This is a genomic window from Syntrophothermus sp., assembly GCF_013314835.1.
Taxonomy (GTDB): Bacteria; Bacillota; Syntrophomonadia; order Syntrophomonadales; family Syntrophothermaceae; genus Syntrophothermus; species Syntrophothermus lipocalidus.
Genome location: NZ_JABUEX010000003.1, coordinates 1 through 57,671, shown reverse-complemented (window position 1 = coordinate 57,671; position 57,671 = coordinate 1). Strand labels below are relative to the sequence as shown.

Sequence of the window (57,671 nt, the reverse complement as noted above, 5' to 3'; positions counted from 1 at the left end):
ATAATGAAGGCGCTTACCAACTCAGACCAGCTTTTGGAAGCATCAGGAGTACTCGAGATTCTGCCCGACGGCTACGGTTTCTTGCGACCCTTTGCTTATCTCCCCAGCCAGGATGATATTTATGTTTCTCCATCGCAGATCCGCAAGTTCGATTTGAGGACTGGAGACCGGGTATCCGGACAGGTAAGGCCGCCGAAGGACAGTGAAAGGTTTTTCGCTTTGCTCAAGGTGGAGAAAGTTAACGGGTTTGCGGCCGAAGAATCTCCCCGGCGCTTGCACTTCGATGCGCTGACCCCGTTATACCCCTACGAAAAAATTAAACTGGAAACCACCTCCCATGAAATCAGTACCCGCATAATAGATCTGGTAGCTCCTATCGGAAAGGGACAGAGGGGGTTGATAGTTGCTCCCCCCAAAGCAGGAAAAACAGTACTGTTGCAAAAGATTGCCAACGGCATTATTACTAATCACCCGGAAATAATAGTATTTATTTTGCTCGTCGACGAGCGTCCAGAAGAAGTAACCGATATGCAGCGTTCGGTACAAGCGGAGGTAATAGCTTCTACCTTCGACGAGCCCCCTGACAACCACGTAAAGGTCGCGGAAATGGTGCTTGAGAGGGCGAAACGTTTAGTAGAGCATAAGCAGGACGTGGTTATCCTCCTCGACAGCTTAACCCGCCTGGCAAGGGCCCACAATTTAGTAATTCCCCCCAGTGGCCGAACCCTTTCGGGAGGGCTTGACCCCGCTTCGTTGAACAAGCCCAAGCGCTTTTTCGGTGCTGCGCGCAAGATTGAAGAAGGAGGCAGCTTGACTGTTTTGGCTACGGCTTTGGTAGAGACCGGTTCGCGTATGGACGAGGTTATATTTGAAGAGTTCAAAGGAACAGGTAATATGGAACTGGTCTTGGATCGAAAGCTGGCCGAAAGGCGGATTTTCCCAGCCATCGATCTCAAACGTTCTGGTACTCGCAAAGAGGAGCTCCTTCTTTCCCCGGAAGAGTTGGAACTGATGTGGAACTTAAGGCGGATGTTCAGCAATTACCAGACAACAGAAATAATGGAGATAATGATCGACACATTGAGAAAGACCAAATCGAATCGAGACCTGCTTCGAGCAGCCCCCATGGTGTTTGCCGATAACTAAAAAAAGGCCGAAACCGGTATAATCTGTGCACCGTTGGAAAAAATAAGGGTGATTGACCCTTATTTTTTTCTTCGAGGTGGAATTATGTTCCCAAAAGCGGGGAAGCTGGTACTTGTTTTGGCTCTGGTTTTAAGCCTGGCCCCAGGTCGCGCCCAGGCCTGGATTACCCGCGACGACTTTGTCCCTTGCGTGAGAAGCGGTACTTCTGCCGCTGACAGCGAAACCAGGTTGCACCGGGTAGCGAGGGGAGAAACACTGTGGGGTATAGCCCGCAACTTGGGCATCGACGTAGAAGTGCTGATGGCGATGAACGGTCTTGACGACAACAGCTTACTATTAGAAGGACAGCTGATTAAAATTCCCTACCGGCAATCAAGGTTACACCGGGTAAAGACAGGCGAGACCGTATGGAAGATTGCCCGCATGTATCAGGCGGACGTTAACGAAATCCTTAACGCTAACCGGATTACCAGGCCCGAACGCCTGAGAGTCGGTACAGTCCTCTTAATTCCGGGGAGCAAGTCGTATCCGATTGTCGCTCAAGCCTCTCGTGGCTTCATGACTTCTGCTCTGAGCTGGCCGTTAGTAGGAACCATTACTTCGAAGTTCGGGTGGCGAAGAACGGGGTTTCATCACGGGGTAGACATCGCAGCCAAAAAGGGAACACCTGTCCGTGCCGCGGACGCAGGAGAGGTGATATTTGCGGGGTGGAAACCTGTATATGGAAAGACCGTAATAATAAAACACCCAGGGAACAAAAACACACTTTACGGGCACGCCAGCAAAATCAAGGTCAAAAAGGGGCAAAAAGTGAGGCGAGGACAGGTGATAGCAGAGGTGGGAAGTTCGGGAGTAAGTACGGGGCCTCACCTGCATTTCGAAGTGTGGGTAAACGATGAGGTAAAGAATCCGCTGTTGTTTCTGGCACGCTGAAACTGGCCTGTAATAAAAGAGCCGGCCGCGACAGGTTTCGGTTCTTTTTTTTTGGGGTGCGCATGTCATGGGCGAGCGCTTACGGGTGGGAGACAGAAGGGTCAGTGTCATGTTAGTATTGATATGCATCCTATTGAACTCGACAAACCTAAAAACGGATTGTTTCCCTAGAAACAAATCCTTATACTTAGCCTTAAACCGGAGGGATTTGATGTTTGCCAAGATCGATGCCAAAAAGCGAAAGCTTGATGAACTGCGGCCTTTACCGCCGGGGACTCTCAAAAGCCTGCTTGAACAAGCGCGGCTGGAGTGGACTTATCATTCTAATGCCATCGAGGGAAACACTCTATCGCTCAAAGAGACACGCATAGTTCTAGAAGGAATAACCGTGGGAGGCAAGACCCTTAGAGAGCATTTGGAAGTCATCAATCACCAAGAGGCCGTGTTTTATTTAGAAGAATTGGTTCAGCAAAAAAGCCTTCTCAGCGAATGGGACATAAAAAGCATTCACCGGCTGGTCTTAAAAGGCATTGACGACTCCCATGCCGGAGTGTACCGCATGGAAAACGTGGTCATCAGCGGCGCAAAACACGTTCCTCCGCCGCATTATTTGGTGCAGGAGCAGATGGAGCACCTGATGGCTAGGTACCGAAAAGAATGGCGGGATATCCATCCTGTTGAAAGGGCTGCGTTACTTCACGGGGGATTTGTCAAGATACACCCGTTTCTTGACGGAAACGGGCGCACTGCCCGACTTTTGATGAACTTCGAACTGATAAAGGCAGGCTATCCTCCAGCCATCATCAAGAAAAGAGACCGTCTGAGATATTACGAGGCTTTGGACGAGGCACACATTAAAGGAGATTACCGGAGTTTTACCTTGCTTGTTGCCCGCTGCGTCGAAAGAAGCTTGGATTGGTGGCTGGAAACGCTAGGCAATTGAACCAGTTGTATTAGGATTAGCTCGAGGGTTATCTATGAAAGAATAAATAAGAGTGATAATTGGATAAGGTATGTGCGGTCGAGAGGAGAATCCTACATGTATTTGACTCTATTCGCAGATGAGAAGGGGCGTGTCTTCGAACACCCCCAGTTGCAGATGCTGGGGAGGACCGCTGATAGCTGGGCCCTTCCGAAGCGAGGAGAAATGATGAGGTTGCCCTCCGGTGCGTCTCTGGTAATGGTACCTCAGCATTACCCGGTGGGTTGGGACCCGGAGCAGGGTAAACCGGTCCTGTTGGAAGCGAACCCTTACTCTGGCAGGGGCAGGGTTTATGCTGTGGCTGCCCTTTTGCCGCAGGGATTTACGAGGACCTATCTTCCGGCCACGGTTGTGCCGACAGGGAAAAAGACCTTGCCCTTGCTAGGATACGCGGCTGTCGCTTTGAAAGGCGATGAAGTCTACGTGGCTGCGATTCAAACCGATGAACACCGCAAATGGCACCCCCGTTTCTACAACACCCCATCCCTGGAGAAGAGGATCGAAAAGCGGCTTTCGCTCCACTCTCACAACCGGATACTGCAGCACCTTTCGCACTGTGCCAAGCACTACAGCTGCTTTACCGCGCAGAACATATTCTACGAGCGCTGGGAAGGGGGAATACCCACGTCCCCGGCTTGCAACGCGGCATGCATAGGGTGTATTTCCGAACAGCACGGGGACGCGGTTTCACCCCAGGATCGGCTTGACTTCGTGCCGGAAGTAGAAGAGATTGTCGAGGTAGGGGTGCACCATCTGGAGCGAGCCCGAGAAGGCATAATAAGCTTCGGGCAAGGATGCGAAGGGGAACCTTCTCTGAATCATGAAATCTTGGCTGAAGCTGTAAAGGCCATGCGCAAAAGAACAGGCCGCGGCACCATAAACCTCAACACCAACGCCGGTTTTACTGAAGGGATAAAGAAGATAGTCGATGCCGGGCTGGACGCTATGAGGGTGACTATTTTTTCTTCCCGCCCGGAGAATTATGCTGTTTATCACCGACCTCGAGATTTCCAGCTCGAAGATGTAGAAGAATCTATCCGTTACGCCAGAAAAAAAGGCGTATATGTCTCCTTGAATTTGCTGACCTTTCCCGGATTTACCGACCGGGAGGATGAAATAAGAGCCCTTCTCGATTTCGTTACCCGAAACGGCGTAAGCATGGTCCAGCTACGGAACCTTAACCTGGATCCTGAACAGTTGTTCCCTCTTTTCTCGTGTTCTGGTGCCACCGTGGGTGTCAAAGGCTTGATCCTGGCCCTGCGTTCCGCCAAGGTCCGGGTAGGTTCATACACGTATCCCAAACCTAAGTAGCTAGAACTTGAGTGTAAGAGTTCGCAGCTGAGAAAAAAGGTCCCGGTGTTTTTGACAACATGACACAAAGCAAGATAGGAAATGCGCTTCCGCAACGAACCACGGACTGGCAAGTCGGCTGGCGCAAAGGGGTGGAAGTTTGTCAAAAATGTTTTGGATGAGGGAGGATTTTTTAATTGAAGTACGAATGAATGAATGTGGAGAATATATAGAAATCGGGAAGGAGATGCGGGAGAGTTGTTCTTGGAGTCGGGGGCTAGTGTATGTTTGCGTAGAAACGCTCTTTTTTTATGCGCCTTTGCGCTGATTTTTTTATGCGTTTTCAGCGGTATGCAGTATTCATCAGCTGCGAGTACGCCGTCTTTCGCCGATGTTTCACCGGATTCCGCGGCCTACCCGTACGCCGGTTTTTTAAGTGCCAAGGGGATCATTAAGGGGTATCCCGACGGGACTTTTCGGCCGTACGGGCCGATTACCCGGGCCGAGATGGCGGCGGTTTTGGCTAGAACCAGTGGGTTGTCCGGCTACCGCCCGGTATCCCCTACCTTCAAGGACGTGAATCCATCCTACTGGGCTTACGCGACCATCGAGGCTGCGGCCCGGTCAGGCCTGATCAAAGGTTATCCCGATGGAACCTTTCGTCCCCAGGCCGTGGTCCGCCGGGCTGAGCTCGCGGCTTTGCTGTTCAGGCTTACCAAAGAGAAGTCCTCCGATGCCGTGCTTCCGTCTGAGATAAAAGATGTTCCTCGCAACTACTGGGCAGCAAAGCAGATTGCGGCTGCCCTCGATTCAGGCATGATGGGATTGGTGAGCAAGAACAGCTTTGCTCCGGCTCAACCGGCCACCCGGGCTCAAGCGGCCAAGGGATTGGGAGTAGTGCTGACTTTGGCACCTGAGCATCGGGCAGTCATAATGGCGGCGGAGCTGGTTCCGGTCAAAGGGGATATCACCGTCGTTTCCGATGAAAAAGGGCAGCAGAAGATAACGAAAGCCATCACCTGCGGTAAAGGAACGATCATTAAGACGGGAGCCAATGGCGAGGCCAATCTCAAGTTTGCAGACGGCTCCAGCATACTTCTGAAACCAAACACCGAGCTAAATATAGTCGAAGCTAAGGGCCAGACCGTGATAAAGAAAGATGGGAGTCCCGGAGCGACGGTAGACAACCTGGAAGTAAAGCTTACCAAAGGTAAGATTTTCGGCGCCCTGGCAACCGCCTATTTCTTTCAACGGCAGGAACAAGAGAAAAAGGCAGGCAATAACCAGGAAACAAAGCTGAAAACGGGCAAAGATGAGCAAGAAGAGATGCCCTGGTGGAAAGAAGCCTCGGCCAAAAGAGTAAGGGTCAAGGTGGACATGCCCTGGGGCGTGGCCGGGATTCGCGGAACCTTCTGGTCCAACGAGGTTTCAGAGCATGGCCAGAGCACCAGCGTAGTCGATGGCGAAGCTCTGGTGACCGCGGGCGGCATTACCATAAAGGTATCCGAAGGCCAGATGGCTACCATACCTTCTCCAGGGGCACCGCCAGCACCGCCAGCTGCCATGCCAGCAGCCGAGGAGCAGGCTTGGCAACAGGTGCAAGCCTGGGTCCAGGAGACTGCCCAGGCTATCGAAAACAATACTCCAGTGGTAGAGACCCCGTTCCAGATAGAGCAGTTCACGGCCCAGCCGGCTCTGCCAGAGCAACCGCAGTCGGTACAGCGGTGGCAGCCCCAGACCCAGACGCTGTCGACCGCACCGACAGCTACCAGCATTGCGGCCGGCATTATGCAGTCTTTCAACCAGGCTACCTCGGGTGCGGGTACCCCGGTTACAACCACGCCGACGAGCAACACTTCTAGCTCAGGAGAAGATGGCGCTAGCAGCGGGACAGACGTTACCGCACCGGCAGTCAGCTTTACCGTCCCTGAGGATGGGAGCGGGTCAGTGCCGACCCTGGTTGCCCAGTTTACCTCAGGGGAGCAGAGCTACGTAAGAAACGGCGAGTCCTATTCGATGGGTACGGCCGCCTTAGCCCAGGATGAGCGCCTGTTCGTTCCCGTGCAGTATGCTGCAGATGGTCTCGGGGCTGACTTTTATTGGGACCAGCAACACCAGAGTATTAGATTTTATGATGGGTATAGGAACGTAGTCATGTCGTTGGGAAGCACTGTCATGGATGTTGATGGTGATGAAACGCAGATGGATGCTGCTCCTTTTCAAGACGGGGTAACATGGGTACCGATATATTGGGTAGCTTACGGTTTGGGATACAATGTCTTCGAATACGGAAATGGCAGCTACGATTGGGTTTTTGTTAACGAAATATGCGTCGACTTCTCCGAAAAGATTCAGGAGGGGAGCACTTCTAGCCAGATAAGCCTGAAGGAGAACAACAGTGAGGTTACGATTACAAAGCGCGTTATAGATAATCATCTCCTTATCATACCGGACAGCGGGTTGGTACCCGATACGCAATACGTTGTTACCGTTCCGTTCGGAGCAGTGCAGGACCTGGCGGGCAACAGTTTTGCAGGCATTTCGTACAGCTTTATCACCAGAAGTCCTCGGTTAAGCTGGTCGGTTGATACCCTAATGCAATTCGCGGATCCAGGGATAGGGGCAGCTAGGCTGGCATTGGACTCCAATGGTGATCCCCATATCATCTCCCTGGACCCGTTTGGAAATTACGAGTACCGTGTTGGTGTAAAAACGGACTCAGGATGGAACTGGAACTGGACAGTAGTAGACACGGTTTATCAACCATGGTCTGGGCTTGCCCAGCCCCTAAGTATTAGCGTGGGGAGTGACAATATTCGCCGGTTTGTGTACGCCCGCGATTCTGGCCTGGTATACGCGACCTTCGACGGCAGCGATTGGGTCAGTGAAACCGTTTATGACGAGGTATCGGTCAGCAATGTGGAGTTCGCTGACTTGGTCCTGGATACAGACAATAATCCTTATATCCTCTTTTACAGCCTCCCAACCGGACTGCGCTTGGCCTACAAGAGCGGCGGTAGCTGGGTTACCAAACTGGTGGATGACGATGGCAGTATAGTAGACGAAGATGGCAACCGCGCGGCTCTGGCGATTGACGGGTCTGGAAGGCTGCACGTCGCCTATCACGACCTTTCAAGCAATAGCCTTGTATATGCCTGGCGGGATATCGGGGACGAAAACGGGAATTGGGTCTATGAGACGGTATACACGACGGAAGATGGAACGGGATGGGTTCCGGATATAACGCTGGATCCCCTCGGCAACCCGCATATCAGCTTCGTCACCTGCGACGACAGCAGCCTGAACTACGCCTACAAAGAAGACGGGACCTGGCATATAGAAAGCGTGGGGGATTCGGCCGATTACGGGACCTGCATCGCTTTGGACAGCGCAGGAAATCCACATATTGCCTATATAAGTAGCGAGGGCGTTAAGATCAAGTATGCTACCCGCACGGCACAGGGATGGCAATCTCCTGGGTGTATTTCAGGCGGTTTAGGTGGTTTCAACTCTATCTCCTTAGCCCCAGACGGGAACGACGCTCCTCATTTAGTATATTGGAACTCTTCTACTGGCACCCTGAGTTACGCTATGGGTTCGATGAACTAGCTGCATAATCTCTCCGAAGATTTGGACGAGGGGAACGCTTCGCGAGTTGCTGAGTGATCGGGAGGATGTAGAAGGTCCAAAGAAAACAATATCTCGGTCTTGCACCAGCGGCCAAGGGGGAGACGGTTCAATCTCCCCCCTTTACTTTGTTGCCATCGAGGCGGTGGAGCTACCGTTATTTATTCATGTCCACTAGCTGGTACCCGAGAGGGCGCTTGTCTTGGTCGAATAGAATAATGAGGTAGTAACGCGAAGGAGCCGCTTCGTTTACTCCATTTAGGTCGTCGTAGTCCTCTAGCGGGAAGTTTTGCTGTTCTCGAATCCAATAGCCGAACATCTTCTCGGTAGGTTGATCCACTGCGGGGGTGGCTATTTTTGTAAAGCCTTTCATAGAGACCGGAAGCTGGTTCCGGTCCACTTTGAAATTAAGATACGCTCCGGGCTTAGTTACGGTGACAGCCCCTGAAAACTCGGGGCAAGGAATCGGCTCGTAATCTTTGCTGGTTATAATGACCGCTTGCTTCGCGCTGTCCCATTTCACCGTAGCTTGGAAGGCTTCTGCCACGGCCCGGATGGGGACCAGGACCCGTCCCCCTGTGAACTGGGGCGGAACGTCACATTTGACTTCTTCCCCGTCAACGTACAGTTTAATGGAATTGCCCGCCCAGACCTGTGCTGAACCGAACAACAAAGCTCCTACCAGAAATCCAGCTATAAAGACCGCCAGTTTGTCAAAGGTCGTACTGCTCATCGGAAACGCCTCCTTTTCCTTAAAAGATTATTATTTTCTTATTACAAATTCAGCGGTTTCTTTCTTCGACCGCCAGACTTTCCAAGCACAGACGAAAGAGATGACGAGCCCCGTGAGTATTACCAGAGCATCCAGTCCCTGCAGGATGTTTAACCTTACCAATTCCGTCCCGCTTCCGCTGCCGGGGGACTGCTGCCATATTTTTAAGCTCAGTCCTGGCAAGACCGGGGTAAACTGCAGGTGATAGGCGATGTGAAGACCAAGAGCCAAGGGCACTAAGGAAAACAGGGTCCGGACAGCCGGTAGGGAGTCTTCGCCATTCATTCGTTTTCTGACGAATAACCAGGCTCCGAAACAGGCCAGCAGGGTGATTCCCCAGTAAGCCAGTGTGAACCGGATTAACCACGCACCTGGGCTTATCGTGCCCCGCAGGCGGTCGAAAACGACGAGCGGGACTATCATCGCCAGAAAAGCGGCGACGAAGACGATGAACCCGCGGTTGACCAGGTTCGTGGTCCAGATATCCCGGGCGGGAGGCCTAAGGTTGAGCTTTACCGAACCGTTGGGGCAGGCCCGTACGCACTTCAGGCACAGCTTGCATACCTAGTTGTTGTCAATAAACGGCACGTGCTGGAAAACCGGACACCCGGGGGCTTCATCCGTGCCCTTATAACAGCTGTGGCTCGTGCACTTATTCATACACACCTCGGTATTGGAACGCAGTTCGAGCGGTGCTGCCAAGGAGCACACCCCTACCATGCCGCCTAGAGGGCAGATATGGCGGCACCAGGTCTGCCGTTGGAAAATCACCGCTGTCACCACTGCTCCGATGAGGATAGCAAGTAAGAGAAAACCGGTGGCCCCCGATGAATGGTGCATATCCGTAATCTCTTCCACCCAGAAAATGAGCAGGAAGAGGAAAGTCACCAGGAGGTAATCGTATTTCTTGAGGAGTTCGGGAACCGGGCGGTTTAGCCGGAGGCCGTCCTGGATTTTGCGAGCAATCAGGGACAAGGGACAAACAGAACAATAGATCCGTCCAAATAGAGCGATTGAAAGGGCCAGGCCGGGCCACCATACCGATTAGACCAGGGATTGGGCCGAAGGGCCAATCCCCGTGCCGGTGAAACAGGAAACCAGGATATAGGCGAAGACCACAGTTACTGCCCATTGAAGACCTTCTGGGAAAATCTTCTTTTGAATGGCCTGTATCACCGGTTTGAGCTGGAGGAGGTTATACTTCCAGCCGTTCTTTTCCTCGACTTTACCCAGGAAAATATGTTCCCCGGATATTGAGTTATCCTCAGCCAGTAGAAATGCCCGTTCCAGTACTCCTTCCAGCTCCTGAACGTTGCCGTAAGGATAATCGTAAAGCAAGAGTTTTTCCATGGCATCCTTGCTTACAAGCGGGGTCGGGCGGTTGTGTATGGAGGAGTACTTGTTGAGAAAATGGTTGAGCAACTCGGGGATGTCTCGCTTGCGGTTACGTAGGGGCGGGATGCCCACGACATTGGCGAACAGATGGGATACGGTTTCCGAAGCTAGCCTGTGTAGCCAGCCGCTATCATAACCTTTTTCACTAGAAGCAGATATGAGCCTGACATCGACCAAGGGGTGCTTAAGAAACTCAGATATCTTATCCAGGACAGAAGGGGATAGGAGTTCGACGTTCTTCAGCATCAGGGTTCCTCCGTTCACCAGTTCAAGGTAGCCAAACTGGCCAAAAAGCTTCTCAGCAGCCCCTCCCGCTACCAGATCCTCGCAGTTGACGGCGATAAAAGGACGTTCTTTACGGGAACCGCAGCGGTGGATTGAACGGGCTACGAGCTCCCTGCCTGTGCCCTTGTCTCCTACCAGGTAGAGGGGGGACTTAGAATCGGCCCATTTCTTCAGAAGATCATCCCGGATCTTTTTGACCTCCCGGTTCCGTCCAACTATTTTGCCATACTTGCCTTGCCTGTCGCTCAGCATGTCGGCCAAGGCCATTTCCTTGGCGTGGGCCTCGAGTACCCCGTAGTTGGCCTTTTTCAGACGCAGAGACAAGGTGTTGAGTATGTTTTCCCGGAAGCGCGGCACCCGGTCTAGCAGATAGCGAAAACCTTCGGGGGCGATAACTAACACTTTACACGTATCTGCGGCGACTATGGATGCTGATGTCGGATCCCCAGTAAGGAGTGACATTTCCCCAAAGTGCTCGCCGGAGTTAATCTGGGCAAGGACTACCTTTTGACCGTTGTCATCATGCAGCACCACTTCGGCTCGCCCTGAACAGAGAAAGTAGAGGTTGTTCGGCGGCGCGTTCTGGGCCAGAATAGTCTGGCCGCGGGCAAAAGTGAGCGTCGTGCTCAAGGGGAGTACCTCCGCTATGGTTTGCGGGGATGTCCCGTGAAAGACTTCAAGATTTTGTATCTCCGGAGCAATTTCATCTAATGCCAATGAATCCCACCTCCGCTTATTTGCTAGCTATGTTCGATGTATCATTGCAAGAACTTCACCCCCTAACTCACCCTTCTATTTGTATCCTTCCTTCTCTTCCGAGAGCTCGAAGGAAAGGTCTAGGTCCGCTAATGTATAGCAGGCTACCGGCTCCGAGAATCCCTTTACCCTTTCCGAGCCTATATAGCGAAGTGAGGATTTGAGCTTGCCTTCAGGAAGCAGGCGGTAGGAGCGCTCTGAAACTACGATCAGAGTACTGAACACCTTGCTCAAGGCCTCCATGCGCGAAGCCAGGTTCACGTCTTCCCCTATAGCCGTATACTCCATGCGTTCAGGGCTGCCGACATTACCGACGACTGCCGGGCCCGAGTTTATTCCCAAAGCTACCAGAAGCGGGGGAGCCCCGAGCCCTGTCCACCTGCGGTTCAGCTTTTCTACCTGCTCTTGAATAGCCACTGCTGACTTGATGGCTCGCTCCACGTGGTCTTCCCGCGGAACCGGGGCACCGAAGAAAGCCATGACCCCGTCTCCCAAGTATTTATCCAGGGTACCGCCATGCTCCAACACACAGCCGGTAATCGCGGTCAGGTACTCGTTCAACCTGGATATGACCTGGGCCGGGTCTTTGTGTTCGCTGTAGGGGGTAAACCCGCGGATGTCGGCAAACATAACGGTAATCTCGCGCTTTTCTCCTCCTAATTCAACCTTCCGGTTCCCGCTCATGATCTCGTCTACCACTTCGGGGGAGACGTACCGGCTGAACATGGCTCTAGTTCGCTGCCGTTCCAGCTCGGTCTGAATGAACCCCTGCACAGTAGTTCCAAGATAAGCGGCCATGATCATAGCTGCGGGGGTAGCGGCATGAACCCAATAATGGAACTTGTACCAAAGCCCGTAGGCTACAGCCAGTACTAGGAAGCACAGGGCCAAAGCCACCAGAAGCCGCTTCCAGGGAGAGCCCTTAGCGGTTGCCGCTGCAGCCAGCAACCAAAACAAGACTAACCATCCTAGGTTAACCCAGGCAGGGGCAGCTTGGAAGAATCTGCCTTCCAAGTACGATTTGATGGCCGAGGCATGGATTTCGACCCCGGGAACCGGGAGGCGGCCGGACAGGATCAAGTTGTTGCGGGTGTACGGGTTCTCATAGTAGTCTTCTTTAACGGTAGGGGTGTAAAGGCCGACCAGGACAATCTTATCCTTAAAGAAGGAGGGGGAGATATTGCCGTCAAGGACGTCGGCATAGCTGACCGTGGGGAAAGTTCGGGCGGGGCCGAAGAAATCGATACGTGCTTGATTATTGCTGTCGATAGGAACGGTCAGAGGACCCGCGTGTACTTCGTTTGCTTCTATTCTCAGGTCTGCAAAGGAACTACCGGTAGCAGCCATAGCTACCGCCAAGCTGAACGAAGGTAGCGGTTTTTGGGGGCCAAGAGTGTTGGTGTCGACTGCGGTAACCCGGCGAACCGTATTACCCTTGTCTGCCGGGATATTAATAAACCCTATGCCGGAGGACTTTTCTGACAGTTCATCTAGGGGAACCGCTAGGGATTGTGTCCATTCCCCGGAAGGACTCTGCTCGAACCTGAACATAGAGGCCAGCACAACTCCGGTGTGATCGGCGATGGCTTCAGCCAAGATTTGGTCGTTTTCTGGTGAAGTAGGGGCATCGAACAAGACATCTATTCCCACGACTTTGGCAGAGGCTAGCTTGTCCAGTAACCGGGCGTGGATGGTTCGAGGCCAAGGCAGGGGACCTAACTCCTGTATAGATTTTTCGTCCTTGGCGACGATGACTATATTTGACCCCGGGTCCTCAATACCCCGCAAGTTGAACCAGGTGTCATAGGTCGATAGTTCTAGATTATTCCAGGCACCTAAGGACCAGGAACCCAAGACCAACAATCCCAAAAAAAAAGCCGCTGCCAGGGGCTTCAAGCGATGTATTATAATATCCACTCTAAATGCACCTCCGAAAGCAAGTTATTCTACGCCAAATTTCCATGTCCTTTGTCCGCGTGCCAATTTTACATAAAAAAGTTGTCGACTAAATTCGAACAAATTTTGGTGTATAATCAATGTCAAAAACCATGGCATGTCAGGATCATAGTAAAACACAGGCAGCAGTAATCAATTTGGCAAGACAGGGGTGGGGATTTGAACAGAACTAGATTTGACGTGGTCTTCTGGGGGGTTCGTGGTTCCTTGCCAGTACCGGGCCCCAACACGGTTAGGTACGGGGGCAATACCCCCTGCGTTCAGGTTCAGATTGGACAAACATTGTTGATTATGGATGCGGGCACAGGCATCTATCATCTGGGGCGGCAACTGATGGATAGCAGGGGTAGAATCTCAGGTCATGTCTTTATTACCCATACTCACTGGGATCATATTCAGGGGTTCCCCTTTTTTTACCCCGCGTTTGTCGATGGCAATGAGTTCGTCATCTACGGCCAAAGGAAGGGAGAACATAGTTTACTCGACCTTATGCAGGGACAGATGGCAGAGCCGTATTTTCCCGTACATCTCAGCGACATGTTTGCTGATATTCGTTTTCAAGAGGTAGAGGCGGGAGAAATTCTAACCATAAGTGACGGGATCACAGTAAAAACGATTTCCATCAATCATCCGGGAGGCTGCCTCGCTTACCGGGTAGACCATGACGGAAGATCCTTGTGTTACGTGACGGACACCGAAGACTACCCTTTTCTCGATCCGGGTCTGATTGACTTTGCACGGAAGGCCGATGTTGTTGTGTATGACGCCAACTTTACGGAAGAGGAATACCTGGGTTTGGGGGGCAAGAACTCAAAAAAAGGGTGGGGGCACTCGACCTGGCAGCAGGGGGTCCGGCTAGTCAGGGAGGCTGAAGCTGACATGCTGGTATTGTTTCACCATGCTGTTTACCGGAATGACGATGACATGGATGCTTTACAAAAAGCAGCGCAAAAAGAGTATCCGCGATGCGTGGCGGCCAGGGAAGGGATGGTCATTTCGCTGTGAAGAAGGAGCAGACTGCTGGCTGGGACGATCTGACGAGGATAATTGACATCGGGATAGCCCTCACTGCCGAGAAGGATGACAACCGGCTGCTCGAGATGATTTTGACCTATGCCCGTAGAATCACACGAGCGGATGCTGGCACCCTGTATCTGAGAGTTGGCGATTACCTGATATTTAAAATAATGCAAAATGATACCCTCGGGCTCCACCAGGGAGGTAGGGGCGAGACCATAAGCCTTCCTTCGGTCCCTATGAGTCCGGACAACGTGTCAGGCTACGTGGCCTTGACCGGAAGGGCTGTAAACATCGCGGATGCGTACAGCAGCAGCAAGTTCGATTTTTCCGGTCCGAAACGGTACGATGCTCTGACCGGTTATCGTACCAAGTCTGCGCTGGTAGTACCCCTGTCCGATTATGAAGGGGAGGTTATAGGGGTTTTACAGTTGATCAACGCCCTAAACGAACAGGGAGAGGTCGTGCCTTTTTCCCCTGAGTATGAGAGGTTGGTAACGGCTCTGGCTTCCCAAGCGGCAACCGCTTTGACCAAAATAAGGTTTATCGAAGAGATCGAACGGTTATTTGAAGCCTTGGTAGAAGTTATGGCTACTGCCATCGATGCTCTCACCCCGTACAACGTGACTCACAGCCGCAGGGTAGCGGAAATGGCTAGAAGGTTTGCCTGGTACCTGAACGAAGTTAAGAGGACAAATGGCGACGTTCCTGACTTCGACGATGACCGCGTTACCCAGCTAGTTATGGCTGCCTGGTTACATGACATAGGGAAGGTAGCTACTCCTTTAGAGGTTATGAACAAGGCTACTCGTTTAGGCAACAGGTTGGATCTGGTTTTGCAGAGATTGGATTACATCAGGGAGAAAGAAAGAGCAGACAGCCTGGCGCGAGAACTGGCTGCGGTGCGGGCGGGGGATATGGAGGCATGGGAAACATTCCGCCGGGAGCAGGAGAACATTTTAAAGAAGGTAGAAAATGCGCGGCGGCTGGTGCTTGTTGCCAATGATCCCACATGTGTGGTAAACGAGACCCTGGCGGGCCAGATCAGGGGACTGGGCAAGGAAACTTACATAGACCGGGAGGGGCGCCTGAGAAATTGGCTGACCGAGGAGGAAGTCGAATGCTTAACCGTTCCCCGCGGGACCTTGACCCCTAAAGAGAGAAAAATAATGGAGGATCACGTGCGAATGACCGGCCTGCTTTTGGAGAAGGTGCCTTTCACTAGAAAATTAAAGGATGTCCCGAGGCTGGCAGTATCTCACCATGAGTACCTGGATGGGGAAGGTTATCCTCTGGGGCTTAAGGGAGATGAAATAGAGTTAGAAGCTAGGATACTGGCTATTCTAGACGTATTCGATGCCTTGACTGCCGATGACCGTCCTTATAAAAAGGCGATCTCGGTGGACGAGGCCTTAAAAATACTGGGCAGGATGGCGGAGCAGGGCAAGCTAGACCGTAAACTCTATGAGTATTTTTGTGCCAGCCGGGTTTGGGAAGACTGTAATCTTGTTTTTGGCAGGCCCACCTGATATAATTATCTCCGTTACCAAGGGAGGAGAAGAGGTGAGAAAGTGAAAAAAGAGATACATCCCAAATACTTCAGGACTACCGTTACCTGTGCTTGCGGTAATTCCTTTGAGACCGGTTCGACTAAGGAGAACCTGAGGGTCGAGATCTGTTCGAAGTGTCATCCTTTTTATACCGGAACAAGGGTAAGGGTTGTGGAGACAGGCGGTAGGGTAGACAAGTTCAAGAAGAAATACGGGCTCAAGTAATAGCAGGGATCATCTCTGCTATTCTTTTTAGACGATAGTTCCGTAATCATGAAGGGGACCGAAAGGATTGGTACTATTGCCCCGGAAACAAGGATATTTATTCCAGAATAGTTTTATTCCTCGGGTAGGCCAGCTGCGTGTGGGTTTGCATTCGGTCGTCAGCTCTTTTAACTATGGAGGGCAGGCCGTTATCGAAGGAGTAATGATGAGGGGGCCACGCAGCTACGCAGTTGCAGTAAGGCAGGCAGATGGGAGCATAGTTGCCGAGAAGAAAAGAACCGTCGCCTATGCGGAACGAAACCCGGTATTTAAATGGCCGTTGCTACGAGGGACTTTTGTCCTCTTCGACTCATTAGTTCTAGGAATGAAGGCTCTCAGCAAGTCTGCCAACTTGGCTATGGAAGAAGAGGAAGAGTTGTCGTGGGCAGAAATGTCTGGCAGTATACTGCTGGCCCTTGTTTTGGCGATAGTACTATTTATAGTGGTGCCGGTGGGGGCAGTACATCTGATAAGACATTGGGTGCCAGGGATTTTGGTTCAGAACGTTTTGGAAGGCTTCATACGCATTGCGGTTTTTCTAGGCTACCTGGTAGCTATTTCGCGAATGAAAGATATAGAGCGGGTCTTCATGTACCATGGGGCGGAGCATAAAGTCATCCATACGTACGAGCACGGCGACGACTTGACAGTGGAAAACGCTCGTAAGTATTCCACTCTTCATCCTCGTTGCGGTACGAGTTTTCTTCTAGTAGTCTTAGTAATTTCTATCTTCATATTTGCTCTGCTAGGAGGAGGAAGCCTGTTTTGGAAAATCGCGTCCAGAATACTGGTATTGCCAGTAGTGGCTGGTTTGGGATATGAGTTCATCAGGTTTTCGGGGCGATGGCAGCAGCATGCCTGGGGTAGGTTTTTGATTGCTCCGGGACTGTGGTTTCAGGGGTTGACTACTCGTGAGCCTGACGACGAACAGCTAGAAGTGGCTATCCGTGCGCTGGAAGAGGTTTTGAAGGACGAAAACTGATGCTTTGGATGCAGGAGGATGTTGACAAGTATGTTAGAGAAGCTGGATAAGCTGGAAGAGAAATTTGAAGAGATAACCGCCTTGCTTTCTCAACCCGAGGTAATTGCCGATCAAGCGCGGTTTCAAAAATATGCAAAAGCCCACGCTGAACTAAGTGAATTGGTTGACACGTACAGGGAGTACAAACGAGTTCGTCAAGACAAAACCGATGCCAGGGCAATGCTGGAGGAGGAAGAAGATGACGATCTTCGAAGTATGCTGGTAGAGGAAATCAGGGTCTTGGGTGACAAGGAAGAGAAGTTAGAGCAAAGGCTTAAACTGCTACTTTTGCCGAAAGACCCTAATGATGAGAAAAACGTTATTATGGAAATTCGTGCTGGGACAGGGGGCGAGGAGGCGGCTTTATTCGCGGCCGACCTTTTCCGCATGTACAGCCGTTACGCGGAGAAACAGGGATGGAAAGTAGACATCATGGACACGAGTTATTCGGATTTAGGCGGATTCAAAGAGATTATTTTTATCGTCGAAGGCAGAGGGGCTTATAGCAAACTGAAGTTTGAGTCCGGGGTGCACCGGGTCCAGAGAATACCGGTTACCGAGTCGGGAGGCCGCATCCACACCTCGGCGGCAACGGTAGCAGTCTTGCCGGAAGCGGAAGAGGTAGAAGTGGATATAAACCCGAACGATTTGCGGATAGACGTCTTTTGTTCGAGTGGTCCTGGAGGACAGTCGGTGAATACTACCCAGTCGGCCGTAAGAATCACTCACCTGCCGACGGGAATCGTGGTAAGCTGCCAGGATGAGAAATCACAGCATAAGAATAAAGACAAGGCCATGCGGGTTTTGAGGTCGCGTTTGCTCGAGTTGAAGCGTGCTGAACATGAAGCCGAGATTGCGGATGCCAGGAGGAGCCAGGTGGGAAGCGGGGACCGCAGCGAACGGATCCGTACCTATAATTTCCCCCAAGGACGAGTGACTGACCACCGCATAAACCTTACTTTGCATAAATTGGATGTTGTCCTTGAAGGTGAGCTGGATGAGATAATCGAAGCCCTGATAACCCACGATCAGGCGGAGAAAATGAGGCAGGTCGAGTAGATGCAGGAGCCTTGGACAGTTAAAAGTCTTTTGGAGTGGACTACCGGGTATTTTCGTCGCAAAAACATAGCAGAACCTCGATTGGAAGCAGAGCTGTTGTTAGCCTATGTTCTGGGAATAGACCGGGTGGGCCTTTATGTAAATTATTACCAGCCCGTGAATCAGGATGAAAGGTCTTGTTACCGGGAAATCATTAAACGACGAGTCCAGGGTGAGCCAGTAGCGTATCTTACTGGAAAGAAGGAGTTTTTTTCTCTTGAGTTCGATGTGTCCCCTGAGGTGCTTATCCCGCGGGCAGAGACGGAAGTAATGGTGGAAAAAGCGATAGCAATTGGGCGCGGGATGGGCGGATCACTCCGGGTTGCGGATGTCGGAACTGGCTGCGGGGCTATTGCCATAGCTCTGGCCGTGTACTTGCCTAATGCCCGCATAGTGGCAATTGATATCTCCTCCGCGGCTGTAGAGTTAGCTCGCAAAAATGCTCGCCGTTACCAGGTTCATGACAGGATCGATTTTATGGTAGGGGACCTTTTGACCCCATTAGGACAGGACAATGCCGGTTTAGACATCGTAGTAGCCAACCTTCCTTATGTTCCTACGAACGAATGGGAGAATCTGGCTCTAGAAGTGAAAGAATTCGAACCCCGGATTGCATTGGATGGAGGGGCTGATGGTCTGGCTTATTATCGGAGGTTGATGCCCCAGGCACGGCAGTGGTTGCGAGAGGGAGGATATATCGTAGTCGAGATTGCGTGGAACCAAGGGCCTGCTATGCTTAGTTTGATGCAGCATTTCTTTGATGAAGTGGAGGTAGGACAAGATCTGGCAGGAAGAGACCGAGTTGTAGTCGGAAGGAAAGGGGCTGAATCACCTGCAAACCAAGTGTTATAAGGTTGATCCGGAGACCCCGGAGGCTAGCGTTATAGCAGAAGCAGCCGCTCTTATTCGCAAGGGCGAAGTAGTCGCTTTTCCAACCGAGACCGTATACGGGTTAGGCGCTGATGCTTTCAACGAAGAAGCGGTCTGCAAGATTTTCATCGCTAAGGGGAGACAGCCAGACAATCCTCTAATAGTTCACATTAGCAACATGAACCAGGTTTCAGCGTTGATCAAGTCGGTTCCGGACGAAGCCCGGCTTCTCATGGATAGGTTTTGGCCTGGTCCTTTGACTATGGTTATGGAAAGTCTGCCGTCAGTGGCCTCAGCCGCTAGGGCAGGGGGGAATACCGTGGGAGTGAGGATGCCCCGACATCCCGTGGCCTTAGCCTTGATCGACGAAGCGGGGCCATTAGCAGCTCCGAGCGCCAATCTCTCCGGCCGACCAAGTCCCACTACTCCCGAGCATGTGAAAAACGATCTGGATGGCAGGATAAGCGCGATACTGGACGCGGGCCCAACCGGCATGGGAATAGAGTCCACGGTACTGGACATGACGCAAAAACCTTTCCGTATACTGCGTCCCGGGGGGATATCGATGGAGGAACTGGAGGAAGTACTTCCTGGTATGGTTGAGACCGCAGAAGCCAAAGGGCCGGCGGACAGGTACCCCCATTACCAAACTCGAGCGAGGGTTATCCTTTTGTCAGAGCCAGCAGATGTGGCAAGCGCTCTACATGAATATAAAAAGCAGGGGAAAAAAGTAGGGTTAGTGGCTCATAGTGATGAGGAGTATCGCCATATCGAGAAAGAATCAGACCTGGTTTATTGGCTGCCGCCGAGTGCGGAAGAGGCAGGGAAGCGTTTGTATGCCGTCCTGCGCGATGCAGACGAACGGGGTCTAGATATACTCTTCTTTGAACCTTATCCCGAGGAAGGGAAGGGATCAGCTCTTATGTATCGTTTGAAAAAGTCTAGCCAGCGGTTAGAGGAATAGAAAGAAAGGCAGGGCTGGCAATGGTAATGGAAGACGCCGCAACAGTTGTAGCTGTGGCCGTGGCTTTGGGAACCGACGCTTTCTCTGTGGCTCTAGGCTTTGGGATTGCTAGGGTTGTCGCAGGTTTTCGAGCGCGATTTGTAGGCATGGTTACCTTGCTCCACATACTGATGCCGTTGCTCGGACTGGAGATAGGATTGACGGTCGGTAAGGTGTTGGGAGTGTGGGCGGGAAGATTAGGGGCTTTGGTTCTGATTTATGTTTCCTACGATATGATAAAGAAAGGGATGAAAGGACAGAAAGAATATTCCTGGCAAGAAAAGGCCCTAGGGGGAAAAGAAACTGGCGCCACGGGAGTCAGCTTAGCAGCTACAGCTGTACTCGGGTTATCAGTAAGCATGGATGCTCTTACTGTCGGTTTCGGGCTAGGAACGGCCAAGGTTCCAATAGGGGTTACCGTCGCGGTAATGGGAATTACCGCCGGCTTGATGACTGCTGCCGGGTTTTGGGGAGGACGGTGGCTGGGGAAAACGGTGGGGAAAATAGCGCAGACGCTTGGAGGTTGCGTTCTTTTATTAATAGCTCTTAAAATGGTGTTATAATGTGTTGTTTTAGGGGGAGACAAGCGGATGAGGAAGGTCCGGGTTTTATTTGTTTGTAGCGGTAATACTTGTCGCAGTCCCATGGCGGCTGCTTTATTCCGCAAGTATCTGGAACAAAAGTTCCCCGACTATAAAGATGCTTTCGTGGTCGATTCGGCTGGACTTTACGCTCTGGACGGGTCGCCCGCTACGAAAGAAGCCATAGAGATCATGGCTTTATGCGAACAGACAGATTTGACTGAGCATCGGAGTAAGTCGGTACAACAAGGACTGATAGAAGAATCAGACTTGATACTTGCCATGACTGCCATACATAGAGACGAATTGATAGAAAAATACCCTTGGGCAGCAGACAAGATATTTACCCTGAAGGAATTTGCGCTGGACGAAAACAGCACCGGAGCGGACCCCGACCTCGACGTTATGGATCCGTTTGGGCTGGGGCTGGACGCTTACGAAGAAGCTTGTACTGAACTCAAGCAACTGATAGAGGTAGCCTTGGAACGATTGGTGGAACTATGCGAAGAACAGGGAGGATAGAGGCTATAACTATGCCTGAGCTATTCTTTGGTGTGCGAGGTAGATTTTTGGCTTGTTTCGGGAGGATATGCTACAGACGGGCTAGAAAAAAGTTTATGAGGTGAGGGGTTTTGACAATTGTTATAGGGAGTGACCACGCAGGGTATGTCCTCAAGGAGTTTCTCAAAACCAAACTTGGGGGTGAAGGATACAGGGTTGTTGATTACGGAACCGATTCGGAGGAACCTGTGGATTATCCGGACGTAGCGGAAAAGGTAGCCCTGGCGGTGAAAAGCAGCGAAGAGAGCCTGGGGATTTTGGTTTGTGGGACAGGCATAGGGATGTCTATCGCTGCCAACAAAATACCGGGAATAAGAGCCGCAGTCTGCCATTCCGGTTTTACTGCCAGAATGGCCAGGGAACACAACTGGGTGAACGTCGTAGCCGTAGGGGCACGGGTGCTTGAACCCAATGAGGCCTGGGAGGTTGTGAAAGAATTCCTAAGTACATCGTTCCAGGGAGGTAGGCACAGCCGCAGAATAGAAAAAATAACTGCCCTGGAAACAAAGTACATGAGCCCAAAGTATAGGTGATGAGGGGGTTTTTGAGGTTGGATTACATTGAAAAATATGTAAGGCCGGTTGACCCGGAGGTGGCTGAAGCTATTGCCAACGAAGAAAGAAGAGAGGCCACCAAGCTAGAGCTGATAGCTTCGGAGAACTTTGTATCCAGAGCAGTTATGGCGGCTCAGGGATGTGTAATGACTAACAAGTACGCTGAGGGATATCCGGGCAAACGCTATTACGGCGGGTGCGAGTTCGTTGACGTGGTGGAAGAGCTGGCGAGAGAAAGAGCGAAAAAGCTTTTCGGAGCGCAGCACGCTAATGTACAGCCCCATTCTGGAGCCCAAGCCAATACTGCGGTTTATTTTGCTGCTTTACAACCGGGGGATACTATTCTTGGCATGAACCTGTCCCATGGGGGACACTTAACCCACGGAAGCCCAGTGAACATTTCGGGTACGTATTTTAATATCGTGCCCTACGGTGTAAACCGGGAGACAGAGACCATCGATTACGGGGAATTGAGGGACATTGCCCGGAAAGCCCGCCCCAAGATGATAGTAGCTGGAGCCAGTGCTTACCCGCGGGTGATAGATTTCAAAGCCTTTAGAGAAATCGCGGACGAGGTAGGGGCATTGCTGATGGTGGATATGGCTCATATAGCTGGCCTGGTAGCGGCGGGGCTTCATCCTAATCCGGTTCCCTATGCTGATTTCGTCACGACGACTACCCACAAAACCCTGAGAGGACCGCGCGGCGGCATGATACTTTGTCCTTCGGAGTGGGCGGCACGCATCGATAAAGCGGTGTTTCCGGGGACTCAAGGGGGACCGCTCATGCACGTTATAGCGGCCAAGGCTGTGTGCTTGAAGGAGGCTATGAGCGAAGAGTTTGCGACTTACCAGCAAAACATAGTTAAGAATGCTCGGGCGTTAGCCAGCGGTCTTATAGCCCATGGGTTTAGGCTGGTGTCTGGCGGTACAGATAATCACCTGATGCTGGTGGATGTAAAGGCTAAGGGAATGACCGGTAAACTCGCGGAGGAGCTTTTAGAAGCTGTAAACATAACTGCCAACAAGAATACAATACCTTTTGACACGGAAAAACCGACTGTCACCAGCGGTATTCGTCTGGGAACTCCGGCTGTTACTTCACGGGGACTACAAGAACAGGATATGTATGAGGTTGCGCAGGCAATAAACCTTGCTCTTAACCATCCTGAAGATGACCAGAAAAAGCTCGAGGCCAGAGAAATTGTGGCTCGGTTGTGCCAGAAATACCCTCTTTACGGTATCTAAAATGATTTGCGAGGGAGAGCAGCATGGACTATTGTCGACCGTCGTGGGATGATTATTTTTTGGAGCTGACACAGGTAGTGGCCAAAAGATCTACCTGTTTGCGGCGGCACGTAGGCGCCCTATTGGTCAAAGATGAAAGGATTATCGCGACCGGTTATAACGGTGCCCCGCAAGGATTGAGACACTGTTTAGAAGCTGGTTGCCTGAGAGAAGAAAAAGGAATTCCATCTGGAGTTAGATACGAGCTATGCCGGGGGGTCCATGCTGAGCAAAACGCCATAATAAACGCCGCGCGCTACGGGGTTTCTACTTTGGATTCGGTTCTTTATTGCACCGACCAGCCCTGTATCCTGTGTGCGCGTATGTTGATCAACGCTGGGATCAAGAAGGTAATACACCAGGGAGACTTTAGAGATGAAGTGGCATTGCAGTTCTTGGAAGAAGCGGGAATCGAAGTAGTGAAGGTCCCGTTTCAAAGCAGGTGATGGCATGAAAACCAAAACTATTTCTTTGCCTCGGCTGAATGGCCTTTCTCCGACGTTGGAGTCGACTGCTCTCAAGCTGATGGAGGAGGCAGGAGAACTAGCTCAAGCCATCGGCAAGTTACGCGGGCTCAGCGGAGAGAGGATTGAGGTTAGCGAAAACGAGGCGGTGCAGCTGATAACCAAGGAGCTTTTGGATGTAGCACAGACAGCGGTTTCCATGATGTTTGTGATGGAGGAAAGGTATGGAGTTGACATCGAACAGGCTCTTGACCATCATTATGAAAAGCTTTACCGGAAGGGCTATTTAATTAAGAAATAATGAAACTTGTTTAAAAAGGGTTTTTAATACCGATGTAGAATAACCACTTGTTACGAGAGCTCATACATCACTAACTTTTTTTTCGGGAAAAAAAGAGGAACTTTGTTACGCGTGGCGAATAAAGATTTTTGGTGTGTGACTGAATGTATAATGGAGCTACGTGAGAACATGCGTACTGAAGGTGAGAGGTGATGGCTCGGAGGCAAGGTTGGCAACGGGCCTTGGGGAATGCCCTTTCCATGGCTACTAACATGGCCGCGGCTATCGCCCTCGGGTACTTTGCAGGGAAGTACCTGGATAAGTGGCTGGGGACTGACCCGTGGCTGACATTGTTGCTGTTCTTGCTCGGAGTAGCGACCGGTCTTAAGATAGTATACGATCAGGCCTTCGGCAAAGGCAGGAAGAACGGCCAGCACGAAGAAGATAAGGAAAGTGATAACAACATCAAGATAAGACCCGGCGACCAGGTGATAGAAAGTCTCAAGGTTGCCCGCGAGAGTCTCAAGGAAGTTCAGGAAAAGGTTAAGGATATCTACCCGAGTCAAGACGAAGAGAAGACAGGAGACAGCGATCCGAAGGACAAAACTAAGGGAGAAGATGGTCAGGATTGATATGGGCTGGCCTCATTACAGGTCTGGCTGTTTACACGGTTAACCTATTTCTGGTGGTCTTAGTATTACGCAAAGCTGAAATGCTGCCGGAGGAAGAGGCGCCGAAATACATTGCTATGAGATACTACCTCCGGTACGCGGTTCTCGTAGTAGTGTTAGGAGTGCTGGTCTGGCTAGGAGGACTGCAGTTTGCCCTGGGTACTATGGGGGGATTGGTGCTGGCGAAGGTTATTCTCCTAGCGATAGGCAGCCAAAACAAGGGTCTTATTGCCCGGTTAATCAAGGGTAGTAATATTGACACCCCGGGCGAGGAATAGGCAAAATTTCATTACGGAAGGGGGGGAGAAGATTGATTTTCGGAGCATCGTATGAACCGCTGTTTCATATTGGTCCAGTACCTGTCTATGATCATGTCGTGGCACAGTGGCTAGTAATGATTATCCTGGCGGTTGTATGCATTCTGGCAACCAGGAACATGCAGGTGGTCCCCCGTGGGCTGCAAAACTTTTTCGAATGGGTCGTAGAGTGGTGCTACAATTTCTTTGGTGGTGCTTTGGGCAACGAGCATGCTGCCAAAAGGTATACGCCGCTCTTAGCGACGTTCTTCCTTTTTATTCTCACCAGTAACTATTTCGGTCTTATCCCCGGAGCGGGAACCATCCACGGTTTCGTACCACCTACCTCAGACTGGAACATCACTGCCACTCTTGCCACAATTGTCTTTTTTGCAGTGATCATTGTCGGCTTTAGAGAACAAGGAAGTCACTACCTGGCACACTTCGTTTCACCGTACTGGCCCTTCTTGCCGATGAACATTCTAGAACAGTTTGCCAGGCCATTGTCCCTGACTCTCCGTCTATTCGGCAACATATTCGGTCATGAAATGATAGTTGCCTTTCTAGTTCTGATGGCTCCGTTCCTGGTTCCGATGCCATTGCAAGCTCTGGGAGTTCTGACGGGACTCATCCAGGCGCTGGTGTTCACCATTTTGGCGACCAGTTATTTGGCGGACGTTGTCGGAGAAGGGCATTAAAAGTAATCAAAAAACTACAATATTGCTCAATGATGCATTGGAGCAAGAAAGGGGGGAAATGGAATGGAAGGAGCACTCGCCATTGGAGCTGGCCTCGCAGTAGCAGTTGGTGCGCTGGGCGGAGGTATCGGCCAGGGTATAGCCGGGGGTAAATGTTTCGAGAGTATCGCACGGCAACCCGAGATTGCAGACCAAGTTAGAACCCTATTGTTCATAACTCTCGCATTCATTGAGACTCTGACGATTTACGGTCTACTAATCGCATTCATGCTGGTCGGGAAGATCGGCTAGTTCCAGTCAATAATTACACCAGGACATGGTTTTGGGGCGATGGGGCAACGGAACCGAGGGAACCTAGCCCATCGCCCAAAACACTGTTAGTACTGTTAATAACGTATAATGCAACGCTCAACTCAAAGGAATGGAGGTAACATGCCCGTGATAAGGAAAAGATGGCTGGCTTTGACAGTCCTTCTATTAAGCATGCTCTTCGTACTTGGATTGGCTACCTCCTGCTTCGCGGCGGAAAGCGAAGGCGTGCCGCCATTCCCTGACATTTACAAGATCGGTTGGACAGCAGTAAACTTCTTCGTGCTTTTTGCTATTCTTTATAAATTCGGCTACACACCCATAGTAAATATGCTGGAGCAACGGACCAACACTATAGAATCGTCGCTAAAGCATGCGGAAGATTTGCGGGCAGAGGTTGAGCAAATGAGGAAAGAGGCTCAAACCAACCTAGCCGAAGCGCGCCGGGAGGCTCAGGAAATAGTAGCCAGAGCCACCAAGGTTGCAGAAGAGGCCAAGAACGATATTATCGCCAAAGCTCAGCAAGACGCCCGTGCGGAGAAAGACAAGGCCCTGGCCGAGATCAAGGCCGAAAAAGAACAGGCCTTGACAGAACTCAGGGATACGGCTGCTACTCTGGCTATTATGGCTGCGGAGAAAGTTCTGGGCAGAGCGCTTACTGAAGAGGACCATAAAGGGATGGTCAAAGAGTTCGTCAAGGAAGCAGGAGATCTCTTATGCTGAATAAGAGCGTCGCGAGACGCTATGCAGAAGCGCTTTTTGCTATTGCCCAGGACAACAACAAAGTGGACGAATTACAAGGTGAGCTGGAGTTGGTGGTCCAGGCCATTAATGCGCACGAGGAGCTGAAGGCCTATATGCTTCATCCGCTGATTCCTCCGAAGGACAAGAAGGATGTAATAGTTAAGCTGTTTGGCGACAAGATATCCGAAGTTACAAAGAAGTTCTTGTTCCTAGTGAGCGATAAGAGGCGCGAAGCGTATATTGAAGCTATGTACGAAGAATACAAGGCTATGGCCAATGAGTTTAAAAACGTGCTGCACGCGGACCTGGTATCAGCCAAGAAGCTGGAAGAGTCAGACATTTCAATGCTTAGGGAGAGGCTGGCAACGGCTACGGGAAAGAGTATCGATTTCAATGTTTCCATTGACCCATCCCTAATCGGAGGAATCAGGGTCCGGGTGGGAGACCGGATAATTGACGCCAGTATTAAGAAGAAGCTAGAGATGCTGAAGGACAACCTCAGGAAGGTTAAGATCAGTTAATACGATAGGGGTGAACAAGGAGATGAGTATCAGACCGGAAGAGATTAGCGCTATTTTGAAACAACAGATAGAGCGCTACCAATCCGAGGTCGAGGTTAGCAATGTCGGCACTGTCATATACGTTGGTGACGGTATCGCGCGCGTCTACGGTCTACAGAATGCCATGTCCGGCGAACTCCTCGAGTTTCCGGGCGGGACGTACGGGATGGTTCTTAACCTGGAAGAAGACAACGTCGGGGCGGTTCTATTAGGAGAATACTCCCACATTAAGGAAGGAGACATAGTAAAAGGGACAGGCCGCATCATGGAAGTTCCTGCTGGGAAAGCGATGCTTGGACGCGTCGTTAACGCGTTGGGACAGCCCATCGATGGTAAAGGGCCTATCAATACCAACGTCTTCCGCCCAGTCGAGCGTGTGGCGCCGGGCGTTGTTAGCAGAAAATCGGTTTACCAGCCGGTACAGACTGGGATAAAAGCTATTGACGCTATGATCCCCATCGGTCGGGGTCAGCGGGAATTGATCATCGGCGACCGTCAGACCGGAAAGACGGCTATATGCGTGGACACCATCATTAACCAGAAGGGCCAAAATATGATATGTATCTACGTGGCCATCGGGCAGAAACAGTCCACCGTGGCCAGTGTGGTCCAGAAGTTGGAAGAGTACGGAGCTATGGACTACACCATAGTGGTGGCAGCTACTGCTTCCGAGCCTGCACCTCTGCTCTACCTGGCACCTTATGCTGGGGTAGCTATTGCGGAGGAATTCATGGAAACAGACCATGCTGACGTGTTGATAATCTACGATGACCTTTCCAAGCACGCGGTGGCGTACCGCGAAATGTCGCTGCTCCTCCGGAGGCCGCCTGGGCGTGAGGCGTATCCCGGGGACGTATTTTACCTGCACTCCCGACTGCTCGAGCGGGCCTGTAAACTCAACGAGAAACTGGGCGAAGGGTCAATAACCGCTCTGCCAATTATCGAAACTCAGGCCGGCGACGTTGCAGCCTACATTCCGACCAACGTTATTTCGATAACGGATGGCCAGATATACCTTGAAACAGACCTCTTCTATGCCGGGATTCGGCCGGCTATCAACGTAGGTCTTTCGGTTTCCCGAGTTGGTGGCGCAGCTCAGATCAAGGCCATGAAATCAGTTGCAGGTCAGTTGCGTCTAGACCTGGCACAATACCGAGAGCTGGCTGCGTTTGCCCAGTTTGGCTCTGACCTGGACAAAGCGACTCTGGCCCGTCTGAACCGCGGGGAAAAATTACAGGAGATATTGAAACAAGGGCAGTACCAGCCCATGCCGGTTCAGGAACAGATAGTGTCCATTTACTGCGGTGTTAATGGCTGGCTGGATGATATCCCAACCGATAAGGTCCAGCAGTTTGAGTCTGAGTTCTTGAAATTCGTCCGTAGCAGCTACCCGGATATTTTGAAAACCATCGCTGACACCAAGGTCTTGGATGCCAATACGGAGAAGAATCTGGTTAAGGCTATACAAGAATTCAAGGCCATATTCGCTTAGGTGGTGAGAGTATGGCTGGAAGATCAGTCAGAGACTTTAAACGCCGAATTAGGAGCGTTACCAACACTCGACAGATAACCAAGGCCATGAAAATGGTGGCGGCAGCGAAGCTTCGTAGAGCCCAAGAGAGTGCTGAGGCATCGCGTCCGTATGCTGGGAAACTGGCAGAAGTGCTGGCCCGACTGTCCGCGATATCGACCGATACCCGGCATCCTCTACTCGAAAAACATGAATCAGTAGACAATGTTACCTATGTAGTGGTCACCGCGGACCGCGGCTTGTGCGGGGCCTTTAATACCAACATTATTAGGGCAGCCCAGGAAGCGATTAAGGAGGACACCCGTCCGGTAACGGTGGGGATAACCGGGGTAGGCCGCAAGGGACGGGATTTCTTCCGGAAACGCGGGTTCAAGATGCAAGGTGAATTTGTTAACCTCGGCGACAGGATCAGCTATGCGCATGCCAAAGAAATAGGACAGTATATCATTCAGATGTACGAAGAAGGAGCCACGGACGAGGTCTACTTGGTATACGCGCGGTTCGTGAATGCGCTGAGGCAGGTTCCCACCGTGGTTAAACTGCTTCCACTGGAGCCGCCGCAGGCTGAGGAAGGAGAATTGTCTCCCCGCGAGTTTGTGGCCGACTATATATACGAGCCGAGTGCGGACGAGATCCTCATGACCCTGTTACCCCGTTATATTGAAAGCCAAGTCTACCACGCCCTGCTGGAATCGAAGGCCAGTGAGCACGGAGCGCGGATGACAGCGATGGGTAACGCTACGGACAATGCTACGGAGCTAATCGATGCGCTCACATTGCAGATGAACAAAGCGCGACAGGCAGCAATTACTAAAGAAATTCTTGATATAGTAGGTGGCGCAGAAGCCCTCAGAAAAGGAGGAAAGTAAACGATGGCAAAGGAAACTATCGGCACCGTCGTCCAGGTTATAGGACCGGTAGTGGATATCCGGTTCAAACCTGGTGAACTGCCAGACCTACTGGACGCCATTCGGATCAGGACCGAGGACCAAGATCCGGGGTTTAAGTCCCCCGTCCATGTTGACATTACCCTAGAAGCCATGCAGCTTTTGGGTAACGATATCGTAAGATGCGTTGCGGTACAACCAACAGACGGCGTAATGCGCGGCATGAAGGCGGTCGCCACCGGGGCCCCGATCAAAGTGCCCGTGGGGCCAGCAACCTTGGGACGTATACTGAACGTAGTAGGCAACCCGGTGGACGAACTGGGACCGGTCGATGCGACCGAATATTGGGAGATTCACCGGAAACCGCCGGCTCTTGTAGACCAGGTGCCTTCACGGGAAATGCTCGAGACCGGGGTTAAGGTGCTCGATTTGATCTGCCCTTATGCCAAAGGCGGGAAGGTCGGGATGTTCGGCGGAGCCGGCGTAGGCAAGACGGTTATAATTATGGAACTGATACGTAACATTGCGTACGAGCACGGTGGCTACTCGGTGTTTACCGGCGTCGGTGAGCGTAGCCGCGAAGGCAATGACCTGTGGAACGAAATGAAGGAATCCGGGGTTATAGAAAAGTGTGCCCTTATCTACGGGCAGATGAACGAGCCGCCTGGAGCCCGGCTTAGAGTGGGTCTGACCGGCCTCACCGTTGCCGAGTACTTCCGCGACGTAGAAGGGCAGGACGTATTAATATTCATCGACAATATATTTAGGTTTGCCCAGGCTGGCAACGAAGTGTCCGCGCTTCTCGGTCGTATGCCGTCCGCGGTCGGTTATCAGCCTACGCTAGCAACTGACATGGGCTTGCTGCAAGAGCGGATTACTTCGACCAAGAAAGGATCTATCACATCCGCTCAAGCAGTATACGTACCGGCCGACGACTTGACTGACCCTGCTCCGGCGACGACCTTTGCGCACTTGGACGCGACCACGGTCTTGTCGAGGCAGATTGCAGAGCTGGGCATATACCCCGCAGTGGACCCGCTCGACTCGACTTCTCGTATATTGGACCCCCTAGTGCTAGGGAAAGAACACTATGAGTGTGCGCGCGGCGTCCAGAAAGTTCTGCAGAGATACAAGGAACTCCAAGACATTATCGCCATCCTCGGTATGGACGAGTTAACTGATGAGGACAAGCTGATCGTGGCTCGGGCTAGAAAGATACAGCGGTTCTTGTCACAGCCGTTCCACGTGGCCGAGCAGTTCACAGGCACTCCCGGAGTGTATGTCCCGGTCAAGGAGACGGTATTTGGGTTTACCCAGGTGCTGGAAGGGAAGTATGACCACCTGCCCGAGGCGGCGTTCTACATGGTCGGTAATATAGACATGGTAGCCGCCAAGGGTAAAGAATTGGAGGCGTAGAGTAAATGGCGGAAAGCACCTTCATGTTAGAAGTGGTGACCCCCGAACGCATCGTGCTTAGCGATGAGGTGGAATTCATGGTGGTTCCCGCTGTCGAAGGTGAACTGGGTGTACTGAGAAACCACGCTCCGATGGTGGCCGGGTTGAAGATCGGGGTACTTAGGTACCGCGGAACCGATGGAATAACGCGGCACATGGCAGTCAGTGGAGGCTTCATGGAGGTCATCGACAACGAGGCGATTGTCCTGGCTGAAACCGCTGAAAGAGGGTCGGAAATCGACATTCTTCGGGCCAAGGCGGCCAAGGAAAGAGCCGAACGCAGGCTACAACAGCGGACCGAGGAAATCAACTTTGTACGTGCCCAGATGGCCTTACAGCGGGCGTTGGCCCGTATCAAGGCAGCGGAAGCTGACCAAAGGCTATAAGCCAGGTATGGTAAATGGTGACAATGGCCCGGACGAGGGATGTGTTCTCGAAGGGTCTCACAAAAAGAGGGAGCCGGAGGCCTGGACATCCGGCTCCCTTACTTTCAATACCGCTATTCCGGTACAAAGGTTCATTGTCACCAAGGGTAAACCGCCTAGTAGGGGCTGAGCCCCAAGCAGGAGGTCACTTACAGTGCAAAAACAGTTTGCATTTATCACGTTACTTTATCTACTCGCCAAGATTGCTCTATTCGTATTGATATGGATTGCCACTATTAGGATTCAGAAGAAGGCGATGGAGGCGAAAAAGAGAAGAGAAGCGCTGCGCCAGCGGCAGCAGGAATCGGCGAACACCGAAAAAGAGTATATTAAGCCAGAAGATCACCCGTTTCTCTAAAATGGCAAAGCAAGGGCATATAGCGATTAGGCGGCTGGAATACTGACTAGAGGGCGCCCTACTGTAATGCTGCAGACAAGGGTCTCGCGTCTATACGAACTGTTCTATCGGAAGGGACTTGCCGGCCCATGTGGCCGGCGAAGCTTTTTCATAGACGAAGAGCTGAATATCTAACAAAGAAAATGGCAATTATTGTTAATAACAGCTTTGGTCAGGAGGCCCCGAAGATGAAGAGGTTAGTGATAGCTGCGATTTGCGCCGGCCTTATCTTAGGACTGTGTGAAGCCCGGTACGTTGCCAACTTGAATCTGGCTGGAAACGAGAACTCGCTATATTGCCTAGCTTTTTCAAGAATAGGAGCAACTTTGCTCGAATCGCGGCTCGACGCGTGGGCCACAATAAAGAAAAAAAACAGCACACAAGAAATGAAAGAACGCCTGATGGACATTGGGCGGGCACTCGAGATTCCAATCGACCCGCAAACCGTGAGCACCAGCAGTACAGGGGATATAACAGTAGTCAGGACTAGTGTTACCAAAAACAACGGACGATATTATCTAACTGCACAGGCCAGCAAAGGTTATACTCTCTTACTGGTTTCGGTAACCTTTGCCGGCGGAAAGGACGCGACGAATAATATTACTGAGTGCCAAAAAAGGATCAAGAAGATACTCCCCGCTCAAACAGCTTCACAATACACGGGCGTCTTGGCGGGAGAGGTACCTTCTTCTAAAAGAGAGCCTTTGATTAACCGCATGTTCGAGGTATTTGAGGCCCAGATGATTGAGGTGTATAAGACTTCAAACGCGGTGAGTGCCACCGGATATACCCCATTTATCTCCAGTCACTTAGGATATGGCAAGAAGCAGTATAACCTTCAGGCCGCGGTACACTATAACCCGACTGAAAACAAAACTTACATATACCTGGGAACACCTTTGTTGTTGGGAGAGTACTGAGGCAAGCGGAAAAGGGTGATATCGGGTGGATAAAGCCTCCTATTCGATGACGGAAGTCGGAACTACTTCTTCGATCAGCCAAAACAAGATAATTATCCAAGGAGGCGAACCTCTTAAAGGTGAGGTGGTAATCAGCCCGTCTAAAAACGCGGTTCTCCCTATTTTGGCTGCCTGCCTCTTGCAGCACGAAGGACAGACGGTAATTCCGATTGCACCTAACTTGACGGATGTTCAGACCATGATATCTGTGATTGAACACCTTGGGCTGAGGGTCAAGAGCAAACCACCCAGCCTCCTCATTGAGAATGCCGGGATCCAAGGAAATGAACCACCCTACAAACTGGTTAGAAAGATGAGAGCATCGATTCTGGTGTTGGCCCCGCTTTTGGCCAGACAAGGACGTGCGATCATCGCTCTGCCCGGGGGATGCGCAATCGGGACCAGGCCTATTGACCTTCACCTCAAGGGATTGTCTGCCATGGGAGCTGACTTGCAGACCAGGGAAGGGAAGATAGAGGCCAAGTGCTCCGAATTAACAGGAGCTAAAATATACCTGGATTTTCCAAGTGTGGGCGCGACCGAGACATTGATGATGGCAGGTGTATTGGCAAGAGGGGTAACAATGATCGAGAACGCAGCCTTGGAGCCAGAAATCGTGAACCTAGCTCAGTTCCTGAATGCCATGGGAGGGAAGGTCCAGGGAGCAGGTACCAACGTTATAAGGGTTGAAGGCGTCCGTTACTTGCGGGGAACTGTACAGCCTATAATTCCCGACAGGATTGAAGCCGGTACCTACATGGTGGCAACTGCTATCACTGGCGGCGAAGCCGTACTAAGAAACATAGAACCTGACCACCTGCAATCCATTATTTTTAAGTTGAGAGAAACGGGGACTGAGGTGGAATGCGAATCTAGTAAACTGTACGTTAAAGCCCCGGAAACTCTGCGACCCATCCAGCTGAGAACCATGCCTTACCCCGGCTTCCCTACTGACATGCAGCCTCAGTTTACGGCCCTATTGACCAAGGCTCAGGGTACCAGCTTAATAGTTGAGACCATCTTTGAAAACAGGTTCCTACACGTAAACGAGTTGCTACGGATGGGGGCCCGGATACAAGTTGAGGGGCGAACCGCGGTCGTACAAGGACTGTCCAGGCTGTGGGGAGCACGGGTGAGGGCCACCGATTTGCGGGCCGGCGCGGCCTTGGTGATAGCGGCCCTAGCCGCCTGCGGTGAGACAGAGATCACCGGAAGCGACCACATAGACCGCGGATATGAGAATATGGTTGCCAAGCTTTCAGCTATGGGAGCCTCAGTTACTCGACGGTAAGATGCAGTGATGAAGAACCCCGGCCTCTCATATACTTAACTACGTGATTACAGAGGAAGACCGGGGATACCTTAATGAGCATATGGTGGGTCAAGAGAAAACGGCTATCCAAAGCAGCTTTAATCGCACTGATGATAATTATAGCGTGCACGGCAGTTTTTATCTTAAGGAAGAATTCCGAGATTCCTGGCTCCGGGCCAGAGATAAAAGTCTATTTCCATCGTTCAAAACAAGTCAAGGCCATTCCTCTTGAAAAATATGTTATCGGGGTAGTATTGGCCGAGATGCCAGCCTCGTTTGAAATCGAAGCCTTGAAAGCCCAAGCCGTTTGTGCCCGTTCCTATGCCTTAGCACAGGCATATAGCCCTTCAGACCACCCCGGACGAGCCCATGTTTGCGACGACCCGAATCACTGTCAGGCTTACGTTGACCCCGAAAAAGTCTCTAATGCTCGGCGGGTAATAAGGATAGAAAGAGCTGTCAAAGCTACTCGAGGCCAAGTGCTTACATACCGAGGCGAACTAGCAGTTCCCTATTATCATTCCTGTTGCGGGGGAAGAACTGCTTCCGCGTCCGAGATCTGGAACCGTTCCGTTCCTTACCTAACCAGCGTCACTTGCCCATGCCCTGACATATCTCCCCATCGCTTAAAACAATTTACTTTCGACGTAAAACAGATCGCCGATCAGCTTAAGATAAGAACTTCCAGTCGTTTGCTGAAAATCGAAGTAGCAGAACGTTCTGCGTCAGGCCGGGCTTCTAAGATAAGAATAGGCAGCTATCTGGTGACAGGGGCTGCTTTTCGAAGGGCACTAAATCTACCTTCTACATTTTTGACGATAACCCAACAAGGGTCAAAAGTCACGGTCCGGTGCCGCGGCTACGGCCATGGAGTAGGATTGTGCCAATACGGAGCCAACCGCCTGGCCCAAGAAGGATACTCTTACCAGTCCATACTTTTTCACTACTACCATGGAACTGAACTGTGCCGATTGGCTTACTAAATGTTCTTGCTGTTCCGGGAGGTGAATATATTTTTCAAAAAGGCTGGAAGGTGGCATAATGCAAAACTATATCAGGAAACGGGCGGTAAAAATCGGGCAGTATATCCTCCGAACCTCGGCGACGGTACGGCAGGCAGCAGAAGTGTTCGGCATAAGCAAGAGCACAGTCCATAAAGATGTTTCCGAAAGGCTACCCCGGATAAACAAGGAACTGGCCGAAGCAGTGAAGGCCATTCTAAATAAGAACAAGGCGGAACGTCATTTGCGGGGCGGTGAGGCTACCAGGCAAAAATACATGGCCCAGCACAGGGCTTAAAAAAGGATTTTTCCGATTCGCAGTAGAATCATTGACTAACCGTGGCAATTTTCGCCCAAAGGAGGATACACGTGTTCTTTTCAGAAGATATCGGCATCGACTTGGGAACTGCTAGTGTACTGGTGTTTGTGAAAGGAAAAGGAATAGTGCTTCACGAACCCTCAGTAGTAGCTATCGAGAAGCAGAGTAACAAGATAATAGCGGTTGGAGAAGAAGCACGTCGCATGCTGGGCCGAACTCCAGGGACCATCGTAGCTATCCGCCCACTAAAAGACGGGGTTATCGCGGATTACGACGTTACGGAAAAAATGCTGGCTCACTTTATTCGCAAAGTAGTGGGCAGGCGTCTGATTTTCAAACCGCGAGTAGTTGTCTGTATACCGACTGGCGCCACCGATGTTGAAGAGCGGGCGGTTCGGGAAGCAACCTTGTCAGCAGGCGCAAGACAAGCATATCTTATAGAGGAACCAGTCGCTGCGGCTCTGGGAGCAGGCATAAACATTTCTGAGGCCGCCGGGAACATGGTGGTCGACATCGGCGGGGGTACTACAGACATAGCTGTTCTTTCCCTAGGGGGTATCGTGTGTCACACTTCGCTGCGGGTAGGTGGAGACAAGTTTGACGAGGCCATCGTCAGGTACCTTCGCCGTGAGTACAACCTTTTAATCGGGGACCGTACTGCTGAAGAACTCAAGATAAGAATCGGTACCGCTTATCCGGACCCGACGAAGCCAGATGAAGGCCTGGAAGTCAAAGGACGTGACTTAATCACCGGGCTGCCCAAAACGGTTCGCGTAAGCGCGGTTGAAAGCTGGTACGCTATCCAGGAACCGGTCCAAGCCGTAGTCGATGCGGTGAAAGGTGTGTTGGAGATTACTCCCCCCGAGTTAGCGGCTGACATATTGAACCGAGGCATCGTCATGACAGGAGGCGGTGCACTGCTAAGAGGCCTCGACACCCTTCTTTCACAAGAAACCCGATTGCCGGTGCATGTGGCCGAAAACGCTATTTGTTGTGTGGCACTAGGTACCGGGAAGGTTCTCACCAGCCTCGACATATTGGTAAAAGCCAAAAAAGGCGGTCCCCGGAGGGTACTGTAAAGGTCAAACCGGCTAAAGAATGGGATTGGATTCCACGATAAATAATAAGAGATGGGGTTCTCCTAGAGGACGAAGGGAGATGAAACTTTGATTAGGGGGTTATATACAGCCTGCTCGGGAATGTTGTTGCAGCTGGCTAAGCAGGATGTCATAGCCAACAACCTCGCCAATGCCAGCACACCGGGGTTCAAAAAAGACTTGGCAGTTTGCACCGCTTTTCCTGATATGATGATTAACCGCTTGGGTGAAGTTAAAGTGGTAGCAGGCAAGGAAGAACCCATACCCCCAGTAGCCATTGGCAGGCTGGGAACAGGTGCGGCGATACAGACTATTTCCACCGACTTCTCGGCAGGCGCGGTGCAAAAAACGGACAACCCTTTGGACCTGGCTATAGCGGGAGACGGTTTTTTTGTGATTCAGACTCCTCAAGGGGAGAAGTATACTAGAAATGGTAGTTTCAGGATCGGCGATGACGGAATCCTGACCACCGCTCAAGGGTATCCAGTACTCGGTAGGTCAGGCCCAATCAACATCGGAGATCAAACCTTCACCATAGATGAGAAGGGGAACCTGCTGGTTGGGGATGAGGTCTTGGATACTCTTAGGGTTGTCAGGTTTGAAAATAATTCTGAGTTGGTTAAGACAGGCGACGACTTGTTCACGAATCAGTCAGGTACGCCTGTAGATGTAGAAGACGGACAGGTTATTCAGGGCTATTTGGAGTTGTCCAATGTAGTCGCAGTCAAAGAAATGGTAGAATTGATTAGCGTATTGCGAGCCTACGAGGCCAACCAAAAAATTGTCCAAGCCCACGATCAAACCTTGGATGCGGCCATCAACCGGGTAGGGGCTGTGTGACCGAGTGTGCGCTAATAATTCAAGCAACCACAGATGAACACTGATGCTCACAGATTGGCACGGATGATTATTGTTAATCAAAAAATCAGTGCCCATCTGTACTTATCAGTGTTAATCTGTGGTTGCCGTTTTTTAGACACGGGACACTGAGGGAGAGTACAAGTTCAATGCGAGCAAAGGAAATTGGGTTCGATCAAGCTTATATCCTAGGCTGCCGCCTGGATCTGGTAGATATGGAGCAGAGCTTGTCTATTATAAAACGATTCGTGGAGGAGAGGACCCCTCACCAGGTCGTCACCGCCAACGCGGAGATGGTGTATGCTGCCTCCCGGCAAAAACCGCTACGAGACATCATCAACCGGGCTCATCTGGTGACCTTGGACGGTGCCGGGGTAGTCTGGGCTGCTCGGTTTTTAGGACACAGAGCCAGGGAGAGGGTTACGGGTATAGACCTGACCCTAGCTTTGGCTGAGCTGGCCTCAAAACTACGTTGGAGATTGTACTTACTGGGTGCCAAGCCGGGAGTTGCTGAGGAAGCTACAGCTCGGATGGTGGCCAGGTTTCCCGGACTCGAGATTGTCGGGACCCACCACGGTTATTTCCAACAGCAGGAAACCGCAGAGGTTGTGAGGGAGATTAAAGAAGCGAAGCCTGACCTGTTACTGGTGGCTTTAGGTGCTCCCTATCAGGAATTTTGGATTAACCGTCATTTGGCTGAACTTGGTGTGCCGGTGGCATTGGGTATAGGGGGAAGTTTAGATGTGCTTTCAGGACAGGTCAAAAGGGCTCCCAAGCTGTTTATACGCTTGAACTTGGAGTGGCTTTACCGTCTTGTCACAGAACCTCGGCGGTGGCGTAGGCAGTTGGCCTTACCTCGGTTTGTTTTTGCGGTATGGCGGCAAAAACTGGGATTGTTTCGTCTGGAACCGTGAAAGGCCTGTTTCCTCTCCGAACCGAGAAGGGAAGGAGTCAAACCGGGCTTGACGAATAGAAAAAGAAAAAAGGGTCGAAAGGGGGGATAAGGTGTCCGAAAGCCAGCGAGTGTTTGCTCTGGACGTAGGTACCCGCACGGTGACAGGACTTGTGTTAGAAAAGAACGGATCAGATATCCGAATCTTAGGGGCTCGGACAATAGAACATGAAACCCGGGCTATGTATGATGGGCAGATACACGATGTCGAAGCCGTGGCAGCGGTTATTAACCGTATTAAGAAAGAACTGGAAGATGAACTGAAAATGCAACTGAATCAAGCGGCCGTAGCAGCGGCGGGACGAGCTCTGCGCACAGCCACCGGTGAAGTGGAAAGACAGAGAGATTATTTCCAGGAATTCACCAGGGAAGAAGTGCATGCTCTAGAGCTTGAAGCTGTACAAGAAGCGCAAATCAAGATAGCTTCGGCTGAAGGCGAGGAGGGCGAGGAAGGGTACTTTTGTGTTGGCTACAGTGTTATCAACTACTACTTGGAAGGACAGGTCATCGGCAGCCTGGTTGGGCAAGTAGGCAGCGAGGTGAGAGTAAAAGTAATAGCCACTTTTCTTCCCCGGGTGGTGGTTGACAGCCTATTATCCGCGTTACGCAAAGCCGGGCTTGAGATGTACAGCCTGACCCTAGAGCCGATTGCGGCTATGAGCGTGGCTATCCCACCAAGAATGAGGTTGCTGAACCTGGCTTTGGTGGACGTAGGGGCGGGTACGTCTGACATAGCTGTTGTAAAGAAGGGGACTATCACCGCTTACGGGATGGTTCCCATTGGCGGGGACGAGGTTACAGAGAGGATAGCAGAAGAGTATTTGCTCGATTTCAACACCGCCGAAAACGTAAAGTGCCGGCTGGGAGAAAATGAAAAAATCAAGTTTGAAGATGTATTAGGGAATTCGATTGAAGTGCAAACGTCAGAAGCGATAGAGGTAATTCGCATAGTGGTGCGGGAGTTGGCAGTAAGGGTGGCGCGGGAAATACTGGTTTTGAATCAGAAGGCGCCAGATGCGGTCATCTGTGTAGGGGGTGGGAGTCTAACTCCCCGGTTTTTGCAGGAACTAGCTGATTGCCTGGAACTGCCCGCTAACCGGGTGGGGATCAGAACGCGGGAAGCCGTCAAAGAGATCCAGGGAGAATTCCCTTCTTTACAAGGTCCACAAGGGGTTACTCCCTTGGGAATAGGGTTCAAAGCCTTGGAAGGAAAGCCGTTACCGTTTATGCGGGTGGTCGTTAACCAGAGACAGGTTCCGGTATGGGGTCTTAAAGAAACAACGGTAGCCACCGCTTTGTTAAGTGCAGGTATAAGTCTTCAGCAACTATACGGAAAACCCGGATTAGGGCTTACGGTCGACGTAAACGGTGTCGTTAAGGTGATAAAAGGAGGGCTGGGGACAAGCCCGGTAATAAAAGTAGACGGTAAGCAGGCTACCCTCGATACAGTTGTGCATGATGGAGCAGTGATTGACTACGTCAAAGGCCAAGACGGAAGCGACGCTCAGTGTACGGTGAGGGACATTGTTAAAGATGCCGGCGGTGAAGTCTACGTAAATGGCCAAAAGGTCAATATACTGCCGACAATTTCGATGAACGGTCAGGCAGCAGCCTTGGACGATCCGGTGCCGGATAGGGCGAAGATACAGTACAGCCTTCAAAACTCGGTCCGAGAAATATTGCAGAAGTCCGGTGTTGGGGAAGAGTACCTGGAAGAAAAAATCGTTACCCTTCGTTTAAACGATAAGCCTGTGAGCGTACGATGGCTGGCTTGTGAAGTTCAGGTCAACGGGCGACCGGTTGGCATGGATGAGTATGTGCTTTTTGGCAGCAAAGTCGAGTACAAGCTGAAAGCGCTCGCTCCGAGGGTGCGAGATGTTTTACCCGAACGACCGGTGAAATCGATGAAGCTTACCGTCAACGGAAAGAGCGTGGAGTTACCCTACAGCCGATGGTCGGTTCGCATGAATGGACGAGTTGTTTCCCTGGACGATTACCTTATAGACAGCGCAGATATTGAGGTTACGGAGAGCGACGGAGGTGCCATACTGAGTGATGTATTAGGACATATTGATCTGGGCCGCGTGGGCAAAGGGCAACTGGTGATGCGGGTTAACGGAGAAAAGGCCGGGTTTACTACTCCCATTTTCGACGGCAGCCAGATCGAGATATTCTGGGATGGAGAGATACTAAAAGCACACTAAAGGAAATAATAAGGCCAGGGTTACTGCCCCTCACAGACGGGCAGCGACTCTGGCTTGATTTTTTTTGACGTTGGTTGACAAACAGAAACAGGCGGTATAGAATAAAAGCGAAGGTCAAAGAAAGTCAAGGGAGGTTTATATGAAGAGCCTGGCAGACAAGATAGAGGAGTATATAAAAGTACTTATTGAAAGAAGTGAAAGCAAGACTCTGGAGTTGCAGAGGACTGAGTTGGCAGAGACTTTTAACTGCGTGCCTTCACAGATTACTTACGTACTGGCTACCCGGTTTACCCCTGAGGAAGGATTTGTAATAGAAAGCAGAAGGGGAGGGAAAGGGTATGTGAGGATTAGGCGAATCAAAGGTTCTGGTTTGGTGAAAAAAATTAGGTATTCACAGGCCGAGGCCTGTGACTGGGTTGACGCTTTGATCCAGCAAGGGTTGTTAAACGGGAGAGAGGCGCGTCTGATTGGGGCTTTAATAGATAACCAGGTTTTGGGGCAACTAGGAGAACAGGCTGATGTGATTCGGGCCAGGATGTTAGAAGCCATAATACAATGGCTGCGAAGCGAAAACTAGGGCCAAGAGAGGGCCAAGGGGGTGTGCGGTTTGTATTGTGAAGAATGCAAGATGAAACCCGCTACGGTTCACATAACTCAGATTCACGACGGGCAGAAAACCGAGATGCATCTATGCGAGGAGTGTGCTGCTCAGAAAGGTACCCATGTATTGAAGTTTGATAATTATTTCTCTTTGCCCAAGCTGCTGGGCAGCATATTCGGACAGGAAGTTCCTGTGATGGGAGAAATAGCTCCTACTCCCAGGATACGAGTCCAAAATTGTCCCAAGTGCGGCATGAGTTTTCAGCAAATCGGACAAATAGGTCGCTTGGGGTGCAGCGAATGCTACACGACTTTTGAACAAGAAATTGAACCGGTCTTGCGCCGGATTCACGGTAACACTAAGCACGCAGGGAAAGTTCCCCGGCGAGCTGGAGGGAAGTTCGAATTGAAGCAAATGATAGAGGATTTGAAGAAACAACTTCAGGCAGCCATAAAACGGGAACAATACGAAGAGGCCGCCGAATTGCGAGATAAGATAAAGGAATTGGAGAAAAAGACCGGAGAGGAGAGGGGGTAGAGTAGCGTGGGTATAACCGACATCCTTAATCGCACCTACGTGAGTTGGATGGATGCTGCTGGCCCCGAGTCGGATATAGTCATAAGCACAAGAGTAAGGCTGGCAAGGAACTTGAATCAATTACCTTTTCCGCATTTGACGGACGAGGCTACGGGAAAACAGTTGATGCAAAAAATCCGTGCAGCTCTACCTGAGAATGAGGAAGGTATTTTTCGGGGGCTGGAACTGGTGTCTTTGAGCCAGCTCTCTCCCCTGGACCGTACTATTTTGGTGGAAAAGCATCTGATTAGCCCTGAACATGCCGAAAGCAATTCGCCTTATCGCGGCGTAGCTGTCAACTATGACGGTTCCGTGGCCATAATGGTAAACGAAGAAGATCACTTGCGTATTCAGTGTCTGTTGTCTGGTCTGCAGGTAAACCAGGCATACAAGTATGCCCAGACGGTTGATGACAAGCTCGAGGAAAGTCTAGACTACGCTTTTGATTCGAGACGTGGATACCTGACTGCTTGCCCGACTAATGTTGGAACCGGCATGAGAACGTCAGTCATGCTTCATTTACCAGCAACCGCCATGACCAATCAGATCAACTCTCTGATTCAAAACGTAACCCAATTCGGGTTGACAGTAAGGGGCATGTACGGGGAGGGGACTGAGGCTACCGGCAGGTTTTACCAGGTATCAAACCAGGTTACGCTCGGGCAGACCGAGGAGGATATAATCAACAACCTTTGGACGGTGGTCATACAGATTGTTGAACAGGAGAGATACTTGAGAAATGGACTGCTTAAAGAAATGAAGTTCCAACTTGAAGACCGCATACTCAGGTCCTATGGTTTACTGACTAATGCCAGGATGATAACTTCGAACGAAGCTCTGGGTTTACTGTCAGACGTGCGCATGGGGATGGATCTGGGTATTATAACATGGGTCAATCGCCAGGTTTTGAACGAGCTGATAGTCGCGATTAAGCCTGCTCACCTGCAAAAGGCGGCAGGGAAAGAGATGGATCCAGTAGAGCGAGACCTGAAAAGAGCTGAAATAATTAAGGAAAAGCTGACTGGGAAAAAACAATAAAAACCAAAGGGGGGTTTTTAAATGTTGAGAAGATTTACGCAAAGAGCACAGCGAGCTATAATACACGCTCAAGAAGAAGCCAGGAATCTTGGGCATCCGGCTGTTGGGACTGAACACATTTTGTTGGGGTTGATTCGAGAGGGCGAAGGTGTTGGGGCCAAAGCTATTCTGGCTCTCGGCGTTGACCTAGAGACAGTGAGGAACGAGTTGAAAAAGGTGTTGGGAGACGTGGGCGAGAGGAAAGAGTCCGCAACCAGCACAGACCTTCCGATCACGCCCAGGGCCAAAAAAGTGCTTAACCTAGCCTTTGAAGAGGCGAGGTTACAAGGGGTCAACTATGTGGGGACCGAACACCTTTTACTAGCCCTGCTGCGCGAGGAGCAGTCCGTAGCAGCCCAGGTGTTGAACTCCTTGGGCATACGGCCTGATGCGGTGCGTGAGCAAGTTATGCTGCTTTTAGGAGCAGAAGGGTTTCAAGCCAATTATCAAGAACCCGGCACGGGCGAAATGAAGAACCAATCTCAAGGGCCTGGGGTTGCTGGTCGTCGGGGCAGAGGCAGGGGTAAGACTCCGGTTTTGGATACTTTTAGCCGGGATCTGACCCAACTGGCCCGGGAACACAAACTCGATCCGGTCATCGGTCGAGAAAAAGAGATAGACAGGGTGACTCAGGTTTTGTCCAGACGCACCAAGAATAACCCGGTCTTGATAGGAGACCCTGGGGTAGGGAAAACAGCGATCGTCGAAGGGCTGGCCCAAAGAATAGTTGAAAACAAAGTGCCGGAGGTTCTTTCCGACAAGCGGGTGGTGGTGTTGGACCTATCTACCATGGTTGCTGGCACCAAATACCGGGGAGAATTCGAAGACAGGTTGACCAAAGTCGTTAATGAAATAAGGAATGCAGGGGATATCATCGTATTCATAGACGAGTTGCACACCATAGTCGGGGCTGGAGCGGCCGAAGGAGCCATTGATGCAGCTAACATTTTAAAGCCGGCTTTGGCTAGAGGAGAATTTCAATGCATTGGGGCCACCACCATAGACGAATACAGAAAACACGTAGAAAAGGACGCTGCTTTAGAGAGACGTTTCCAGCCGATCATGGTGGATGAGCCTACTGTCGAAGAGACAATCGAGATATTGAGAGGATTACGGGATCGCTACGAAGCTCACCACGGAGTCAAGATAACCGACGAAGCTATTGAGGCCGCGGCTAGGTTATCAGCCCGTTATATAACGGATCGTTTCTTGCCGGACAAAGCCATCGACCTCATCGACGAGGCTGCTTCCAAAGTTAGGCTTAGAAACTACGTTTTGCCGGACGAGCTAAAAGAAATGGAGGCCCGTCTTGAAGAGATAGAGAAGGAAAAAGAAGAAGCGATCATGGCTCAGGAGTATGAGAAAGCTGCAGGATTAAGAGACGAAGAGCAGAGAGTCAAAGAAGAAATCGAAAAACAAAGGAAAGAATGGATGAGCCGCCGTGATCGGGATAGCGGTGTCGTGACCCCTGATGAGATTGCACACGTAGTCTCCAGTTGGACTGGAATTCCAGTGGTTCAGATGGCAGAGGAAGAAAGCGAACGTTTGGTCAAGCTGGAAGAGATTTTGCACCAGCGGGTGATAGGCCAAGATGAAGCGGTAAAAGCCGTAGCTCAGGCAGTCAGAAGAGCCAGGGCTGGACTTAAGGACCCCAAACGGCCGATAGGTTCTTTTATCTTCTTGGGGCCGACTGGAGTAGGTAAGACCGAACTGGCCCGGGCTTTGGCGGAAGCGCTTTTTGGGAGTGAAGAAGCCCTCATCCGGCTTGATATGTCCGAGTACATGGAGAAGCACGCTGTAGCCAGGATGATCGGTTCGCCGCCGGGTTACGTGGGATACGACGAGGGCGGGCAGCTCACAGAAAAGGTCAGGAGAAAGCCTTATTCAGTCATTCTCCTAGACGAGATTGAAAAAGCTCACCCCGACGTCTACAATATTCTTTTGCAGGTATTGGAAGATGGTCGTTTGACTGATGGCAAGGGTAGGACTGTGGATTTCCGCAACACTGTGGTTATCATGACTTCCAATGTAGGGGCGGATACTATTCGCAAGGCGCGGAACTTGGGGTTTGGCAGGCAGGACGCTGATGAACAGGATCATGAAAAGATGAAAGAAAAGATTATGGAGAAATTAAAGGCAACTTTCCGGCCTGAATTCCTGAACCGCATAGATGAAGTTATCGTTTTCCACAGCTTGAATGACACCGAACTAGGCCAGATATTCGAGTTGCTCATTCGGGATCTGCGCAAACGCTTAGAAGACCAGGGATTCAGGCTGCAGGTTACGGATGATGCCAAAAAGTTTATCATCAAGCAAGGCCATGATCCGGTCTTTGGTGCTCGGCCGTTGAAGAGGGCTATTCAAAAGAACGTAGAAAACCTGCTTTCGGAAGAGATTCTTAAAAGAACGGTAGAACCAGGGGACACGATTCTCATCGATGTTGAAAACGATGAAATAAAAGTAAGAAAAGCTTAGCCTACGCAAGTGAAGGGCCGGGGTCTCTGAGAAACCCCGGCCTTTTACCTTAAGGCACAAAGCCGCCCACTCCTTGTGAAAAAGAAATTAGAAAACATTAGATTACCTTCTTTTATCATACTATAATTTTTACAGGACTTCTCAAAGGTGAGAAAATGGGAAAAAATAAAGTAAAATACGTTTGTTATGAATGTGGACACGTTGCGGCCAAATGGCTAGGAAGATGTCCCGGATGTGGGGCCTGGAACACCCTGTCCGAAGAGATTATAACCAGCGTAACCCAGCGTTCCAAACCTAACCAACGGGCAACGCCTCTTTCGTCTATCACCGGAGAAGAATCTAGTCGGTTTAGTTCTGGTTTGCAAGAGTTGGATCGGGTTTTGGGTGGAGGCATAGTTCCTGGTTCGTTGGTTCTGATCGGCGGAGACCCTGGAATAGGGAAATCTACCCTTCTCTTGCAAGCAGCAGGACATATTGCCGCGCGAGGTGGGCGGGTTCTGTATCTTTCTGGGGAAGAATCCGGCTATCAAATTCGGATGCGGGCTTTGCGTTTAGGTATCGACAGCGAGTCCATTTACCTTTTGAATGAGCAGAACCTGGATTTGCTGCCCGAGTACTTGGAGGAAACGAAGCCGACCGTAGTAATTGTAGATTCTATTCAGACTGTATTTACGGGGGAAGTGCCTTCTATTCCGGGATCGGTCGGTCAGTTGCGAGAGTGTGCGGCCCGCATACTGAACCTGGCCAAAACTTCGGGGGTAGCTTTTTTCCTGGTAGGTCATGTTACCAAAGAAGGTTTGTTGGCTGGTCCAAAGATACTAGAACATCTGGTCGACACGGTGGTTTATTTCGAAGGCGGCAAAGAACAAGTATTTAGAATCTTGCGGGCAGTGAAGAACCGGTTTGGCTCCACCGATGAGGTAGGGCTGTTGGAGATGTCGGGAGGCGGAATAATAGAGGTTCCTGATGCGTCTAGGGTTTTTCTTGATGGTCGTGATGACAGCTTAAGTGGTTCCACGGTGGTTGCGGCTTTTGAAGGTACAAGGCCGTTGTTGGTGGAAGTGCAGGCCCTGGTAGCTCCGTCCGGTCATAGTTATCCTCGCCGGATGGTGTCTGGGTTTGATCAGAACCGGCTGGCTCTAATTGTGGCTGTGTTGGAAAAGAGGTGTGGCTTGGCTTTATCTTCCTATGACGTATACGTTAAAGTGACGGGAGGGGTTTTCCTCCGTGACCCGTCTGCTGACCTGGGAATGGCAGCCGCCATAGCTTCAAGTTTTGCCGAGGTTCCCGTTCCTAAAGATATGGTGTTCATTGGGGAGGTTGGACTTTCTGGTCAGATTCGAACTGTTCCGGCATTGGAGTCTCGGCTAAGAGAGGCGGCGAAGCTCGGCTTTACTACTGCTGTGGTTCCGTCCAACGGCCTGAGAGGAAACAGCGGTTTGGATAGCATCAAAGTAGTTTGCATACATAGTGTCAAAGAGGTGCTGGAGGTTATGCGGTGAGTGGGGGTATGGGCGGTGAGGCCTGAGAGCGTAATTGGAACTGGGTTACAGAAGGCACTACAGATGGTTGCTCCGGGGACTGCTCTCAGAGTGGGCCTGGAAAACGTGGTTAAGGCCAAGACAGGAGCGTTGATCGTTGTTGGAGATACTCCCGAGATAATGAACCTGGTTAACGGCGGGTTTAGGCTCGACTGCGAGTATTCACCTGCCAACCTGTACGAGCTGGCTAAAATGGATGGGGCTATTATTATGAACGCGGATGCTACGCGCATCCTGGTGGCTAACGCCCAGTTGGTTCCAGATATTAGTATTACTTCCATAGAAACGGGTATCCGCCATCGGACGGCCGAACGCGTGGCTAAGCAGACGGGAGAGCTTGTTATTGCCATATCCCAGCGGCGAGGGATGATAACCTTATACAAAGGTAGTTTTATATACGTGCTACGGGATATAGGGACTATTCTGGCAAAAGCGAATCAGGCTTTGCAGACCTTGGAGAAATACCGTAACGTTTTGGAGAAGGATCTTATCCGGCTGGGCGGGACTGAATTCGAGGATATGGCCACGGTCAACGACATCTGTCGGGTTCTGCGCAGATGCATTATGGTACTTAAAGTTGGCCAGGAGATTGAGAACTATATCATCGAATTGGGAATAGAAGGACGGCTGGTCAAGATGCAGCTAGACGAGCTACTGACCAGTGTCGAGGAAGAAGCTATTTCAATAGTCAAGGACTACTCTCGGGGGCAGGATCGGGGGGCTTCTGAGATTCTGGGTGCGTTATTGCGGTCTTTTGAGGAAGACGTGTCCGATTATTTGGCCATAGCGAAAGCCTTGGGATTTGGGAGTGCGGCCAGCGTCTTAGAGCAACACGTATCACCCCGCGGCTACCGAATTCTGCAAAAACTACCTAGAATACCGTCTCAGGTCATCGATAACCTGGTAGCTACGTTTGGAAGTTTTTCGAACATCATTCGTGCTTCTATAGAGGAGCTGGATGACGTGGAAGGCATAGGCGAAGTCAGGGCTCGTTCAATCCGTAACGGTCTCAAGCGGATGCAAGAGCAGCTTATTTTGGAATACATGGTATAGAACCTGGTACCAAGGGCAAAGGGTCATAATGGTAAAAAAGGAAGCCGGACTGAAAGTCCGGCTTCCTTTTCGGTTACCTGTGGCAGATCGCGTTCGTTATCAAGTTAGGTTAAAAACTCCTAGGGCTGTAGCTTTCTTATATTCGGCAATAAATATGTCGTAAAGATTGAGTCCTAGCAAATTACAGAGGGCGGCGGTATAAAAGAGGGATTTGCCCAATTCACTGATAACGATATCTTCACATTCAGGGCAAAGGGTTCCACGGAGGTGGCTATCCAAGAATTTTTTCAGGTCTTCCAGGGAGTTGACGTGGTCAGGAAACTGAACTTTCTTAGCATCTATTGAAAGACACCCGCAATCGGTAACTGATTTACAAATAGCCCGATTAATCCGCGCAGAGGATTCGGAAAGTTTAGATAGGACATCGAGGATGCTATGATGACGGATGAGCAATTCACCTACTACGTTCTGAAACTCATCACACAAAAGATCTTTCACAATCAGGACACCCTCCTTTTGCCGATTTCATGCGGTTTTTTTAATTATAGCCCTGAGCCGGAAGCATTGTCAATTGACGGAATTTAACATGATTTGGCGTCCAAGAAACCCGAGGTGCAGAAAGATGCCAAAGAGTTACGGAAAAATTTTCCTAAAGAGAAGTAGGATAATTACCGTAGATGTATAATATTTGAAATATATTACAAGAATACATAAAGGAGGTGAACAATAATGTTGCGCTTCTTTAAGATGATCAGGATTTTGCCTGTAATAGCGCTATTGGCTGGGGTTTGGTTCTTTCAGGTAACCGGGGTATGGCTTGAGCACCTTGGCATTCGAATTGGCAGCGGGGCCTTATTTTCTATCATGGTCTATGTCGGACTTGTCGAGACGTCTTCCCTTTGCAAGAGGACATGGAATAACATAAACCATTTTCTAGAGAACACGGATCCAGAGGTTTTGCTCGGGAGCATCGCGGGGCTTTTGTTTGGGCTCTTGGCGGGTTTTCTCATCGGTTTCCCATTCTCGTCGGTCAGCGGCGTGGGGTTGTATGTTATCCTGTGGGCTTTCCTGGTCTGCGGCTACCTGGGTTTTAAGATCGGTAAAAAGCGCGGAGCTGAGATGATCGCGGTATTTTCCAGGGGGCGTAGCGGGCTAACTCAGGCTCACATTTCTGAAGGCAGGAAAAGTGACATCAAGGTTCTGGACACGAGCGCCATCATAGACGGACGCATCTATGACGTTTGTTTAGCCAATTTTATGGATGGACGTTTGGTGGTGCCTTCTTTTGTCTTGCAGGAGTTACGTCACATTGCCGATTCTTCAGATTACATTAGGAGGAATAAGGGCAGACGCGGATTAGAAATCTTGGCTAAGATGCAGAAAAGCCCTAAAATAAATATTGAAATAGTGGAAGGAGATCACATTGATGAAAAAGAAGTTGATAACAAGCTAATCCGCCTCTGCAAGGAACTGAACGCGAGCATCGTTACCAATGATTATAACCTCAACAAAGTAGCAGAATTGCAAGGCATTCGAGTTCTCAATGTCAACGAACTGACCAATGCGGTCAAGGTTATCGTGTTCCCGGGAGAGACTATCAAGGTTCATGTAATCAAAGCCGGAAAAGAAGACGGGCAGGGAGTAGGGTATTTAGAGGACGGGACCATGGTGGTAGTGGAAAACGGTGCGGATGACATTGGGAATGAGGTCGAAGTCATGGTGACTAGTGTTTTCCAGACCTCAGCCGGTCGGATGATATTTAGCAAGAAAACCAAAGAGAATCTGGGAGTAAAGACAGCGCACCAGGTGCAGAGGCTACAAGAGGTGAACTTTTTTGGATGAGGTCGTCGGCGTGGTTATTGCGGCCGCCGGCAAAGGCCAAAGAATGAAAACCGATATTAACAAGCAGTTTTTACTTTTGGCAGGCCAGCCGGTTCTAAAGTATTCGGTCGAGACTTTCTCAGCCTTAAAAGAAGTGAGTCAGGTGGTGGTCGTAGCTCATCCCCAAGAGGTTGAGCATTGTCGAAGGCTCCTGGGAAACGAGCGGGTTCAAGTGGTCGCGGGGGGGAAGGAAAGACAGGATTCGGTTTATCTTGGGCTTCGAACCCTGGCCCAAGACACGAAACTGGTGGCCGTGCACGATGGTGCTCGGCCTCTTTTGTCATCGGCGTTGGTTTTGTCTTTGCTTCACAAGGCAACCGAGTGGGGAGCGGTGATACCAGCGGTGCCAGTCAAAGACACGCTCAAGGAAGTTACCGATGACGGTGTAATTGTGAGTACCCTTGATCGTACCAAAATATGGCAGGCGCAGACTCCTCAGGTGTTTCCTTATCGAAGCCTGGTATATGCCTACGAGCAAGCACTGGCCGAGGGTTTCTATGCAACAGATGACGCGTCTTTATACGAACGGTACTGCGGGCGGGTAAGGGTAATAACTGGGGACTACCGCAACATCAAAATAACTACACCCGACGACCTGTTGATAGCCGAAGCCCTCATCAGGGCAAGCCGGAGCGATAGTTTAAAGGAGAGAAACAGACAGTGATGAGAATCGGTATAGGTTATGATGCCCACCGCTTGGTTGAGGGTCGACCTCTGGTACTGGGAGGGATCAACATTCCGTTTGAGCAAGGGCTGTTGGGTCATTCCGATGCCGACGTTCTGACCCATGCGGTATGTGATGCCTTGTTGGGGGCCGCGGGGCTAGGTGACTTAGGGAAACACTTTCCGGATTCCGATGAGAGATACCGCAACATTCGGAGCCTTTTTTTGCTCGAGCAAATAGGGGAAATGGTGAGAAAAGCTGGCTACGCCGTAGTGAATATAGACGCGGTCATAGTAGCCCAAAGACCCCGTTTAGCTCCGTTTGTTGGCCGAATGGTCGCCAACTTGGCAGAGGTTTTGGAGATCGACCCCGTTCGGGTGAACGTCAAAGCTACCACCACGGAGGGGATGGGATTTGAGGGACGGGGTGAGGGTATGTCGGCCTATGCTGTGGTTTTGCTCAAAAATTTGGAGTAACTTACCATACCCGGACTTCCCGTTGCTAGGCAATACTAGTAATGCTATAATTGGCGGAGAAAACGAGGAGGGTGCAGGGATGAAAGTGAGAGTAAGATTCGCTCCCAGCCCTACAGGACCGCTTCACATCGGAGGGGCTAGATCAGCCCTGTTTAATTTTCTTTTTGCCAAAAGATACGGGGGAGAATTCATCGTAAGGATTGAGGATACTGACTTGGAACGTTCCTCGCGGGACTATGAAGCGGAGATAATCGAGTCCTTGGAATGGTTGGGAATCACTTGGGATGAAGGGATAAAGGTAGGGGGACCGAACGGGCCTTATCGCCAAACTGAACGGCTGGACATCTACCAAAGATGGGTAGATATCCTGGTGTCCACTGGCTGGGCTTATCCTTGCTTTTGTACGGAGGAGGAGCTGGAGGAAGAAAGGGAGCAGCTGATGAAGCAGGGGGAAACCCCTAGGTATCTTGGACGCTGCCGTAACCTCGACGAAGCAGAGCGGCAGGCCAAGCTGGCCCAGGGATTGCGGCCCACTATCAGGTTCAGGGTTCCTGAACACCGGGTGTTCGTGGTTGAGGATTTGGTCCGGGGGCGGGTAGCGTTCGAAAGTGAAAACATGGGAGATTTCATAATAGTCAAGTCTGACGGGTTGCCAACCTACAACTTCGCCGTCGTTATCGACGATCATCTGATGGGGATAACCCACGTCATACGGGCTGAAGAGCATCTTTCCAATACGCCACGCCAGCTCATGATCTACGAAGCATTAGGGCTTGAACCGCCGAAGTTTGCTCATATATCGTTGATACTGGGGGCCGATCGCCAGAAGATGAGCAAAAGGCATGGGGCAACTTCGGTAATTCAATACAGACAGCAAGGATACCTGCCGGAGGCTCTGGTTAATTTCTTAGCTCTTCTTGGCTGGGCGCCTGAAGGCGAAGAAGAGATAATGTCCCTGGCGGATATAGCCAATAGTTTTTCTCTGGAACGAGTGGCGAAGAATCCCGCAGTCTTTGACGTAGATAAGCTGAACTGGATAAATCAGCAGTACATCAAACGGAAATCGACTGAAGAACTCAAAGAACTACTATGGCCTTTTATAGAAAGGGCGGGATACCGGGATGAGGTAAAGTCCTTAGGTGATGAGAAATATACCTTGCTGGTTGAAACCATGCGCGATTATTTGGTGTGCTTGTCGGATATCACGGACAAGCTTGACCTTGTCTTTAAGGATGCCGAACCTGACCATGAAGCCGAAAAGGTTCTCCTACAAGAAGGTGTGGTTCAGGTTTTGCGGCTTTGCTCTGAGCGCATCCTGGATCAGGAGGCGAGTCCCCAAGAAATGGACAAGTTTCTGAAAAGCTTGGTCAAGGATGCTGGCGTATCAGCCAAGAAGGTGTATATGCCTTTGCGGGCGGCGCTCACGGGGAAAGTCAAAGGGCCGGAACTGCCTTATTTGATGGCCTTGTGGGGAACGAATGAGGTAAGAAGGCGTTTGGAGCGAGCTGTAAAGAGAACGGAAACCGAAAGCTGACGGACCGGAAACCGGTTGACAGTAGCTGAAACCTCACCCTATAATTAACTCACATAATTGTAATAACAACGACATGACCGCAAATGCTGGGAACGGGAAGAGTAGGTCCTTGTGCCTGCCTATAAGAGAGGAAAGGTCAGCGGCTGAGAGCCTTTCCAGGTTAGGATGGACTGAAGTGCGCCCGGGAGCAGGTGGGCTGAATCGAAAGCAAAAGGACTCACGAAGTAAGTCCACCCGGTTAGGCACCGTTAGAGCTATCGAGGAGGGACACGAATGTGTCCAAACAGAGTGGAACCGCGGGCTTGCCGTCTCTGTACGGCAGGCTTTTTTATTTAGGTTCTGAGGGGGTTGGTAAATATGGGTTGGTTCAGTACTTTGAAGAGAGACATTGAGGTGGTGTTCGAGAGGGATCCGGCTGCTCGAAGCGTGCTGGAGGTTGTACTATGTTACCCTGGGTTTCATGCCATTGTCTTCCACCGCATAGCGCATTATTTTTATTGTCACCGGTTTTTCTTGATAGCAAGGTTGATTTCTCACATCAGCCGGTTCCTTACGGGCATCGAAATCCACCCGGGGGCTCGTATTGGTAGAGGATTTTTTATCGATCATGGCAGCGGAGTCGTTATAGGTGAAACGACGGAGATAGGGGATAACGTCACGATTTACCAGGGAGTAACCCTGGGAGGCACTGGAAAACAGAAAGGAAAGCGTCATCCCACGATAGGAAACAACGTGGTCATAAGTGCGGGAGCCAAGGTTTTAGGTTCGTTTACTGTGGGCGACAATTCGAAAATCGGAGCAGGGTCGGTTGTTTTAAAGAGCGTTCCTCCGAATTCTACAGTCGTGGGGGTCCCGGGGCGATTGGTTATCAGGGACGGGGCTAAGGTAGAGGATGGTCGGGTTGAAGTGGACCTAGAACACCACTTATTGCCTGACCCCATAGCCGATACCTTGGCGGCTTTGCAGGAGAAGATACAGGAATTAGAGACCAAGATTGAGATGTTCGAAAGGAAGGATAGACGTGATACAGGTTTACAACACCTTAAGCAGAAGAAAGGAAAGACTAAATACGCTTGAACCGAACAAGGTCAAGATGTACGTGTGCGGGCCTACCACTTACAACTACATTCACCTGGGGAATGCTCGGCCGTTAGTTGTTTTTGACATTATAAGAAGGTATTTACAATATAAAGGATACGAGGTTACGTATGTCCAGAACTTCACCGATGTCGATGACAAGATAATCCAGCGGAGTCAAGAAGAAGGGAAATCGGCAGCCGAAGTGGCCGGAAAATACATCGACGAATACTTTCGAGATGCAGATGCTCTTGGAGTAAAAAGAGCTGACTACCATCCCCGGGTAAGCGACCATATCCCCGATATTATAAGAGTTATCGAAACCCTGGTTGAGAAAGGTTACGCTTACAGAATAGGTGGAGATGTGTATTACCGGGTAAGAGCGTTTGAACGTTACGGGCAGCTTTCGGGGCGTTCGTTGGAGGAAATGTTGGCTGGGGCTAGGGTGGAAGTGGACGAACGCAAAGAGAATCCTATGGATTTTGCTCTGTGGAAGGAGGCGAAGCCGGGTGAACCGGCTTGGGAAAGCCCTTGGGGATTGGGGCGACCAGGTTGGCACATCGAATGCTCGGTTATGGCCATGAAGTACCTGGGGGAAACCTTGGATATTCACGGCGGAGGAGCGGACTTGGTTTTCCCTCACCATGAAAACGAGATTGCACAAAGCGAGGCGTACAGCGGACGGCCATTTGTGCGCTACTGGCTGCACAACGGATTTATAACCGTGAACAAAGAGAAGATGTCGAAGTCTCTCGGAAACTTCTTTATTTTGAGAGAAATACTTAGCCAGTACCCAGCCGAAGTGGTAAGGTTTTACTTGGGGTCCACCCACTACCGGAGTCCGCTCGACTTCGACAATACGAAACTGGAAGAAGCTGGCCGGGCCTTAGCTAGGCTTAACAACACGCTCCGTCGGCTGAACGAAGTGGTGAAAAATCAAGAAGTGGAAGCGAATGATGGGACTAGAGATACAGACGAGGGTTTTGTATCTCGCCTGCGTGAGTTGAAAGAGAAGTTTGAAGTAGCCATGGACGATGATTTTAACACGGCTCAGGCGATAGGGTATCTTTTTGATATGGCCCGTGAGATCAACGCTTACCTTGATTTCTGGGAAGGAGAAGGAAGCTCAAAGGCGCCGGCTGCGATTAAGGAAGCTTATCGAGTATTCACGTTGTTGGGAGGGAATATCTTAGGTTTTTTGAGCGAAGACTTCGAGCATAAAGGGCATGGAATATCGGATAAAGTCATTGAGATATTGTTTGAGATGAAGGAAGAGGCGCTGGAGTCAGGGAGTTTAGAGAGGGTCGAACGCATTCTAAGTTGTTTGCAATCGGCGGGAATAGAGATTGAAGACACGTTTAGCGGCAGTACCTGGAGAGCAAACCGACCGGTGAATGTGTCTGATTTGATAGAGCCTTTGCTCAGCTGGCGGTCGGAGGCCAGAAGGAACAAGGACTTCACCACCGCCGATGTTATCCGAGACAACCTCAAGAAAATAGGAGTCGTCGTTGAAGACACAAAAGAAGGAGCAAGATGGAGAATTGAAGCTACTGGAAAGATTTGAAGGCGAACGGGTTAATCAAATGTCACCGGTTCTTTTGGCTTATATCGGTGATGCGGTGTATGAGCTTTATGTGAGGACCCAGATGTTAGCGAAAGGCAATCGACCGGTAGGCGAGGTTCATAGGGATGCGGTTAGCCTGGTAAGGGCTTCTACTCAGGCCAGGCTGTTGAAGGAGATCAGTCCTCAGTTGAGTGAAGAGGAAAAGGCCATTATAAGGCGAGCCAGGAACAACAAAAAACTTACACCCCCTCGCAATGTCGACATTTCTGACTACCGGTTGAGTACGGGGTTAGAAGCCCTTTTTGGTTATCTCTACTTGAAAGGGGAAGAAGAAAAGCTTAACAAGTACATGAGCCTGGTATTGTCCGAGTTTGAAAAATTGGAGGTACCGGCGATCTAGGCCGGTTTACAGAGAAAATTTTCTTATATTAGGACCACGGCGGTTGTAGAAGTTGTAGAATAAGAAGCAACTAATATGATCTGTGTAAGGGACAGGAGGCCTTAATTAGATGGAAACCAGGCTCAAGGTCAGGCTGCTTCAGCACACTTATGAACCGGAGAAGCTTGTAGCTGTGGCTGCCAAGCTGTGCTACTCCCCATCGGGGATAGACGGGATAATGGAAGGATTAGACAGCAAGACAACGAGCGATTTTTTAAACATGCTGACGGAATTGGGGCATGAAAGTCCTATTGAACATGCTACCTTTACTTTTGGGATTGAGGGTGTAAGCCGGAGTCTTTTGGCCCAAATAACACGGCATCGCATAGCCAGCTACAGCGTCAAATCACAGCGGTGGGTAAGAGAGGACCAGTTTGATTACGTAATTCCGCCCGAAATAGAGGCGATTCCTGCAGCCAAAGAGATTTTCCAGAAAGCGATGGAGGAGGACCAGGCCCGCTACAATGCTCTGGCCGAAATCCTTTTCCAGCGGCATTTTAAAAGGTTGCTTGAAGAAGGAAAAGACGAAAGGGAGGCAAAGCGGCAGGCGGAGAAACAGGCGATCGAGGATGCCCGCTATGTTTTGCCCAATGCTTGCGAAACCAAGCTTATAGTCACGATGAACGCCAGGAGCTTGTTCAATTTCTTCCGCCAGCGTTGCTGTAACCGAGCCCAGTGGGAGATAAGAAGACTGGCAGAAGAGATGTTGAGACTGGTGAGACAGGTAGCCCCTACCCTTTTTGCCAAAGCCGGACCCGGGTGCTACATGTTGGGGAAATGCCCCGAAGGGAAGATGAGCTGCGGCAAGAGCAAGGAAATTCAAGAGAAATATAGGAATTTAACAGGGGTGCCAATTGAACGAGCAGATTGAAGGGATAAACTGGGTCAGCGAGGCTTTGAAGGCCGGTCGTCAGATTCATAGGATTTACGTGGATGATTCCAGGAAGGATCGCAGGGTGGAGTCAATACTGGCCCATGCTCACAAACGGGGGATTCCGGTCGAAAGCGTCGGCAAGAATCAATTGAGGAGCATGTCGGCTTCAGGTTCACCGCAGGGAGTCGTTGCCCTTGCCTCTCCTTATCATTACTGGCCTATCGAAGACATCTTGGAATTTACCCAAAGTCGGGGGGAACACCCATTTCTTATACTGCTGGATGGGGTGGAGGATCCGCAAAACCTGGGAGCAGTTATACGTGTCGCGGAGTGTGCAGGGGTTCACGGCATAGTGCTGCCTCTCCACCATTCGGTGAAGGTTACGCCGGCAGTAGGAAGGGCTTCGGCTGGTGCAGTAGAACACATGAAGATAGCGTTGGTTACTAATCTGGTTCGGGCTATAGAGGAACTAAAACAAGGTGGCTTGTGGATAGTAGGAGCAGACGCAATGGCGAACCACACGTATTTTGAGGTTTCATTGGCAGCACCTTTGGCGCTGGTTTTTGGCGGCGAGGGCAGGGGCATCAGGCGGTTGGTGAGAGAACACTGCGACATCCTTGTAAGCATCCCTATGTTTGGCCAGCTTAATTCTCTTAATGTTTCAACAGCTTGTGCTCTGGTTACCTTCGAAGTGTTACGTCAGAGGTACCAGGATGGCGGAGTAAAGGGATGAGAAAAACAGTACTTCTTGTAGACGGGTACAACATCATCAATTCTTGGCCGGAACTGTCGAGGCTGAAAAGCGACAATTTGCAGAGGGCTCGGGACAAGTTGGTGGAATTGATGATCAACTATGCCGGTTTCACAGGACGTCACGTTGTGATCGTGTTTGATGCCCATCAGGTGAAAGGGGCTGTCGGAGACAGGGAGGTGTTTAACGGGGTTGAAGTCCTGTTTTCGCGAGAAGGCGAAACAGCTGACGAAGTTATAGAGAAAATGGTCGGAGAATACACGACTGAACAGGAACAGGACGTCTATGTGGCGACCTCAGATTGGACCGAACAGAGGATAGTTTTCGGGAAAGGAGCTTACAGGGTTTCCGCCAGGGAACTGTATCACGAGGTGGAAGAAACCTTGCTCAAACTCAAGGAATGGGAAAAACCGGAATCCATATCCGACAGGCTTTTAGTAAACCGGTTGAGCGAGAAAGTCAGGAAGCTGCTAGATATCAGGCGCAAGCGATGACCAGAGCGGGCGTGGTAGCTCGACGGGTGGGGAGGCGATGATGTTAATTTAGGGCGTGTGTACAGCAAAGTGACCTACCGGTTCGGCAGGCAGGACGTACCATAGCTTGACTTAAGAAATTTAATGGCTATATAATTAAATTGCTTGTATATGTCCGGGTTTCTCGAGCTTTATAAAACTGAATAGATACCAAAGTCTGGGGGCGGTTAGATGAGCTTACTTGCCTAC

General features: G+C 50.7%; 59 protein-coding genes, 1 pseudogene and 1 other annotated feature (1 of these 61 running past the window's edge). Of the genes and pseudogenes, 53 read left to right on the top strand and 7 right to left on the bottom strand.

All coding sequences use genetic code 11. The features are described from left to right. The 5 genes from rho to HPY90_RS02270 all read left to right on the top strand — a co-directional run. Positions 1-1,146: the 3' portion of a transcription termination factor Rho gene (gene rho / locus HPY90_RS02290; RefSeq protein ID WP_013176448.1), read on the top strand. It extends 111 nt beyond the left edge of the window; the window shows 1,146 of its 1,257 coding nt (coding positions 112-1,257); the start codon falls outside the window, past its left edge; its stop codon occupies positions 1,144-1,146. Between the two features lie 84 nt (positions 1,147-1,230). Continuing rightward, positions 1,231-2,079, top strand: coding sequence for a peptidoglycan DD-metalloendopeptidase family protein (locus HPY90_RS02285; RefSeq protein WP_287190662.1), 849 nt, complete (start codon positions 1,231-1,233; stop codon positions 2,077-2,079). A gap of 211 nt (positions 2,080-2,290) precedes the next feature. Then, a complete protein-coding gene (locus HPY90_RS02280) occupies positions 2,291-3,022 on the top strand; it encodes a Fic family protein (RefSeq protein ID WP_287190659.1) in 732 nt (243 codons plus the stop codon). A gap of 96 nt (positions 3,023-3,118) precedes the next feature. Then, a complete protein-coding gene (locus tag HPY90_RS02275; RefSeq protein ID WP_287190656.1) occupies positions 3,119-4,372 on the top strand; it encodes a radical SAM family protein in 1,254 nt (417 codons plus the stop codon). A gap of 330 nt (positions 4,373-4,702) precedes the next feature. Next, positions 4,703-7,960 carry an S-layer homology domain-containing protein gene (locus HPY90_RS02270; protein ID WP_287190653.1) on the top strand — a complete coding sequence of 1,086 codons (3,258 nt, stop codon included), beginning with the start codon at positions 4,703-4,705 and terminating at the stop codon, positions 7,958-7,960. 175 nt (positions 7,961-8,135) lie between these two features. Here the strand turns inward: HPY90_RS02270 and HPY90_RS02265 are convergent, their stop codons facing one another. From HPY90_RS02265 to HPY90_RS02240, 6 genes and pseudogenes are all read right to left on the bottom strand, one after another. Continuing rightward, a complete protein-coding gene (locus HPY90_RS02265; RefSeq protein WP_287190650.1) occupies positions 8,136-8,711 on the bottom strand; it encodes a copper amine oxidase N-terminal domain-containing protein in 576 nt (191 codons plus the stop codon). A 30-nt stretch (positions 8,712-8,741) separates the two neighbouring features. Beyond that, positions 8,742-9,173 carry a hypothetical protein gene (locus tag HPY90_RS02260; protein ID WP_287190647.1) on the bottom strand — a complete coding sequence of 144 codons (432 nt, stop codon included), beginning with the start codon at positions 9,171-9,173 and terminating at the stop codon, positions 8,742-8,744. Between the two features lie 141 nt (positions 9,174-9,314). After that, positions 9,315-9,725 (bottom strand): 4Fe-4S binding protein, encoded by a 411-nt coding sequence (locus HPY90_RS02255; protein ID WP_353733632.1) that lies wholly within the window; start codon positions 9,723-9,725, stop codon positions 9,315-9,317. Beyond that, positions 9,714-9,779: pseudogene (locus HPY90_RS02250) on the bottom strand (hypothetical protein); the annotation flags it as partial. The pseudogene HPY90_RS02250 and the gene HPY90_RS02255, both read right to left, overlap by 12 nt. Before the next feature lie 15 nt (positions 9,780-9,794). Continuing rightward, entirely contained in the window at positions 9,795-11,147 is a 1,353-nt protein-coding gene (locus HPY90_RS02245; protein ID WP_287190645.1) for a cyclic nucleotide-binding domain-containing protein, read from the bottom strand. A gap of 75 nt (positions 11,148-11,222) precedes the next feature. Continuing rightward, positions 11,223-13,103 carry a CHASE2 domain-containing protein gene (locus HPY90_RS02240; RefSeq protein ID WP_287190642.1) on the bottom strand — a complete coding sequence of 627 codons (1,881 nt, stop codon included), beginning with the start codon at positions 13,101-13,103 and terminating at the stop codon, positions 11,223-11,225. A gap of 198 nt (positions 13,104-13,301) precedes the next feature. Here HPY90_RS02240 and HPY90_RS02235 point away from each other — a divergent pair, with 198 nt between their 5' ends. The 38 genes from HPY90_RS02235 to disA all read left to right on the top strand — a co-directional run bounded on the left by HPY90_RS02235 (position 13,302) and on the right by disA (position 47,689). Beyond that, positions 13,302-14,147 (top strand): MBL fold metallo-hydrolase, encoded by an 846-nt coding sequence (locus HPY90_RS02235; protein ID WP_287190640.1) that lies wholly within the window; start codon positions 13,302-13,304, stop codon positions 14,145-14,147. Next, positions 14,144-15,688 carry an HD domain-containing phosphohydrolase gene (locus HPY90_RS02230; RefSeq protein WP_287190637.1) on the top strand — a complete coding sequence of 515 codons (1,545 nt, stop codon included), beginning with the start codon at positions 14,144-14,146 and terminating at the stop codon, positions 15,686-15,688. The genes HPY90_RS02235 and HPY90_RS02230 overlap by 4 nt, the downstream gene beginning before the upstream one ends. A gap of 42 nt (positions 15,689-15,730) precedes the next feature. Further along, positions 15,731-15,934 (top strand): 50S ribosomal protein L31, encoded by a 204-nt coding sequence (gene rpmE / locus HPY90_RS02225; protein WP_013176444.1) that lies wholly within the window; start codon positions 15,731-15,733, stop codon positions 15,932-15,934. A gap of 202 nt (positions 15,935-16,136) precedes the next feature. Continuing rightward, a complete protein-coding gene (locus tag HPY90_RS02220; RefSeq protein WP_287190633.1) occupies positions 16,137-16,955 on the top strand; it encodes a DUF1385 domain-containing protein in 819 nt (272 codons plus the stop codon). 30 nt (positions 16,956-16,985) lie between these two features. Next, the gene (gene prfA / locus HPY90_RS02215; protein WP_287190630.1) at positions 16,986-18,053 is read left to right on the top strand and encodes a peptide chain release factor 1; all 1,068 of its coding nucleotides are present in this window, start codon (positions 16,986-16,988) and stop codon (positions 18,051-18,053) included. After that, positions 18,054-18,944 (top strand): peptide chain release factor N(5)-glutamine methyltransferase, encoded by an 891-nt coding sequence (gene prmC, locus HPY90_RS02210; RefSeq protein ID WP_287190627.1) that lies wholly within the window; start codon positions 18,054-18,056, stop codon positions 18,942-18,944. Then, the gene (locus HPY90_RS02205; protein ID WP_353733631.1) at positions 18,916-19,926 is read left to right on the top strand and encodes an L-threonylcarbamoyladenylate synthase; all 1,011 of its coding nucleotides are present in this window, start codon (positions 18,916-18,918) and stop codon (positions 19,924-19,926) included. The genes prmC and HPY90_RS02205 overlap by 29 nt, the downstream gene beginning before the upstream one ends. A 20-nt stretch (positions 19,927-19,946) precedes the next feature. Then, the gene (locus tag HPY90_RS02200; RefSeq protein ID WP_287190625.1) at positions 19,947-20,528 is read left to right on the top strand and encodes a manganese efflux pump MntP; all 582 of its coding nucleotides are present in this window, start codon (positions 19,947-19,949) and stop codon (positions 20,526-20,528) included. 27 nt (positions 20,529-20,555) lie between these two features. Further along, positions 20,556-21,068, top strand: a complete 513-nt coding sequence (locus HPY90_RS02195) for a low molecular weight protein arginine phosphatase (protein WP_287190621.1) — start codon at positions 20,556-20,558, stop codon at positions 21,066-21,068. Between the two features lie 110 nt (positions 21,069-21,178). Next, positions 21,179-21,640 carry a ribose 5-phosphate isomerase B gene (gene rpiB, locus HPY90_RS02190; RefSeq protein ID WP_287190618.1) on the top strand — a complete coding sequence of 154 codons (462 nt, stop codon included), beginning with the start codon at positions 21,179-21,181 and terminating at the stop codon, positions 21,638-21,640. A 17-nt stretch (positions 21,641-21,657) separates the two neighbouring features. Continuing rightward, on the top strand, positions 21,658-22,908 hold the full coding sequence (gene glyA, locus HPY90_RS02185) for a serine hydroxymethyltransferase (protein ID WP_287190615.1): 1,251 nt from the start codon (positions 21,658-21,660) through the stop codon (positions 22,906-22,908). 23 nt (positions 22,909-22,931) lie between these two features. Beyond that, on the top strand, positions 22,932-23,393 hold the full coding sequence (locus HPY90_RS02180) for a deoxycytidylate deaminase (RefSeq protein WP_013176435.1): 462 nt from the start codon (positions 22,932-22,934) through the stop codon (positions 23,391-23,393). Between the two features lie 4 nt (positions 23,394-23,397). After that, positions 23,398-23,712 (top strand): MazG-like family protein, encoded by a 315-nt coding sequence (locus tag HPY90_RS02175; RefSeq protein WP_013176434.1) that lies wholly within the window; start codon positions 23,398-23,400, stop codon positions 23,710-23,712. 191 nt (positions 23,713-23,903) lie between these two features. Continuing rightward, complete coding sequence (locus HPY90_RS02170) at positions 23,904-24,323, top strand: AtpZ/AtpI family protein (RefSeq protein WP_013176433.1); 420 nt, start codon at positions 23,904-23,906, stop codon at positions 24,321-24,323. Next, positions 24,320-24,640 (top strand): hypothetical protein, encoded by a 321-nt coding sequence (locus HPY90_RS02165; RefSeq protein ID WP_013176432.1) that lies wholly within the window; start codon positions 24,320-24,322, stop codon positions 24,638-24,640. The genes HPY90_RS02170 and HPY90_RS02165 overlap by 4 nt, the downstream gene beginning before the upstream one ends. Before the next feature lie 32 nt (positions 24,641-24,672). Further along, entirely contained in the window at positions 24,673-25,356 is a 684-nt protein-coding gene (atpB, locus tag HPY90_RS02160; protein WP_013176431.1) for a F0F1 ATP synthase subunit A, read from the top strand. A gap of 63 nt (positions 25,357-25,419) precedes the next feature. Next, the gene (gene atpE, locus HPY90_RS02155; RefSeq protein ID WP_013176430.1) at positions 25,420-25,647 is read left to right on the top strand and encodes an ATP synthase F0 subunit C; all 228 of its coding nucleotides are present in this window, start codon (positions 25,420-25,422) and stop codon (positions 25,645-25,647) included. Positions 25,648-25,794: 147 nt separating this feature from the next. Beyond that, positions 25,795-26,388, top strand: a complete 594-nt coding sequence (atpF, locus tag HPY90_RS02150) for a F0F1 ATP synthase subunit B (protein ID WP_013176429.1) — start codon at positions 25,795-25,797, stop codon at positions 26,386-26,388. Then, positions 26,382-26,930 carry a F0F1 ATP synthase subunit delta gene (locus HPY90_RS02145; RefSeq protein ID WP_287190605.1) on the top strand — a complete coding sequence of 183 codons (549 nt, stop codon included), beginning with the start codon at positions 26,382-26,384 and terminating at the stop codon, positions 26,928-26,930. The genes atpF and HPY90_RS02145 overlap by 7 nt, the downstream gene beginning before the upstream one ends. A 22-nt stretch (positions 26,931-26,952) precedes the next feature. Beyond that, entirely contained in the window at positions 26,953-28,461 is a 1,509-nt protein-coding gene (gene atpA, locus HPY90_RS02140; protein WP_287190601.1) for a F0F1 ATP synthase subunit alpha, read from the top strand. 11 nt (positions 28,462-28,472) lie between these two features. Continuing rightward, positions 28,473-29,369, top strand: a complete 897-nt coding sequence (gene atpG, locus HPY90_RS02135; protein ID WP_013176426.1) for an ATP synthase F1 subunit gamma — start codon at positions 28,473-28,475, stop codon at positions 29,367-29,369. A gap of 3 nt (positions 29,370-29,372) precedes the next feature. Beyond that, positions 29,373-30,803 carry a F0F1 ATP synthase subunit beta gene (gene atpD, locus HPY90_RS02130; RefSeq protein ID WP_013176425.1) on the top strand — a complete coding sequence of 477 codons (1,431 nt, stop codon included), beginning with the start codon at positions 29,373-29,375 and terminating at the stop codon, positions 30,801-30,803. Positions 30,804-30,808: 5 nt separating this feature from the next. Then, positions 30,809-31,228, top strand: a complete 420-nt coding sequence (locus HPY90_RS02125; RefSeq protein WP_013176424.1) for a F0F1 ATP synthase subunit epsilon — start codon at positions 30,809-30,811, stop codon at positions 31,226-31,228. 193 nt (positions 31,229-31,421) lie between these two features. After that, positions 31,422-31,625, top strand: a complete 204-nt coding sequence (locus tag HPY90_RS02120) for a hypothetical protein (protein ID WP_013176423.1) — start codon at positions 31,422-31,424, stop codon at positions 31,623-31,625. A gap of 227 nt (positions 31,626-31,852) precedes the next feature. After that, the gene (locus HPY90_RS02115) at positions 31,853-32,584 is read left to right on the top strand and encodes a YwmB family TATA-box binding protein (protein ID WP_287190593.1); all 732 of its coding nucleotides are present in this window, start codon (positions 31,853-31,855) and stop codon (positions 32,582-32,584) included. Between the two features lie 25 nt (positions 32,585-32,609). Then, the gene (gene murA, locus HPY90_RS02110) at positions 32,610-33,914 is read left to right on the top strand and encodes a UDP-N-acetylglucosamine 1-carboxyvinyltransferase (protein WP_502707179.1); all 1,305 of its coding nucleotides are present in this window, start codon (positions 32,610-32,612) and stop codon (positions 33,912-33,914) included. Positions 33,915-33,988: 74 nt separating this feature from the next. Next, complete coding sequence (spoIID, locus tag HPY90_RS02105; RefSeq protein WP_287190590.1) at positions 33,989-34,918, top strand: stage II sporulation protein D; 930 nt, start codon at positions 33,989-33,991, stop codon at positions 34,916-34,918. A 58-nt stretch (positions 34,919-34,976) separates the two neighbouring features. After that, positions 34,977-35,234 (top strand): sporulation transcriptional regulator SpoIIID, encoded by a 258-nt coding sequence (spoIIID, locus tag HPY90_RS02100; RefSeq protein WP_013176419.1) that lies wholly within the window; start codon positions 34,977-34,979, stop codon positions 35,232-35,234. A gap of 71 nt (positions 35,235-35,305) precedes the next feature. After that, entirely contained in the window at positions 35,306-36,334 is a 1,029-nt protein-coding gene (locus HPY90_RS02095; protein ID WP_013176418.1) for a rod shape-determining protein, read from the top strand. A gap of 87 nt (positions 36,335-36,421) precedes the next feature. Next, positions 36,422-37,192 (top strand): flagellar basal-body rod protein FlgF, encoded by a 771-nt coding sequence (gene flgF, locus HPY90_RS02090; RefSeq protein WP_287190584.1) that lies wholly within the window; start codon positions 36,422-36,424, stop codon positions 37,190-37,192. Positions 37,193-37,359: 167 nt separating this feature from the next. Beyond that, positions 37,360-38,124, top strand: a complete 765-nt coding sequence (locus HPY90_RS02085; protein ID WP_287190581.1) for a WecB/TagA/CpsF family glycosyltransferase — start codon at positions 37,360-37,362, stop codon at positions 38,122-38,124. A gap of 91 nt (positions 38,125-38,215) precedes the next feature. Further along, a complete protein-coding gene (locus HPY90_RS02080; protein WP_287190578.1) occupies positions 38,216-40,366 on the top strand; it encodes a cell division FtsA domain-containing protein in 2,151 nt (716 codons plus the stop codon). Between the two features lie 139 nt (positions 40,367-40,505). After that, the gene (locus HPY90_RS02075; RefSeq protein WP_013176414.1) at positions 40,506-40,943 is read left to right on the top strand and encodes a CtsR family transcriptional regulator; all 438 of its coding nucleotides are present in this window, start codon (positions 40,506-40,508) and stop codon (positions 40,941-40,943) included. 21 nt (positions 40,944-40,964) lie between these two features. Next, a complete protein-coding gene (locus HPY90_RS02070; RefSeq protein ID WP_287190573.1) occupies positions 40,965-41,504 on the top strand; it encodes a UvrB/UvrC motif-containing protein in 540 nt (179 codons plus the stop codon). Positions 41,505-41,510: 6 nt separating this feature from the next. Then, positions 41,511-42,581, top strand: coding sequence for a protein arginine kinase (locus HPY90_RS02065; protein ID WP_013176412.1), 1,071 nt, complete (start codon positions 41,511-41,513; stop codon positions 42,579-42,581). Between the two features lie 21 nt (positions 42,582-42,602). After that, complete coding sequence (locus HPY90_RS02060) at positions 42,603-45,095, top strand: ATP-dependent Clp protease ATP-binding subunit (RefSeq protein WP_013176411.1); 2,493 nt, start codon at positions 42,603-42,605, stop codon at positions 45,093-45,095. A gap of 155 nt (positions 45,096-45,250) precedes the next feature. Beyond that, a complete protein-coding gene (gene radA, locus HPY90_RS02055) occupies positions 45,251-46,597 on the top strand; it encodes a DNA repair protein RadA (protein ID WP_287190563.1) in 1,347 nt (448 codons plus the stop codon). Between the two features lie 15 nt (positions 46,598-46,612). Continuing rightward, complete coding sequence (gene disA / locus HPY90_RS02050) at positions 46,613-47,689, top strand: DNA integrity scanning diadenylate cyclase DisA (RefSeq protein ID WP_287190560.1); 1,077 nt, start codon at positions 46,613-46,615, stop codon at positions 47,687-47,689. Positions 47,690-47,788: 99 nt separating this feature from the next. Here the strand turns inward: disA and HPY90_RS02045 are convergent, their stop codons facing one another. Then, a complete protein-coding gene (locus HPY90_RS02045; protein WP_273698613.1) occupies positions 47,789-48,187 on the bottom strand; it encodes a nucleoside triphosphate pyrophosphohydrolase family protein in 399 nt (132 codons plus the stop codon). Positions 48,188-48,418: 231 nt separating this feature from the next. Here HPY90_RS02045 and HPY90_RS02040 point away from each other — a divergent pair, with 231 nt between their 5' ends. The 10 genes from HPY90_RS02040 (at position 48,419) to HPY90_RS01995 (ending at position 57,443) form a co-directional block, all read left to right on the top strand. Continuing rightward, the gene (locus HPY90_RS02040) at positions 48,419-49,531 is read left to right on the top strand and encodes a PIN/TRAM domain-containing protein (RefSeq protein ID WP_287190556.1); all 1,113 of its coding nucleotides are present in this window, start codon (positions 48,419-48,421) and stop codon (positions 49,529-49,531) included. After that, positions 49,524-50,234, top strand: coding sequence for a 2-C-methyl-D-erythritol 4-phosphate cytidylyltransferase (ispD, locus tag HPY90_RS02035; RefSeq protein WP_287190553.1), 711 nt, complete (start codon positions 49,524-49,526; stop codon positions 50,232-50,234). Before HPY90_RS02040 ends, ispD begins: the two co-directional genes overlap by 8 nt. Then, positions 50,231-50,710: a 2-C-methyl-D-erythritol 2,4-cyclodiphosphate synthase gene (ispF, locus tag HPY90_RS02030; protein WP_287190550.1), complete on the top strand. Its 480-nt coding sequence runs from the start codon at positions 50,231-50,233 to the stop codon at positions 50,708-50,710. The genes ispD and ispF overlap by 4 nt, the downstream gene beginning before the upstream one ends. A 79-nt stretch (positions 50,711-50,789) precedes the next feature. After that, the gene (gene gltX / locus HPY90_RS02025) at positions 50,790-52,244 is read left to right on the top strand and encodes a glutamate--tRNA ligase (RefSeq protein WP_287190548.1); all 1,455 of its coding nucleotides are present in this window, start codon (positions 50,790-50,792) and stop codon (positions 52,242-52,244) included. A gap of 79 nt (positions 52,245-52,323) precedes the next feature. Beyond that, positions 52,324-52,560, top strand: a binding site (T-box leader). Positions 52,561-52,601: 41 nt separating this feature from the next. After that, the gene (cysE, locus tag HPY90_RS02020; protein WP_287190546.1) at positions 52,602-53,321 is read left to right on the top strand and encodes a serine O-acetyltransferase; all 720 of its coding nucleotides are present in this window, start codon (positions 52,602-52,604) and stop codon (positions 53,319-53,321) included. Then, positions 53,269-54,885 carry a cysteine--tRNA ligase gene (gene cysS, locus HPY90_RS02015; RefSeq protein ID WP_287190723.1) on the top strand — a complete coding sequence of 539 codons (1,617 nt, stop codon included), beginning with the start codon at positions 53,269-53,271 and terminating at the stop codon, positions 54,883-54,885. Before cysE ends, cysS begins: the two co-directional genes overlap by 53 nt. Then, positions 54,863-55,285, top strand: a complete 423-nt coding sequence (locus HPY90_RS02010) for a Mini-ribonuclease 3 (protein ID WP_287190544.1) — start codon at positions 54,863-54,865, stop codon at positions 55,283-55,285. Before cysS ends, HPY90_RS02010 begins: the two co-directional genes overlap by 23 nt. A gap of 109 nt (positions 55,286-55,394) precedes the next feature. Further along, positions 55,395-56,195, top strand: a complete 801-nt coding sequence (gene thyX / locus HPY90_RS02005; RefSeq protein ID WP_287190542.1) for an FAD-dependent thymidylate synthase — start codon at positions 55,395-55,397, stop codon at positions 56,193-56,195. Continuing rightward, on the top strand, positions 56,179-56,931 hold the full coding sequence (rlmB, locus tag HPY90_RS02000; protein ID WP_287190540.1) for a 23S rRNA (guanosine(2251)-2'-O)-methyltransferase RlmB: 753 nt from the start codon (positions 56,179-56,181) through the stop codon (positions 56,929-56,931). The genes thyX and rlmB overlap by 17 nt, the downstream gene beginning before the upstream one ends. Further along, positions 56,928-57,443: an NYN domain-containing protein gene (locus tag HPY90_RS01995; protein ID WP_287190538.1), complete on the top strand. Its 516-nt coding sequence runs from the start codon at positions 56,928-56,930 to the stop codon at positions 57,441-57,443. The genes rlmB and HPY90_RS01995 overlap by 4 nt, the downstream gene beginning before the upstream one ends. The last annotated feature ends 228 nt before the right edge of the window (positions 57,444-57,671 follow it).

What these genes read in the sequence shown, in the direction of transcription:
- atpE (WP_013176430.1), top strand. Translation starts at nt 25,420, where the DNA reads ATGGAAGGAGCACTCGCCATTGGAGCTGGCCTCGCAGTAGCAGTTGGT.
- HPY90_RS02115 (WP_287190593.1), top strand. Translation starts at nt 31,853, where the DNA reads ATGAAGAGGTTAGTGATAGCTGCGATTTGCGCCGGCCTTATCTTAGGA.
- radA (WP_287190563.1), top strand. Translation starts at nt 45,251, where the DNA reads ATGGGAAAAAATAAAGTAAAATACGTTTGTTATGAATGTGGACACGTT.
- HPY90_RS02170 (WP_013176433.1), top strand. Translation starts at nt 23,904, where the DNA reads ATGGCTCGGAGGCAAGGTTGGCAACGGGCCTTGGGGAATGCCCTTTCC.
- HPY90_RS02060 (WP_013176411.1), top strand. Translation starts at nt 42,603, where the DNA reads ATGTTGAGAAGATTTACGCAAAGAGCACAGCGAGCTATAATACACGCT.
- HPY90_RS02125 (WP_013176424.1), top strand. Translation starts at nt 30,809, where the DNA reads ATGGCGGAAAGCACCTTCATGTTAGAAGTGGTGACCCCCGAACGCATC.
- HPY90_RS02265 (WP_287190650.1), bottom strand. Translation starts at nt 8,711, where the DNA reads ATGAGCAGTACGACCTTTGACAAACTGGCGGTCTTTATAGCTGGATTT.
- spoIIID (WP_013176419.1), top strand. Translation starts at nt 34,977, where the DNA reads ATGCAAAACTATATCAGGAAACGGGCGGTAAAAATCGGGCAGTATATC.
- HPY90_RS02275 (WP_287190656.1), top strand. Translation starts at nt 3,119, where the DNA reads ATGTATTTGACTCTATTCGCAGATGAGAAGGGGCGTGTCTTCGAACAC.
- prmC (WP_287190627.1), top strand. Translation starts at nt 18,054, where the DNA reads ATGCAGGAGCCTTGGACAGTTAAAAGTCTTTTGGAGTGGACTACCGGG.
- atpA (WP_287190601.1), top strand. Translation starts at nt 26,953, where the DNA reads ATGAGTATCAGACCGGAAGAGATTAGCGCTATTTTGAAACAACAGATA.
- atpD (WP_013176425.1), top strand. Translation starts at nt 29,373, where the DNA reads ATGGCAAAGGAAACTATCGGCACCGTCGTCCAGGTTATAGGACCGGTA.
- HPY90_RS01995 (WP_287190538.1), top strand. Translation starts at nt 56,928, where the DNA reads ATGAGAAAAACAGTACTTCTTGTAGACGGGTACAACATCATCAATTCT.
- HPY90_RS02285 (WP_287190662.1), top strand. Translation starts at nt 1,231, where the DNA reads ATGTTCCCAAAAGCGGGGAAGCTGGTACTTGTTTTGGCTCTGGTTTTA.
- thyX (WP_287190542.1), top strand. Translation starts at nt 55,395, where the DNA reads ATGGAAACCAGGCTCAAGGTCAGGCTGCTTCAGCACACTTATGAACCG.
- HPY90_RS02145 (WP_287190605.1), top strand. Translation starts at nt 26,382, where the DNA reads ATGCTGAATAAGAGCGTCGCGAGACGCTATGCAGAAGCGCTTTTTGCT.
- cysE (WP_287190546.1), top strand. Translation starts at nt 52,602, where the DNA reads ATGGGTTGGTTCAGTACTTTGAAGAGAGACATTGAGGTGGTGTTCGAG.
- HPY90_RS02280 (WP_287190659.1), top strand. Translation starts at nt 2,291, where the DNA reads ATGTTTGCCAAGATCGATGCCAAAAAGCGAAAGCTTGATGAACTGCGG.
- HPY90_RS02085 (WP_287190581.1), top strand. Translation starts at nt 37,360, where the DNA reads ATGCGAGCAAAGGAAATTGGGTTCGATCAAGCTTATATCCTAGGCTGC.
- HPY90_RS02260 (WP_287190647.1), bottom strand. Translation starts at nt 9,173, where the DNA reads ATGATAGTCCCGCTCGTCGTTTTCGACCGCCTGCGGGGCACGATAAGC.
- HPY90_RS02200 (WP_287190625.1), top strand. Translation starts at nt 19,947, where the DNA reads ATGGTAATGGAAGACGCCGCAACAGTTGTAGCTGTGGCCGTGGCTTTG.
- HPY90_RS02195 (WP_287190621.1), top strand. Translation starts at nt 20,556, where the DNA reads ATGAGGAAGGTCCGGGTTTTATTTGTTTGTAGCGGTAATACTTGTCGC.
- atpG (WP_013176426.1), top strand. Translation starts at nt 28,473, where the DNA reads ATGGCTGGAAGATCAGTCAGAGACTTTAAACGCCGAATTAGGAGCGTT.
- spoIID (WP_287190590.1), top strand. Translation starts at nt 33,989, where the DNA reads ATGAGCATATGGTGGGTCAAGAGAAAACGGCTATCCAAAGCAGCTTTA.
- HPY90_RS02040 (WP_287190556.1), top strand. Translation starts at nt 48,419, where the DNA reads ATGTTGCGCTTCTTTAAGATGATCAGGATTTTGCCTGTAATAGCGCTA.
- prfA (WP_287190630.1), top strand. Translation starts at nt 16,986, where the DNA reads ATGTTAGAGAAGCTGGATAAGCTGGAAGAGAAATTTGAAGAGATAACC.
- gltX (WP_287190548.1), top strand. Translation starts at nt 50,790, where the DNA reads ATGAAAGTGAGAGTAAGATTCGCTCCCAGCCCTACAGGACCGCTTCAC.
- HPY90_RS02270 (WP_287190653.1), top strand. Translation starts at nt 4,703, where the DNA reads ATGCAGTATTCATCAGCTGCGAGTACGCCGTCTTTCGCCGATGTTTCA.
- HPY90_RS02220 (WP_287190633.1), top strand. Translation starts at nt 16,137, where the DNA reads ATGATGAGGGGGCCACGCAGCTACGCAGTTGCAGTAAGGCAGGCAGAT.
- HPY90_RS02075 (WP_013176414.1), top strand. Translation starts at nt 40,506, where the DNA reads ATGAAGAGCCTGGCAGACAAGATAGAGGAGTATATAAAAGTACTTATT.
- HPY90_RS02175 (WP_013176434.1), top strand. Translation starts at nt 23,398, where the DNA reads ATGAAAACCAAAACTATTTCTTTGCCTCGGCTGAATGGCCTTTCTCCG.
- HPY90_RS02180 (WP_013176435.1), top strand. Translation starts at nt 22,932, where the DNA reads ATGGACTATTGTCGACCGTCGTGGGATGATTATTTTTTGGAGCTGACA.